Here is a 49,597-nt window from a genome sequence, read left to right as displayed (position 1 = left end):
AGCCCCGGCGGCGCCGGCCCCGGCAGCCCCGGCCCCCGCGGCCCCGGCCCCGAGCGCCGGAGCGGTCGACACGGCGCTGTCATTCGCCACCCAGCAGCTCGGCGACCGCTACGTGCTCGGCGGCTCCGGGCCGAACGTCTGGGACTGCTCGGGGCTGACCAAGGCCGCCTACGCGGCGGCGGGCATTTACATTGGCTCGCACTCGGCCACCAACCAGTACCGCACCATGGCCAACGAGGGTCGCCTGGTGCCCTTCAGTCAAGCTCAGCGCGGCGACCTCGTATTCTGGGGCGGGGGTGGTGACTACTACCATGTGGCTATCTACGTGGGCGGCGGCAAGATCCTCGAGGCCCCGAACCCGTCCTCGCCCGTGCGCATCCACGGCATCTGGTCTGCCGGCGACGTGGCTCCCTACGTGGGCCGACCCGGCTGACCGGCGAAACGGATCACCGGGTTGTCGGGTGCGTGGGCATCCAGGGCGTGTCTGCGAATTCGTGTCACCACACCACGATGGCGCTCAGGACAGCTCCGCCCCGGTAGGTGAGGGCGGGTTTGTCGTGGCGAGTGGCAAGTCCGCGCCACAGCTTGCGGGTGTGGCAAGCCGGCGTCGCCGCTCGAGGAGCGCGGGGACGAACGAGGGGGCAGCACGTGTGGGGTCGCCACTTCACGAGTTGCAGTAGTCGCACCATTCTGGGGCTGCCAGTGCGTGATTTCGTGGTGTCCGGATCTGGTGAGTGCACCGGCCGCAGCCGTGGATATCGGCTGCGATGGCCTGGGTTGCCGATCCGCAGAAGGAGCAGGGCAGGCCGTGTTCGACGTTGACGTGGCCAAACCCGGGCGCCCGGCAGGCCGGACACTCGGTTGAGAGACGCTGGGCCATTTTCTCGCACAGTGCTTGGATGGCTGCGGCGCGGGATGGTGCCTTGTGGGCGCGGTAGTCCGGAAGTATCACAACGATTGGTGCTGTTTCAGAAGTGCTTCAGCGGTGTCGCCGAGGATCTCGAATTGGGTGATGTTTTTGTGGGTGACCGTGTGGTTCTTCTGTGTGCCGTGCAGGATCACGCCTTGGTCCAGGAAGCCGATAGCCGACGCGAACGTGATGGCTTCGCTGGCGCTAACGATGTGTCGTCCTCCGGCCACTGGCGAGGTGCTGACGCTGCCTTCGGCAATCTTCAGGCCCAAGGTGGTACATGTCCCGCCGGGCAACTGCTTCCCGGCGGGTACGCGGGCCCGGTATGGCTGGACATCGGCGGGATCATCCCTGGTCTGCGCGTGATCCAGGTCCGGGACGAGCCTCGGCAGCCCGACCTCACTCACGCTCGCCATCACGGCAGTACGAGTCACGGGTCGATTCTGCCGACAATCCTCACCGGACTGCAGGAGACGCGTCCTAGTGGCCCTCTTCCGCCAGTTTCGTGAGGCCGTCGCGCACGATCTGGTCGGCCTCCGCGGCGTCGCCCCAGCCCTCGGTCTTGACCCATTTGCCGGGTTCGAGGTCCTTGTAGTGCTCGAAGAAGTGCTCGATCTCCTTGCGGGTGTACTCCGGGATGTCGGTGACGTCCTGGATATAGTCCCAGCGCGGGTCGCCCGCGGGAACCGCGATGACCTTTGCGTCAGAGCCGCCGTCATCCGTCATATTGAACACGCCGACCGGGCGTACCGACAGGCCGACCCCTGGGAAAAGGGGAAACTCGATCAGGACCAGGACGTCGACCGGGTCGCCGTCGAGTCCCAGGGTGTTCTCGAAGAAGCCGTAGTCGGTCGGGTACACGAAGCTCGTGTAGAGAACACGGTCCAGGTACACCCGCCCGGTCTCGTGATCGACTTCGTACTTGTTGCGGCTCCCGCGAGGGATTTCAATTACTGCGTCGTATGCGGCCATGGCCTGGTCTCTCCCTTGTTCACAGTCTGTCGATAACGTTACTGGATGGAGTCCCCACGCCGCCCGAGGCTCACCCCGGCGATCGCCGATGTGCGCCGCCATGTACGCACCCTGCTCACCGAGGCCGGCCCGGCCCGCGGCGGCGGCCTGGTGCTGGTCGGCCTCAGCGGGGGAGCCGACTCGCTCGCCCTGGCCGCAGCCACCGCTTTCGAGGCGCCGCGCGCGGGCCTGCGCGCCGGGGCGGTCATCGTCGACCACGCCCTGCAGGCCGGCTCGGCCGGCGTCGCGGCGGCCGCGGCCGGGCAGGCGCGGGAACTCGGCCTCGACCCGGTTCTCGTTCTTCGGGTCACGGTCGACCACGGCACGGATGCCGGCGGTCCGGAGGCCTCCGCCCGCACCGCTCGGTACGCGGCCTTCGACCAGGCGCGGCGGGAGACCGGCGCGAGCCACATCCTCCTCGGGCACACACTCGACGATCAGGCCGAGACCGTGCTACTCGGCCTTGCCCGGGGATCGGGCCCCACAAGCCTGCAGGGAATGAAGCCGGTCGGCGGGCCGATTCTGCGGCCGCTGCTGGGCATCCGTCGCGCCCGGACCCGGCAATTCTGCGTGGATGCCGGCCTGCACCCCTGGCAGGACCCGCACAACGACGACCCCCGCTTCCAGCGGGTGCGGGTACGCCAGACCGTGCTGCCCGTACTCGAGCGGGAGCTGGGGCCCGGCGTGGCCGAAGCACTCGTGCGCACGGCCGGGCAGCTGCGCGAGGACTCGAGCGCGCTCGACGACCTGGCCCGTGGTCTCAGCGAGCAGCTGAGTGAACCGCTCAGCGACTCTGCCGACGGCGCCGGAATCCGGCTGGACGCGAGCCGGCTCGAGACGAATCCGCCCGCGGTGCGCCAGCGGATCATCCGATTCTCGGTCGAACGGGAGTTCGGGGTGTCCCTGGAACGCGTGCACACGCTGGCCGTGCTGCGCCTGGTCACCGACTGGCACGGGCAGAAGCCGCTTGACCTGCCAGGCGTTAGGGTTATACGGCAGGACGGCTGGCTGATATTCACCGCGCCTGGACACGCCCCGAGCAAAGGACCCTCCCGCTCCCATGGAACCCCGCGACATTGAAGGCGACCTCACCGAGATTCTGATCGAGGAGGAGCAGATCCGCACCCGGCTCGCAGAGCTGTGCCGCCTGATCGAGGCGGACTATGCCGGCAAGGACCTGTTGCTGGTCGGCGTGCTCAAAGGAGCGGTCATGGTCATGGCCGATCTGGCGCGCGAACTCGTGCACCCGATCACGATGGACTGGATGGCGGTCAGCTCCTACGGGTCCGGCACGCAGTCCAGCGGCGTCGTGCGCATCCTGAAGGACCTCGACACCGACCTGCACGGTCGCAACGTGCTCATCGTCGAGGACATCATCGACTCCGGTCTGACGCTCTCGTGGCTGCTGTCCAACCTGAAGTCTCGCGGACCGGAATCCGTTGAAATCTGCGCCCTGCTGCGCAAGCCGGATGCCGCTCGCGTCGACATCGACGTGAAATACCTCGGTTTCGACATCCCGAACCAGTTTGTCGTGGGCTACGGTCTCGACTTCGACGAACGCTACCGCAATCTGCGCTCGGTGGGTGTTCTCGCCCCGCACATCTACAGCTGAGCCTGGTAGCGCTTTGGGCGAACACACGGTCTTCGTCCAGCGCGGTCACGGTAGCCTGACACCACGATGAACGTCAAGAAGCTACTGCGCGGGCCGCTCCTCTACATTCTCCTGGCGATTGTTGCTGTGTGGGTAGGGTCGAGTCTCATTACCATGTCGGGATTCAAAGAGATTCCGACCCAACAGGGACTGGAGTTCCTGAAAGACGGGAAGGTCTCCGAGGCCACGATCGTCGACGGCGAGCAGCGCGTCGACCTCACCCTGATCAAGGCGGATAAAGACCTCGGTAGCGAGGTCCAGTTCTACTACGTCGCCCCGCGCGGCGAAGAGGTCATCACGGCCGTCACCACTGCCAATCCGGCCGACGGCTTCACCGACGAGGTGCCGAAGTCCAGCTGGATCCTGTCGCTGCTCGGCATCATGCTGCCCCTGCTCCTGATCGGCGCGTTCTTCTGGTTCATGCTCGCCGGCATGCAGGGCGGCGGCAACAAGGTGATGCAGTTTGGCAAGTCGAAGGCCAAGCTGGTATCCAAGGAGAGTCCCCAGGTGACATTCGCGGATGTCGCGGGCGCCGACGAGGCCATCGAGGAGCTCGAGGAGATCAAGGATTTCCTCAAGGAGCCGGCGAAGTTCCAGGCCGTCGGGGCACGCATCCCCAAGGGCGTTCTGCTCTACGGCCCTCCCGGAACCGGAAAGACCCTCCTCGCCCGGGCCGTCGCCGGCGAGGCCAACGTGCCGTTCTACGCGATCTCGGGCTCCGACTTCGTGGAAATGTTCGTCGGCGTCGGCGCGAGCCGCGTGCGCGACCTGTTCCAGCAGGCCAAGGAAAACGCCCCGGCCATCATCTTCATCGATGAGATCGACGCCGTTGGCCGTCACCGCGGCGCCGGCATGGGCGGCGGGCACGACGAGCGCGAGCAGACCCTCAACCAGCTGCTGGTCGAGATGGACGGCTTCGACGTCAAGGCGAACGTCATTCTCATCGCGGCCACCAACCGGCCCGACATCCTCGACCCGGCGCTGCTGCGCCCCGGTCGCTTCGACCGTCAGATCGGCGTGGACGCGCCCGACATGCTCGGTCGCAAGCGCATCCTGGAGGTGCACTCCAAGGGCAAGCCGATGGCTCCCGGCGTCGACCTCGAGGTGCTGGCGCGCAAGACGCCCGGCTTCACCGGCGCCGATTTGGCCAACGTTCTCAACGAGGCCGCGCTGCTCACCGCGCGTTCCAACGCGCAGCTGATCGACAACCGCGCCCTCGACGAGGCAGTCGACCGCGTGATGGCCGGTCCGCAGCGCCGCAGCCGTGTTATGCGCGACAAAGAGAAGCTGATCACCGCGTACCACGAGGGCGGCCACGCGCTCGTGGCGACCGCGATGCGCAACACCGACCCGGTCACCAAGATCACGATCCTGCCCCGCGGCCGCGCCCTCGGCTACACGATGGTTTTGCCGGTCGAAGACCGCTACTCCGTCACCCGCAACGAACTACTCGACCAGCTCGCCTACGCAATGGGCGGTCGGGTGGCCGAGGAGATCATCTTCCACGACCCGACCACCGGCGCCTCGAACGACATCGAGAAGGCCACCTCCACCGCGCGCAAGATGGTCACCGAATTCGGCATGAGCTCGGCCGTCGGCCCGCTCAAGCTCGGGCAGGGTTCCGGTGAGGTCTTCCTCGGCCGCGACATGGGCCACCAGCGGGACTACTCCGAGCGGGTCGCCGAAAGCGTCGACGCCGAAGTGCGCCAGCTGCTTGAAGACGCGCACGACGAGGCATACCAGGTGCTGATCACGAACCGGGCCATCCTCGACGACCTGGCCGCCGAGCTGCTCGAGCACGAGACGCTCGACCAGCACGCGCTGGCCGGGCTCTTCACGGGCGTCGTCAAGCTGCCCCCGCGGCCGCAGTGGCTGTCCAGTGACAAGCGTCCGGTCTCCGACCTGCCGCCCATCGCGATGCCGACCTCCAAGACCCTCATCGAGAGCGGAGTCGCCGATGGCAGTACCGCTGGCGAGACCGCCGCGCGCACTCCGGCCCGCACGCCGGCCCGTACCCCTCGCCCCGCCACCGCGTAGGCCCCCGGGTGGCAGTGGACAGGGTGCGGATCGAAGCCGCGGTCGCCGAGATCCTCGCCGCAATCGGCGAAGATCCCGCCCGTCCGGGCCTCAGGGCGACCCCTCGCCGGGTGGCCGAATCATACGGTGAGTTCTTCGCCGGGCTTGCGGTGGACCCGGTCGACCACCTGCGCGACACGATCCCGGTGGGCCCGCACACGGGTGAACTGGTGCTCCTGCGCGACATCGCCTTCCGCTCCGTCTGCGAACATCACCTGCTGCCCTTCCTCGGCATCGCCCACCTTGCCTACGTGCCGAACGAACGGGTCGTGGGTCTGGGCAAGCTGCCGGCCGTCGTCGACACGATCGCCGCCCGGCCCCAGATGCAGGAACGCCTGACCGAGGAGATCGCCGAGGCGCTCCAAATCGGGCTCGCACCGCTCGGCGTACTGGTCGTGCTCGACGCCGTGCACGGCTGCGTGACCGCCCGCGGTTCGCGCCAGACCGGCAGCTCGACCGTCACGATGGCCAGCCGCGGGTCCCTCGCCGATCCCGTGAAGCGCGCCGAGATCATGGCCCTGATCGGCTCCGGCCGGTGACCCGGCCGCGCACCCTGATCATGGGGGTGCTCAACGTCACACCGGATTCCTTCAGCGACGGCGGCCGGTGGGCGTCGACGGATGCCGCGATCATTCACGCCCTCGACCTGCAGTCCCAGGGAGCCGACCTGATCGACGTGGGCGGCGAGTCCACGCGCCCCGGCGCCGGCCGGGTCGCGCCCGCCGAGGAGCAGTCCCGGGTGATCCCGGTGATCAACGAACTCGCCCGGCAGGGGCTTTCGATCAGTGTCGACACCCTCAATTCGAGCACCGCGGCCGCCGCGGCCGCCGCCGGGGCGCAGATCATCAACGACGTCTCCGGCGGCCTGGCGGACCCGCAGATGGCATCCATCGCCGCACGCAGCGGGCTGACCTACGTCGCCATGCACTGGCGGGCGCACGCCCCGAAGATGGACGACCTCGCTGTCTATGGCGACGTCGTCGCCGAGGTGCGGGCCGAGCTGGTTGCGCGGGTCGACATGCTCACCGCGGCTGGCCTGCCGCCGGAGAAGATCGTGCTTGACCCGGGGCTCGGCTTCTCGAAGCTGCCCGAGCACAACTGGCGTTTGCTGTCCCACCTGGACGCCTTCGCCGACCTGGGGTTCCCGGTCATGGTCGGTGCCTCTCGCAAGCGGTTCCTCGCCGGGGTGCTCCCGGCCGACGCGGGCGTGCTGGAACGCGATCTGCCGACCGCCGTGGTCAGCGTGCTGGCCGCGCAGGCCGGCGCCTGGGCGGTGCGCGTGCACGACGTCGCGGCGACGCGAACGGCGCTGAATGTGCTGGCACTGGCGGATTCCGCCAGAATGGGACCATGAGAAGCGACTCCATCACGCTCACCGGCCTGCGGGTCAACGCGCACCACGGCGTCTACGACTTCGAGCGGGAAAACGGACAGGACTTCGTCATCGACGTGACGGTTTGGCTCGACCTGCGGCATGCCGCCGCGAGCGACGATGTGACGCAGACCATCCACTACGGCGAGCTCGCCGCGGAGGTGACGGATGCTGCCCGGCACAACCCGGTCGACCTGATCGAAACCGTCGCCGAGCGCATCGCCGCCGCGGTGCTGGCGCACGACGCCGCCGACACGGTGCAGGTGACGGTGCACAAACCACAGGCACCGATCTCCGTACCGTTCACGGATGTCGCGGTGCAGATCGTGCGGACGCGCGCATGACCGACGCGACCCCGGCGCTGCTCGCCCTGGGCAGCAATCTCGGCGACCGCATGGCCACCCTCACCGCGGCGATCGACGCGCTGGAGCAGGTGCCCGGGCTCGAGCTGACCGGCGTCTCCCCGGTCTACGAGTCCGCCGCGGTGAAGGTCGGCGGCGTCGACGACGAGGCACCGCGCTATCTGAACCTGGTGGTCGGCATCCGTTACACCGGGCACCCGCACACCCTGCTCGACGCGGTGAACGCCATCGAGAACGACCACGGTCGGGTGCGGGTCGAACGCTGGGGCGACCGCACTCTCGACATCGACATCATCGTCTTCGGAACGGCCTCGCTGCACGACGAGCGCCTGACTATCCCGCACCAGCGGGCCGCCGAGCGCGACTTCGTGCTGGCCCCGTGGTTGGACCTCGACCCGGCCGCCGTGCTGCCGGGCCGCGGCCCGGTGCGCGCGCTGCTCGGCGCGATCAACACCACCGTGCAGCGGCACCCCGCCCTGCCGTCCGCGGGCGGCAGCCGGTGAAACGTACGCAGCCGTCGGCGCTGATCGCCCTGGGTCTGGCCGGCCTGGTCGTCGTGTTCCTGCTCGAGCTGGCCGCCGCGGCCGGCGGCTCGGCGATGTTCCTGCCCCCGGCCACCCTGCCGATCGCGCTGATCGCGATCGGGATCGGCGTCCTGGCGCTGGCCTGGCCGATCCGTCAGGCCATTCGCGGCACGGTGCGGAAACACGTCAACCCGTTCCTGGCCATCCGGGTGGCACTACTGGCGAAGGCGTCGGCGCTGAGCGGGGCGCTGCTTCTCGGCGGCGGACTGGGAATCGTGCTCTACATCCTGACCCGCTCGGTCATGCCGGCGGTAACATCGTTATGGCCTGCAATCGGGACGGCGGTAGGCGCCGGGATCCTCCTGACGCTGGGGCTGGTGGCCGAGCACTTCTGCACGCTTCCCCCCGATGACGACGATCAAGAGCAGGGAGAAGTGCGTGCCTGAGGCGGCTGTAGGACTGGACCTCCCCGACGTGGAGGAGTGGAAGCGCGTCTCCCCGCGTTATGTGATGGTGGAGACGGTCGGCACGATCGTCTTCGGACTGGTGCTCACGGCCATGGCCGCGGCGGTGTGGCTGCTCCTCGACGTGCAGTGGGCGCTCTACGTGATCGGCGCGATCGTGTTGATCACCGGGGCCAGTGTCGCCTTCGAACCGCGCCGGGTGCGGGCCATCGGCTATCAGCTGCGACGCGACGACCTGCTCTTCCGCCGGGGCATCATGTTCACCCGGTTCGTGTCCGTCCCTTACGGGCGGATGCAGCTGGTCGATATCACGCGCGGCCCGATCGCGCGCTGGTTGGGTCTGGCCGACCTCAAATTCGTGACCGCGGCGGCCTCGTCGGGGGTGCTCATCCCGGGGCTCGCCGAGGCCGACGCGGAGAGCCTGCGCGACCGGCTCGTGGAGCTGGCCGAGAGTCGCCGGGCCGGGCTGTGACCACGCTCGCCGACGGGGAATGGCACCGGCTGCATCCGGCCAGCCCACTGCTGCGCGGCGGCATCTTCATCGTCGCCGTGCTCGGCTTCATCATCGCCAACCTCCGCGAGCGGCTGATCGACGTCTTCTTCGGGGTGCCGAGATACGGCGGGGACCCGATCGACGCGATCCTCGAGCGCGGCGTCGTCGGCTGGGCGCTGCTCGCGGTCGCGGTCGTGCTTGTGCTGATCCTGGCGGTCTTCTACCTGTCCTGGCGCATGCACACCTTCCGGGTCACCGGGGAGGTTGTCGAGGTGCGTAGCGGAATGCTCTTCCGCAGCAACCGCCGGGCCCGCCTCGACCGCATCCAGGGCGTCAACATCGTGCGCCCGTTCATCCCTCGCCTGATCGGCGCCGCGAAGCTCGAAGTCAGCGTGGCCGGTCAGGACGCCAATGTGCAACTGGCCTACCTGGGTTCGACCCTGGCCGACCAGCTGCGACGGGACATCCTTCGCCTCGCGTCCGGACTGCGGCAGCAGGCCGTTCCCGCCCCGGATGCCGCGCTGGCCCCGACCTCCCGTCTCGGTCTCGCTCCCGCGTCACCCCACTCTCCCGCGACCGCCGCCGCCGACCGGGCCCGGGACCTCTTCGCGCCCGAGCTGGACCCCGACGCCGCCCCGCCGGAATCGGTGGTGCGGATTCCACCCGGGAGGCTGATCGGATCCGTCGTGTTCAGCGGCTTCACGGTCTTCGTCGTGCTCGCCGGAATCGCCCTGATCGTCAGCGTGACCGCCGGCGGCAGCGACTGGCTGCTCGTAGCCTTCATCCCCACCCTGATCGCCAGCGTCAGCTTCTATTTCACCCGGGTCACCAAGTCGCTGCGCTACAGCATCGCCGGCACCCCCGACGGCGTGCGGGTCGGCTTCGGGCTGCTCACCACGAGCAACGAGACCCTGCCGCCGGGCCGGATCCACGCGATCGGCGTCTCGCAGCCGTTGCTCTGGCGCCCGTTCGGCTGGTGGCAGGTGCGCATCAACACGGCCGGCCACTCCAGCACCCAGGGTGCCGCCGGCGAGGCCAACACCACAACCCTCCCGGTGGGCACGCTCGCCGACGTCGCCCGGGTGCTCGAATTGATCCTGCCCGGGTTCGACTCGGCGGAGCAGCAGGCCCTGATCGAACGGGGCCTCCGCTCGAAGGGCGGCGACGACGGCTTCACGAACGCGCCGCGCCGGGCGGCCTGGCTGCATCCGTTCTCGTGGCGCCGCACCGGCTACACCGTCGTGGGCGGCATCGCTCTGCTCCGGCGCGGCGTGATCTCGCGGGAGCTGGTGCTGGTGCCGCTGGCCCGGTTGCAGAGCGTCGCCATCTCGCAGGGCCCCGTGACCCGGATGCTGCGCCTCGCCTCCGCCCGGCTGCACACCGTCGCCGGGCCGGTGTCCGCCTACCTCGGGGTGGTGGCCGCCGCAGAGGCCCTGGTTTTCTTCGACCGGATCGCCTCCGGGGCCATCTCGTCGGCCCAGTCCGACACCAGCCACCACTGGAACCAGCCGATCCAGGACCAGCCGACCGCGGCCCAACCCACCTGGAAGCAACCGAACGGAGTCATCGAATGACGCCGCGTCCCGGACGCCTCGGGATCGGCATCATCGGTGCCGGCCGGGTCGGCCCCATCCTCGGCGCCGCCCTCGCCGGCGCGGGCCACGCGATCGTCGGGATCTCCGCCATCTCGCAGTCCAGCCGCGACCGGGCCGAGGCGATTCTTCCGGGCGCGCCCATCCTCACCGTTCCCGAGATCGTCGAGCGCAGCGAACTGGTCATCATCGCCGTGCCCGACGCCCAGCTCGAGAGCCTCGTCAGCGGGCTCGCGGCCGCCGGAACCTGGCAGGCCGGCCAGCTTGTGTTGCACACCTCGGCCCGGTACGGCACCGCGGTGCTGGCCCCGGCGCTGGCCGGTGGCGCGATCCCGCTGGCCATCCACCCGGCCATGAGCTTCACCGGAACCAGCATCGACCTGGCCCGCCTCGCCGACAGCTACTTCGCGGTGACGGCGCCTACGCCAGTGCTGCCGATCGGGCAGGCGCTGGTCGTGGAGATGGGCGGCGAGCCCGTGATCGTCGCGGAGGCCGACCGGGCTGCCTATGCCGAGGCCGTTGACACCGCCACGGCGTTCTCCACCTCGATCGTGGAGCAGGCCACCGGGCTGCTGGCCGGCATCGGCATCGAGCACCCCGGGGCGGTGATCGCGCCGCTGATGCGCTCCGCCATGGAGAACGCGCTGGCCCGCACCGGCCCCGACCGTCTCGACCTCTCCCAGCTCGACGCGCTGGACGCGCTCGACACCCGCGACCAGGACGGTTTCGACGAATGACACAACCGCAACACACCGGAGGACGAGTGAACGTGCTCACCAAACCAGCAGTCATCGGCAGCATCGAGGAACTGCGGAGCCGCCTGACCGACGCGCAGAGCCGCATCGAGAACGCGCGCGCCGAGCGCGGCGAGGCCGGCGGCACCCCCCGCGTCGTGTTGGTCCCGACCATGGGGGCCCTGCACGCCGGGCACCTGGCCCTGGTGCGCCGGGCCCGCAGCCTCGGCGACATCGTCGTGGTGTCGATCTTCGTCAACCCGCTGCAATTCGGGGTCGGGGAAGATCTCGGCAGCTACCCGCGCATGCTCGAGGCCGATGTCGCGGCTCTGGCCGCGGAGGGCGTGCCGTTCGTATTCGCGCCAACCAGCCAGCTGATGTACCCGGACGGCGCCGCTTCCACCCGGGTTGTCGCCGGCGCGGTCGGCAGCCTCTTCGAGGGCGCTGCGCGCCCCGGGCATTTCGACGGCATGCTGACGGTGGTCGCGAAGCTGTTCAACATCGTCGGCCCCGACGTGGCCGTATTCGGCCAGAAAGACGCGCAGCAGGTCTTCCTGGTCGAACGGATGCTGGCCGACCTCAACTTCCGCACCCGCATCGAGGTCGTCCCGATCGTGCGCGAAGACGGCGGCCTCGCCCTCTCCAGCCGCAACCGCGCGCTCGAACCGGCGCAGCGCGCCGCCGCCCGGGCGCTGTCCGCGGGGCTCGAGGCCGCAGCATCCGTCGCCGCCCAGGGGGTCGGCGCCGCACTGCAGGCCGCCCACGCGCGGATCGACGTGCAGCCGCTGGTTAAACTGGACTATCTCGTTGTCGTCGACCCGCGGACCTTCCTTCCGGTCGGGGGCGAGCATCACGGCCCGGCCCGCATGCTGGTCGCCGCGCTGGTCGGTCACACCCGGCTGATCGACAACGTGGCCCTGGACCTTTCCTAGGCCGCACCACCCGCACGACCGTCACCAGCCAGACCCTCACCAGCCCGACCTTTCATCAACACGTCGTCACATTTATGAGCACGCGCGGGAGCGCCGGGCATCGCCCGGCCGCCACCTGCCACGGAGAACCGCATGAGCGAGCAGAACCCAGCACCGACCGAGGCCGAGATCGTGGCCGCCGCAGCGGCGGAGGCCGAGACCAACGAGCAGAAGGTCGTGCGCCTGGCCAAACGTGACCGGTTGAACGCCGCCGCGACCAGTCCCGCCGGCGGCGCCTATCCGGTGTCCGTGCCCGTCACCGACACGATTCCCGCCGTGCGCGCGCAGTTCGGCGACCTCGAAGCGGATGCCGTCACCGGCGTCATCGTCGGCCTCGCCGGCCGCGTCGTGCACCTGCGCAATACCGGCAAGCTCTGTTTCGCGAGCCTGCAGTCCGGGGACGGCAGCCGCATCCAGGCAATGATCTCCCTGGGGGCGGTGGGGGAGGAATCCCTCGCCGATTGGAAAGACCTCGTCGACCTCGGCGACCACCTCTTTGTCTCCGGCGAGGTCATCTCCTCCCGCCGCGGCGAGCTCTCGATCATGGCGTCGGAGTGGCAGGTCGCCGCCAAGGCGCTGCTGCCGCTGCCGAACCTGCACACCGCGCTCAGCGAGGAGACCCGCGTGCGCAGTCGGTACCTCGACCTGATCATTCGCGAGCAGGCCCGCCGCAGCGTGATCCAGCGCTCGCAGACCGTCGCTAGCATGCGCCGCACCTTCACGGAGCTGGGCTTCATCGAGATTGAGACGCCGATGCTGCAGGTCATGCACGGTGGCGCATCCGCTCGCCCGTTCACGACCCACAGCAACGCGTTCGACACCGACCTCTTCCTGCGGATCGCGCCGGAGCTGTTCCTCAAGCGCGCCGTCGTCGGCGGCATCGACCGGGTTTACGAGATCAACCGCAACTTCCGCAATGAGGGCGCCGACTCCACCCACTCGCCGGAGTTCGCGATGCTGGAGGCCTACGAGGCTTACGGCGACTACAACTCGATCGCCGACCTCACCCAGAAACTGATTCAGGATGCCGCGTTCGCCATCGCCGGTTCGCACGTGGTTACCTGGGCCGACGGCACCGAATTCGACCTGGGCGGCGACTGGGACCGCATCGGCATGTACGACAGCCTGTCCGCGGCCGTCGGCTACGCGATCTCGCCGGCCACCCCGCTCGCCGACTTGAAGGTGCTCGCCGACACGGAGGGGCTCGATATCGACCACCCCATCCACGGCAAGTACGTCGAGGAGCTGTGGGAGCACTTCGTGAAGGGCGGCCTGACCCGCCCCACGTTCGTGCTGGACTTCCCGATCGACACCAGCCCGCTCGTGCGCGGCCACCGCAGTGTGGCCGGGGTGGTCGAGAAGTGGGACCTGTACGTGCGCGGCTTCGAGCTGGCCACCGGCTACTCCGAGCTCGTCGACCCGGTCGTGCAGCGTGAGCGCTTCGTCGAACAGGCGCGCCTCGCCGCCGGCGGCGACCCCGAGGCCATGCGCCTCGACGAGGAATTCCTGCGGGCCCTCGAGCACGGGATGCCGCCCACCGGCGGCATGGGCATGGGCATCGACCGTTTGCTGATGGCGCTGTCCGGGCTGGGAATCCGGGAGACCATTCTATTCCCGCTGGTGAAATGATCATCCGATGAGGTCGAAGCCGCCTCGCGAGCCTGTGCCCGGCGAGCCTGTGCCCGGCCAACCGATCCCGCGCGTCCGTCGTCGTCCGTCCCTGCTCGAAATCTCGATCTGGGTCGGCGTCGCGGGAACCGGGATCTACGCAATCGGCACCGGTATCGCAGGGCTGCTGAACACGTAAACGTCGCGCGCCTGCCCGCCGTTTTCCCGTATCGTTGGAGACATCATGGATAACTTCTGGGTCAGCGCTTTCTGGGCGCTCCTGCCCACCGTCGCCGTCGGGCTGATCTTTTGGATCGTGATGCGTTCCATCGTGCGGGCAGACCGCACGGAGCGTAAGGTCTACGCCCGGATCGAGGCGGAAGAGCGCGCCAAGCTCGGGCTCGATAAACCGGTTACGTAGCACCGAATGTTCGGCATCGACATCTCGACCATCATCCTCGTGATCGCCCTGGTGGTCGATTTCTCCATTCGCGTGGTGGCAATCGTCGTCGTTCCTCGCAACCGTCGGCCGACATCGGGCATGGCGTGGCTGCTAACGATCTTCTTCCTGCCCTTCATCGGCGCCTTACTCTTCCTACTCATCGGCTACCGAACCCTGCCGAAAAAGCGGCTGGAAATGCAGGAGGAGATCAACCAGTTCATCCTCGACAGCACCGAGGGCATCGATCAGGTGCGTCGCGATCATCCGTGGCCGCTCTGGCTCGACTCGGTCGTCGAACTCAACCGCAATCTGGGGGCGATGCCGCTGGTCGGCGGCAACGAGGCCCGCCTGCTCGGCGACTATGAGGGCACGTTCGCCGAGATGGTCACGGACATCGATCGGGCCCTCAATTTCGTGCACGTCGAGTTCTACATTCTTTCCCTGGATCCGACCACGGCGTCATTCTTCGACGCCCTCGAAAACGCCGTCAAGCGCGGCGTGACCGTGCGCGTGTTGATGGATCATATCCAGTCGATGCGCAAGCTCGGCTACCGCGAGACGCTGCGCCGGCTCACCGACTCCGGCGTGAAGTGGGAGCTCCTGCTGCCGCTGCAGCCGCTCAAGGGAAAGTGGCAGCGGCCGGATCTGCGCAACCACCGTAAGGTGCTGATCATCGACGGCACGGTCGGTTACATGGGGTCGCAGAACGTCATCGACCGCACGTACAACATGCCGGGGAACATCCGTCGCGGCCTGAAGTGGAAAGACCTGATGACGAGGGTCGAGGGACCGATCGTGTCGGGTCTCAACGCGATTTTCATCACCGACTGGTATAGCGAGACCAACGACCTTCTGACCCGGGACATCCAGCCGGTGTCAACCGAGGTTGTGCCGCACTCCCTGGACTGCCAGGTCGTGCCCAGCGGACCCGGCTTCGAGGGCGAGAACAACCTGCGCCTGTTCCTCGCTCTGCTCTACTATGCACAGGAGCGCATCATCATCACGAGCCCGTACTTCGTGCCAGACGAGTCGATCATGTACGCCATCACGACGGCCACTCAGCGCGGGCTGCGGGTGGAGCTGTTCGTTTCCGAGGTCGGCGACCAGGCCCTCGTCTACCACGCGCAGCGCTCCTACTATGAGGAGCTGCTTCGGGCGGGCGTCAAGATCTACCTGTACAAGGCTCCCTACGTGCTGCACGCCAAGCATTTCACGATCGACGACGAGGTGGCCGTGATCGGGTCGAGCAACATGGACATGCGCTCGTTCAGCCTCAACTTCGAGGTATCGATGATGGTGCGCGGACGCTCCTTCGTGCAGCAGTTGCGGGCGGTGGAAGACGGCTACCGGGAGGACAGCCGTGAACTCACCCTGGCGGAATGGATGAAGCAGCCGCTGCGCTCCACGGTGCTCGACAATCTTGCCCGGCTGACTTCCGCGGTGCAGTAGCGGCGTCCGGCTCGGCTCCGAGCCCCGGCACCTTGACCCACCCAGGTCGGCGGTGGTCGAGGAGGCACTCCCTCGACGATGCGCGCCGTGCCCAACAGGCGTTCACGAGCCGGAGTCCGCACGACTATGAGCCCGGTTCGGTGGTGAACCAATTCGACGGAGATTTTGGGAAAGAGGGAGGTTTTTCGAGCTAACCTAACTGCTTTGCCAAAATCTCCGTCGAATTCGTTCGGGGGCGCGGGTGAAACGTGTTTTTGGCCGGTGCCCGTGCAGAGGCATGTGTGCATAGTGCGCTTGGGCTCTTTCTCGCCACGTTCATGTTCTTGCTCACGGTGCTGCGGAGCATCCGTTCTGGCGAGCGTGATCGCTCTGGTTTTCTTCCTGGCTCACCTGGCGACGCAGATCCGGGTCGAGGTGATCGCACAAATCTTTCTCCCGCACAGGGGCTACATGCCGGTCGACTTGGCTGGTTCCGAACCCGGGGCGCGCGGTTCGAAAGCGCCGTCTCCGGGTTCCTGCTGGACATCGTCGCCACGGCTGCCTGTGCGGCCGTCGTCGGACTCGCTGAAGCTCGAGCAGAGGCACAACTCCACGCCCGATCTCAATACCTGCGTGCACTCACTGAGACCGAGTGCGTGGAGCCGGTCGTAGTCGTCCTCAGCCGGTGGCTGAGTGCAGGCTCGACGCAGCGACCCCCGCCACCCGGGGAAGGGGCGCGTTCTCCCCGGATACGATGCTGCGAATGACGGCGATCGGCAGTTTGGGCTTCCGGTTCGCGTCGGTCAGCCCGTTGGTCTCCTGCATTGTGTCCGTCAGCTGGGTGTAACAAAAGCCCGAGAGGATCGGGTTGTCCCGAAGGCTTCCCACGAGACCTGATACACGATTTTCGAAGTCCTCATAGCTTGTCGCTGTCGTGTAGCCCCACGAGTCATCGGCAGCGTCGGGCGCGAAGCTGACCCCGCCGAATTCAGTGACCATGATCGACTGGCCATCGACCTCGCGGGGGATGAGTTGCAGGCGACGGCCTGCCGGACCCATACCCGCAACGAGGGATCGGATGGCGTCGATGTCCTTGTAATTGGCGTCGAGCTGCTCGGCCGTGCCGGCATAGTCGTGGATTGTGAGGATGTCAGATATGGCGTGTTCCCAGCCGTCATTGGAGATGACGGGGCGGCTCGGATCGAGCGCTCGAGTCAGGTGGTAGAGCGACTGGGCGAAGCTCAACTGGGCGTCGTCGTGTGCGATCTGTTGAACACCCCAACTCTCGTTGAGGGGAACCCAGGTGACGATTGACGGATGCGATCGGTCGCGGCGCACTACTTCGGTCCATTCGCGGGTGACTCGCGATACTGCCTCCGAAGAGAACTCGTAGGTGCTGCCCATTTCACCCCAAATGAGCAAGCCGAGCCGGTCCGCCCAATAGAGGAATCGAGGGTCCTCGACCTTTTCATGGATTCTCGCGGCGTTGAACCCGAGGGCCTTGATGAGTTCCACTTCGGCTCGCAGAGCTTCGGCCGAGGGCGCAGCGAGGTGCGACTGCGGCCAGTAGCCCTGCTCCAGCACCGATCGTACGAAGTACGGCCGGTCATTGAGCAGGAACCTGCCGCCCGCGACACCGACGCTGCGAAGCCCGAAATAGGAGAAGGACTCGTCGAGAATGCTTCCGTCGTCAGCAATGATCGAGACGTGCGCGTCAATCAGTCGCGGGTTTTCCGGTGACCAGAGAAGAGCTTCACAGGCCTGACCGTTCGCCTGCCGAGAAATCTGAATGGTTGCCTGTGATCGCGGCTCAACGGCCAAGAAAGACTGCCGGGCGAGAATTTCGCCCGCGATGGACAGTTCCACCTGAACAGTAACGCTCGGCGCCGGTCGCCGCGTCAGCTCCACCTCGATCGCGACGTCCCCAGCCGGCACGTTTGGAATCCAACGCAGTGCCGTGATGCGCTGATCCGGCACAGACTCGAGCCAGACCGGTTGCCAAATCCCCGTAGTGCGGTGGTACCAAATGACGTGCGCATCCTCAAGCCAATCCTGTTTGCCCCGCGGCTGAGCTACGTCGTGGGGGTCATCCTCGGCACGAACCACGAGCACGCAGTCCTCTTGGGGCGACAGAGCTTCGGTGATGTCAAAGGAGAACGGCGTCTGGCCGCCCTCGTGAGACCCGATGAACTGGCCATCGATCCACACAGATGCGCGGTAGTCGACCGCCCCAAAATGCAACACCACTCGGTCACGCCCGCGGGACCGGCCGCTCGCGGCCACGTCTTCGGGGCTGATGATGCGGGAATACCAGACAACGGGATGGAAGCCCGGCTCGGCGATTCCTGACATCTCCGACTCAGGCGGAAACGGAACAGTGATGACCCGGCCAAGAAGTGCGGGATTTGCGAACCACTTCTCGCATCTGCCGATGTCGTGATCGTCGTGTTCGAATGCCCACTCGCCGGCGAGATCGTGCCAATTCGGGCGGACAAGTTGCGGGCGGGGATACACGCCACCCTGGGCACTGGCAGAAATCGGGAGAGAACGCGACATACCGCAATCATGCCGCCAAATTACAGCGCTGTAAAGTCCAAGTGTCGGTCGAGGCGTCAAAGAGCAAATGGAGCGCTCTCGCGCACCGCGAGTGAATGCCTCACGATCCTGTGGCGGCCAACCCCCCGGTATCCAGCGATTCGTTCCTCGAGGAGATCGAAAGCAGCCGCGGCGATAGCGGTCTTCCTCGGCGCCACGGAGGTGAGTGTCGGGGACGTGTACGCGGCCAGGAAGGTGTTGTCCCAACCGACCACGGCCACATCTGCGGGTACCGATCGCCCGGAATCATGGAGGGCTTTCAATGCTCCGATCGCAAACCGGTCGTCGCGGCAGACCACGCCGTCAAAACACACCCCGCGCTCAATCGCCTCGGCAACCGAACGAAGGCCTGCTTCAGCCGTGAATTCCAAGGCCGTGAATACCAGCTCAGGATCCAGCTGGACCCCGGCCTCCAGGAGACCCTGTTGGTAGCCGAGAAGGCGCTGATTCGTCGAACCAGTGATGTCCACCGCTATGACACCGAGAAAAGCGATGCGTCGACATCCTCTCGCTAAGAGGTGCCGCGTGGCATCGAGAGCGGCCGAGACGTTGTCGATCATCACGTGGTCTGTCATGACAGGCATGGCCGCCTCGCCGAGCAAGACCAGCGGAGTGCCAGGATCGAGCTTCGCAATGTCGAGCGATTCCATGCGGACGGGGTGAAAGATCACGCCGTCGACCAGCCCAGCCTCCCGATCGCTGAGTACCGCCCGTTCCGCGACGGGATCGCTCAAGGTCTGCTCGATGATGACTCGGTATCCTCGTCGGGTTGCTTCTTCGGCAATGTGACGGGAGAGTTCCGAAAAGTACGGGTGGTCGATTTCGGGGATTGCCAGGGCGATCATTCCGGTTCTTCCGGTAGCCAGACGCCGCGCCGTAAGGTTGGGTCGGTAGCCGAGCTGGTCAATTGCCGCTTGCACCTTCTCGCGGAGCGCCGGGGCCACGTGAGGATAGTTGTGAACGACGTTTGAGACGGTCTTCATGGACACGCCCGCGAGCTCCGCGACGTCTATTAGTCGAACCCTTGCCATGTTTGTCCCGTCCCGTCCGGTCCGGTCCATCCTAAGGCGACTGTGGCCAGGCGCTGGAAACGGCGTTTGCCGCGGATCCTCGCAGACTAGACAAACATCTTTCCAGCGCTGTACATTGACGGAAGGCGCTCGTCTGCCGCTCCGATTGGTGCGGGGAATGGGCGGCCCGCTTCGCGCATGGGTCGCGGAGCGATGTTTTCGATGAGGAGGACGAACGATCATGAAGCAGAAAGACTTCCTGGGGCGGCGAGTGATAGGGGCCACAGCTCTCGGTGCCGCACTCATGCTGGTGCTGGCCGGATGCTCTGCGGGCGGAACCGGGCAGGCGGCGAAAGAGCCCTTCACCGGTGAATACACCGGACCTGAAGTGGAGCTGTCCTACTGGAACGGCTTCACCGGCGGGGACGGTCCGTTCATGGAGAAGATGGTGTCCGACTTCAATGCTGAGCATGACAACATCGCGGTTGTCTCGAACACGATGCAGTGGACCGACTTCTACCAGCGACTGCCCGCAGCGGTGACCGCCGGCGAGGGTCCCGACGTCGGCGTGATGCACCTGGACCAGCTCGCGTCGAATGCCGCGCGAAACGTCATCGTACCGATCGACGATCTCGCCGAGGACTTGGGTCTGACGTCAGATGACTTCACCGACGAAGTCTGGAATGCCGGCGTCTATAAGGACGCCCGATACGGCATTCCGCTCGATGTGCATTCACTGGCCATGTACTACAACACCGAACATTTCGCCGCCGCTGGGATCGAAGAGGCCCCGACCGACGCGGCTTCCTTTCAGGATGCGCTCGACAAGCTCAAAGCAGCTGGGTACGAAACTCCATTTTGGATGCCGACGCGGTGGCCGAGCCACCTGATGAACCTCTCCGTGCTGTGGCAGAACGACGGTGAACCATATGGTGACGACGGGGCAACGTTTGATTCAGCAGCCGGGGTAGAGGCACTTGAGTGGCAGCGCTCCATCGTGGACGACGGTTACAGCCCGAGTGACGTCGCCATCGACTCTCAGTACGTCGCCTTCAAGAATGGTGAGACCTCGATCACCTGGGACGGCATCTGGCAGATCAACGATCTCGCCGAGTCCGGTCTGCCTTACGCGGTCGCCCCGGTCCCCACAATTGGTGACACGGATGCCGTATGGGCCAACTCCCATAACTTCTTCCTCCCCCGCCAGGCAAACGCGGACCAGAACAAGGTCAACGCGTCGAAGGTGTTCATTGCCTGGATGAGCGAGCAGTCCGCCGAGTGGGCAGGCTCGGGCATGATCCCCGCTCGCCAGTCGGTGCGCGATGCGGGTGCCCTCGACGGCCTGCCGCAAGAAGCAATCGCGGCGACGATCGATTCGATGCGTTTCTTGCCGCCCATTCCCGGGATCGGTGGGGTTCAGGCCGAGACCCTCGAAATCGCAGTCGCCGATGGGGTTCAGGGAACGACGACGCCGAGTGACGCGCTCAAAAAAGCCGCCGGCACGGCGACGAAACTCATGGCCGACAACAAAGCCTCGTTCGGGGACTGACCAGTGTCGACGAAGGTCGGTGAGCGCGTCCTCCCGATGGGGAGGACGCGCCGCCCCTCGGCTTCCGACCCGGAGTCGCAGAAGAATCGTGGAGTGCGAGCGGGCACTCGGCGGCAGGGGATAGCCACACCCTGGATATTTCTTGCCCCCTACCTGCTTCTGTTTGGCAGCTTCGTCATCCTCCCGGCAGTTTTAGGGGTGTGGATCAGTCTTCATTCCTGGGACTACACGTTGCCGAACAAACCCTTTGTCGGCCTCGACAACTACGTCGCCTTGTTCTCACCCGGATCGACGGTTTTTGGCCCGTTCTGGGGGTCCATGCGGGCCACCGGCATCTTCACGGTACTCAGCGTGCCATTGCTCCTGATCGTCCCGCTCGCCGTCGCCCTACTCATGAGCAGGAAGTTTCCCGGACGGGACTTTCTCCGAGCAATCTACTTCGCCCCCTACGTACTCGGCGTCGCCGTCATCTCGGTGCTGTGGCGATACCTGCTCGACAACAACATCGGGCTGGTGAACCACTATCTGGGACTCCTAGGACTTCCGGATGACACCGCTTGGACAACAACGACGCCCGCGGCCTGGGTCGCGCTCGTGGGAGTGACCGTCTGGTGGACGCTCGGATTCAACGCCGTCATCTACCTTGCCGGCCTTCAGGACATCCCGATCGAACTCTACGAAGCCGCACGTGTGGATGGGGCCGGACCGTGGATGCAGTTCCTGCACGTGACGATCCCCGGGCTCAAGCCCATCCTCTCGTTCATCACGATCATCACCCTTCTTGCATCCGCCAACATGTTTGGCCAGTCCTATCTCATGACCCAGGGCGGCCCCGGACGTGAAACGCGCACGGCCATATATCAGATCGCCGACGCGGGTCTGCGCAACTTTCAGATGGGCAGCGCCGCAGCGATGAGTTATGTACTGACCGTATTCCTCATGGCGATCAGTGCTTTTGTCTTCTACATCTTTCGCGAGAAACAGCCCAAGAAGCTCAAGAAGGAGGTGCGCTCGTGAACGCTCTCACGACCAGGATCAGTGCCGGTTCCCGTGCACGCAGTGCACGTCGACGAAGTGGCACAATCACTCGGGTCGTCGTTCTCGGCGCGATCGCAATCGCGTTCATCAGCCCGATCATCTTCATGATCGTGACCAGCTTCAAGACCCGGGCTGACGCAACGGCTATTCCACCGGCGTGGATTCCCAATCCGATTTCCGTGCAAGCTTTCGCGTCTATCCTCGCTCCCGGGACTGCGACTCCGGTGCTGCAATGGTTCGCAAACAGCATGGTCGCAGCCGCCCTCAACGCCACGCTCGTCGTCGTCACGGCGTCACTGGCGGCGTATCCGCTCGCACGAATGCAGTTTCGCGGCAAGAATTTCGTCTTCGTCATCATCGTCGCGACATTGCTGGTGCCGCCGGTAATCCTGGTGATTCCCAACTACCTCATCGTGAGCGAACTGGGGTGGCTCAACTCGCTCGTCGCGATCATCATTCCCACGGCGGCGTCCGCATTCGGAGTGTTCTTCATGCGACAGTTCTTCGTCGGCCTGCCGATCGAGTTAGAGGAGGCCGCCCGGCTCGATGGGGCGAACCGATTCGTCATCTTCATGCAAGTGGTTCTGCCGCTCGCCAAACCCGCACTTGCAACACTCGCGCTGCTCGCCTTCCTCGGCAACTGGAATGACTTCCTCTGGCCCGTCTACGTCTTGTTCAGCCCGGAGATACAAACACTGCCAGCTGGACTGTCCACGCTTCAGTCCGCAAATGCGGTGCGCTACGACCTTTTGATGGCCGGCGCGGTTGTCGCGAGCGTGCCCGTGCTGGCGCTGTTCATCTTCCTCCAGCGCTTTATCATCGAGGGCGTTTCTCGCTCCGGAGTGAAGGGATAGCACGTGTTGACCTCTGCTCGCCGCGCAGCGGTAGCGTGTGTGGCTGGAGCCATCATGACCGCCTTCGCGGTGAGTGGCTGCACGGCGGCTCCGGAGCACTCGGCACCTCCGGCGTCTGCCGCAGCAGGCGCTGCGGTACTCAACACGAATTTCGCAGACCCCGACGTGGTGGAGGTCGACGGCACGTACTTCGCGTATGCCACCAACGACAACAACCGCAACGTGCAGGTCGCCTCCTCCACCGATCTCCTCGATTGGGAGGTGTTACCGGACGCGTTGCCGGATCTCCCAAGCTGGATTATTCCGGGAAAGACCTGGGCGCCTGAGGTGACGAGACTCACCGATGATTCATTCGTCATGTACTTCACGGCGACGAATTTTGCGCCAACGCTGCAGTGCATTGGTGTAGCCACTGCCAGCGACCCGGCCGGACCGTTCATCGTTCAGAGCGACGCCATGATCATCTGTCCAGAAGACGAAGGCGGCGCGATCGATGCAAGCACCGTGCCCATCGACGACGCCTTGTACCTCGTCTGGAAAAATGACGGTAACTGTTGCGACCTCGACACCTGGATTCAGGCGGCCACGCTCTCTCCCGACGGGCTCAGCATCACGGGCGATCCCATCAGGATCCTGAAGCAAACCGAGGATTGGGAGGGCAACCTTATCGAGGCTCCCACCATTGTGGTCCGAGGTACAGGACTCCTGATGCTCTACTCCGCTAACTCTTACGGAGACGACCGATATGCGGTCGGTGCTGCAACGGCTGCCTCAATCGATGGCCCGTGGACGAAGGAAACGGGTCCGATCCTCTCGACCGAAGGGTCGGGGGGCTTATATCGCGGCCCTGGTGGCCAAGACCTGGTCTTTGGTCTGAATGGCAAGGACTATCTCGTCTTCCACGGGTGGGACACGGACTACACGTACCGCGCACTTCACGTTGCCGAGACCGAATGGGACGCCGACATTCCTCGGGTCCTGACCCCCGAGTAACCCAATTGGGCGTGAAATTCCCTGTATCTCCACTGAATGGTGTCCCCATGTCACTCACTCCGCTGTCGGGAACCCAATTCGTTCTCGAGGCTCACGGCTACACCGCCGCGATCGCGAGTATCGGCGCAAGCGTTCGATCGCTCCGATATCACGGACGGAACCTCATCGTGCCGTTCGATGCCAACCAGGTGCGACCTTTCTTTCGCGGCGCCATCCTGGCGCCGTGGCCGAACCGAGTCGTGGATGGAAAGTACACATTCGGTGGTGTCGAGCAACAGCTCAGCATCACCGAGTCGTCGAGGGGCCACGCTCTCCATGGACTCGTGTCCTGGTTGAACTTTGCAGTGGTCAGGCAGGCGGCCGATCGGCTCGTCCTCGCGGCAACCGTCGAAGCGCAGCCTGGATACCCCCACCGGGTGACGCTGGAGGTGGATTTTGCGCTTGACGCCGGTGGCCTTCGAACGGCAGTTACGGCAGTGAATGCCGGTCTAAATGCCGCCCCTTTTGGCGTCGCTCCGCACCCGTACCTTGTTGCCGGCGATGGCCGCGTCAACGACTGGACGCTGGAGCTCGCAGCCCAGCGAATCCTGACCGTGACTCATGACCGCCTCATTCCCCTTCACCTCTGTGATCTCGATGCTGGTGATCTTGCCGTGTTTGACTTCCGCACGCCGCGGACTATCGATGACACCTTCATCGACCATGCATTCACTGGCTTCGACCGGGACGATGAAGGCATGGCGACACTTCGATTGATGACGACCGCGGGCAGTGGAGTGGAAATGATCTGGGGTCCCGAATGCCCGTGGGTTCAGGTGCATACGGCTGATCAATTAGTACCCTCGATCGACAGAATTGGACTCGCCGTCGAACCAATGACCTGTCCGCCGGATGCGTTCAACTCTGGAATGAACCTGAACGTCCTTGAGCCATCCGGCTCAACGCGCGCCTCCTGGACGGTTCGTGCAATCGACCAGCTATGCAGACCGCTCCGGAATTGACGCGACTCGCGTCGCCGAATGACCAAACCGGCACACTAGCGCTTGACCGACGATTTCACATACGTTCTGACGCCGGGGTCGCTGAACGCCCGATAGCCGAACGGCTAGCGGCCGTTCCGTCGTAAGAGAGAATGCCTCGGTGCCCACCTCGGTGCCCACCTCGGTGCCCACCTCGGTGCCCACCTCGTGGTGTCGACGAGGCACCCCTGGCGCTGGCAGGGGGCAACGCGCAACCCGAATTCGGTCGCATCCTCGCAGTGGCGGGTCATGCGCGATCGTGATAGATCTGGGATATGCACATTTTCCGCGCAGCCTGAGACTCTGCCCGGACATTCACCGTAAATGCACCTCCGAAAGTGAGGGCGGAACTTCCGTCTTTCATGGTCAAAATTTAGGGAGTGGAAGAAATGAAAGCAGTCGTCTATAAAGGCCCCAACGCGGTCAACGTTGAAGACGTTCCGGATGCCAAGATCGAACGCCCCACTGACGTTCTTGTTCGCATCACAGCGACAAATATTTGCGGTTCCGATTTGCACATGTACGAGGGACGCACCGATTTCGAGGTCGGGCGCACCTTTGGTCACGAGAACATGGGTGAGGTCATCGAGATCGGAAACGGCGTCGACGCCGTCAAGGTCGGCGATCGGGTCGTGCTGCCATTCAATATTTCCTGCGGGTTTTGCAAGAATTGCGAACGCGGTTTCACGAACTACTGCATGACCACTCAACCAAACCCGGTCGGCGCGGGCGCCGCCTACGGCTTCGCTGGCATGGGTCCGTATCCCGGCGGGCAGGCCCAAATGCTGCGTGTGCCCTACGGCGATAACAACTGCTTGCGCCTGGGTGAAGACGCGGTAGAAAAGCAAAACGATTACGTGATGCTGTCGGACATTTTCCCTACCGGTTACCACGCTACCGAGATGGCCGGAGTGATCCCCGGTGACACGGTCGTGATTTACGGTGCGGGTCCAGTCGGACTGATGGCCGCCCTGTCCGCCACGATCAAGGGCGCGAGTAAAGTTTGGGTTGTGGATCGACGCCCTGACCGGCTGGCCCTCGCCGAGCAGATCGGTGCGATCGCCATTGATGACTCGAAGACGGACCCGGTTGAGTTCGTTTTGGACCAGACCAAGGGTATCGGCGCGGACCGGGGATGTGAATGCGTGGGTTATCAGGCCCACGACCCCCAGGGCACCGAAGATCCCGCCATGACTCTGAATCGGCTTATCCAGTCCGTGCGCATCACCGGGGGAATCGGCGTTGTCGGAGTCTTCCTTCCGGCAGATCCCGGCGGCTTCGACGATAACGCCAAGCAGGGCAAACTTGCCATTGACTATGGCCTGCAGTGGCTTAAGGGTCAAAGCATGGGCAGCGGACAATGCCCGGTGAAGAAGTACAATCGGCAGTTGCGCGAGCTGATCGCCGCGGGCAAGGCCAAGCCATCCTGGATCGTTTCCCACGAGATCCCCCTCAGCAAAGCCGCGGATGCCTACAAGAACTTTGGCGAACGCACCAACGGTTGGACCAAAGTCATCCTCAAGCCCGAGTAGGCCAACCGATCCTTCGTTGGGTATCCGCGCGTGCGCCGTCGCACGGATACCCGGGATGAGGCAGCAGCGCGTTCCGCGATGGCGACGACGGCGGCATCCGTGTTGCCGGACATTGCCGCGGGCATAATCGAGGCGTCTGCGACACGCAGTCCGACGATTCCGTGCACCCGCAATTCCGGGGGGCAGCGGCCCGACCGTCATCGGACCGTCGGTGCCCCGGATCACGGCCCTCCGTCGTCTCACCGCGCCGACAGTGCTTCCATGCTCAGCAACATGGTGCCGATTTGCCCGGCGGTGGACCGGCCGCGGTCATCGACCACGCGACCATCGGCCAGGAGGATGATGCGCTCGGCATAGCTGGCGGCCTGCAGCGCGGCGATGACCTGCGTCTGGCTGAGCCGCAGCGCCTCTTCCCAGACGGTGGCGAACGCATCCGAGGTCACCACCTGTTCGGCCGACGAGGTCGCCACGTGCGGTCGAGATCGCCCGCCACACCTTCCGAAATCGGCCGAAGGTGACGAGGTCGGAGCCGGTGCGCGACGACATCCGTCACGCCTGCGGCGAACAGAGGCACTCATTTCAGGGTTCGCTCGTTACTCTCGATGTATCGGCGCCACAACTGCCCTGGCGCCAAGGGAGCGATCACATGTTTGAGAGATTTACCGACCGAGCTCGTCGCGTCGTTGTTTTGGCCCAGGAAGAGGCCAAAATGCTCAACCACAACTACATCGGTACTGAGCACATCCTGCTCGGCCTGATCCACGAAGGCGAGGGAGTTGCGGCCAAGGCCCTCGAGAGCCTGGGTATTTCCCTCGACGCCGTGCGTGAGCAGGTGCAGGACATCATCGGTCAGGGCCAGCAGCAGCCGACGGGGCACATCCCGTTCACGCCGCGCGCCAAGAAGGTTCTCGAACTGAGCCTGCGCGAAGCACTGCAGCTCGGCCACAACTACATCGGCACCGAGCACATTCTGCTCGGCCTCATCCGCGAGGGTGAAGGCGTTGCCGCCCAGGTGCTCGTCAAGCTCGGCGCCGACCTCAACCGGGTGCGCCAGCAGGTCATCCAGCTCCTCTCTGGTTACCAGGGCAAGGAGCAGGTGCAGGTCGGCGCGAACGAGCAGGCGAGCGGTCCGGCGGGCAGCCAGATTCTCGACCAGTTCGGGCGCAACCTCACGCAGGCCGCCCGCGACAACAAGCTCGACCCGGTCATCGGGCGCGAGAAGGAGATCGAGCGGGTCATGCAGATCCTGTCCCGCCGGTCCAAGAACAACCCGGTTCTGATCGGTGAGCCCGGAGTCGGCAAGACCGCCGTCGTCGAGGGTCTCGCCCAGGCCATCGTCAAGGGCGATGTACCCGAGACGCTGAAAGACAAACAGCTCTACTCGCTCGACCTCGGCTCGCTCATCGCCGGAAGCCGCTACCGCGGTGACTTCGAGGAGCGGCTGAAGAAGGTCACCAAGGAGATCCGCACCCGCGGCGACATCATCATCTTCATCGACGAGATCCACACCCTCGTCGGTGCCGGTGCCGCTGAGGGCGCCATCGACGCGGCCAGCATCCTGAAGCCTCTCCTTGCCCGAGGCGAGCTGCAGACCATCGGCGCCACCACGATCGATGAGTACCGCAAGCACTTCGAGAAGGATGCCGCGCTCGAGCGCCGCTTCCAGCCGATCCAGGTGGCCGAGCCGTCTCTGCCCCACACCATCAATATCCTCAAGGGGCTGCGCGACCGGTACGAGGCGCACCACAAGGTCTCGATCACCGACGGCGCTCTCGTGGCCGCGGCGAACCTGGCCGACCGCTACGTCTCCGACCGGTTCCTGCCGGACAAGGCCATCGACCTGATCGACGAGGCCGGCGCCCGCCTGCGCCTGTCGATCCTGTCCAGCCCGCCCGAGCTGCGCGAATTCGATGAGAAGATCGCCGTGGTGCGCGCCGCCAAGGAGACCGCCATCGAGGAGCAGGACTTCGAGAAGGCCGCCGGCCTGCGCGACGAGGAGAAGAACCTCCTCGGCGAGCGTCTGCGCCTCGAGAAGAAGTGGAAGTCCGGCGACGTCAAGACGACCGCCGTCGTCGACGAGGGCCTGATCGCCGAGGTTCTGGCCCAGGCCACCGGCATCCCCGTCTTCAAACTCACCGAGGAGGAGTCCTCGCGGCTCGTCTTCATGGAGAAGGCGCTGCACCAGCGCGTCATCGGTCAGGAAGAGGCCATCTCGGCGCTCGCCAAGACCATCCGTCGCACCCGTGCCGGACTGAAGGACCCGAAGCGCCCGAGCGGTTCGTTCATCTTCGCGGGCCCCACCGGCGTCGGAAAGACCGAGTTGGCCAAGGCGCTCGCCGAGTTCCTCTTCGACGACGAGGCCGCCATGATCTCCCTCGACATGAGTGAGTACGGCGAGAAGCACACCGTGTCCCGACTGTTCGGCGCCCCTCCCGGGTTCGTCGGCTTCGAAGAGGGCGGCCAGCTCACCGAGAAGGTGCGCCGCAAGCCGTTCTCCGTGGTGCTGTTCGACGAGATCGAGAAGGCCCACCCTGACATCTTCAACTCGCTCCTGCAGATTCTTGAAGAGGGCCGGTTGACGGATGGCCAGGGTCGCGTCGTCGACTTCAAGAACACCGTGATCATCATGACCACGAACCTCGGCACCAAGGACATCAGCGGCGCGCCCGTCGGTTTCCAACTCGAGGGTGACACGTCCACCGGGTACGACCGGATGAGCGGCAAGGTGAAGGAGGAGCTGAAGAAGCACTTCAAGCCCGAGTTCCTCAACCGCGTGGACGAGATCATCGTCTTCCCGCAGCTGACCAAGCCGGAACTGCTCCAGATCGTGGACCTGTTCATCAAGCGCTTGAGCGAGCGCCTGCTCGACCGCGACATGACGGTGGACCTGACCCTCGCCGTGAAGGAGCACTTGATCGAGGTCGGCTTCGACCCCGCACTCGGTGCCCGTCCGTTGCGCCGTGCGATCCAGCGCGAGGTGGAGGACCGCCTGTCGGAAAAGATCCTGCAGGGCGAGCTCAACGCCGGCGACCACGTGCACGTGGATTACGTGGGTGGGGAGTACATCTTCACCACGACGGTGCGCGCCTCCGCCGTAGCCGTCGGCGTCAACACCACGGCCGCAATCGGCACGGGGCCGGGCTCACCCGACCTCGCGGTGACCAGCGAGTAGCGGTAACCCGTTGGACAGGGCCCGGCGGAAAAATCCGCCGGGCCCTGTCTCGTGCTCGTCCGGCCCCGACTCCCTGACGAATTCGACGGAGATTTTGCTCCTGCGGGCCTGTTTCGGGCTCAAAACGGGCAGATTCGGCAAAATCTCCGTCGAATTCGCTCCCCCCACAGCTGCCTAGACTGGATTGGTTGGTTCGCGTGAGTGAACCGAGAGAGATCGGTGGGCAGCGAATGCAGGAGTTTTTGGTGCGCCGGGCACGCACCACCGATGTGCCTCGAATCCAGGCTCTCGTGGCGCCGCTGGTGCAGGAGCGCATTCTGCTCGGCAAGGAAAGCGTCGTCTTCTATGAGGCGGTGCAGGAATTCCGGGTGGTCGAGGATGCCGACGGCACTCTGATCGGCTGCGGCGCCCTGCACGTGATGTGGGAGGACCTGGGCGAGGTGCGCACCCTCGCCGTGACCACCGACCGGCTCGGCCATGGCGTCGGCCACGCGCTGATGGACCGGCTCGAAGCGGATGCTCGCGAGCTCGGCCTCAGCCGCCTTTTCTGCCTGACCTTCGAGGTGCCATTTTTCGCCCGGCACGGCTTCACCGACATGGGCTCCGAAACGGTCGACCCGCAGGTGTACACCGAGCTCGTGCGCTCGCACGATGAGGGTGTCGCCGAGTTCCTCGACCTGGCCCGGGTCAAGCCGAACACGCTCGGCAACACCCGGATGGTCAAGCGGCTCGACTGACCGTCTCGAAGCTGGCCGCAGTGGGCAGAAGACAGCGAGAGACTACCCGTTCAGGTGCCGCTCAGGTGAGGGACGTTCTGGAGATTTCTGCTCATCCGAGCGAAACGCCCAAATTCACTGATTGTTACTTCGCAGGTAGCGCACTGGCAACACCGCCTCCGTAGCATGGCGATCACTGTCGATCGTTAATAGCTGAGGAAAACTATGTCGCCTGCACCGAACAGCCGTCTGAAACTGGCTTTTTCTGCTCTACTCGGAGTGGGGCTGGTCGCCAGCCCCCTGGTGGCCCTGCCCGCCTTCGCCGACGTCGGCGGCACCGGGGTCGTGATCAACGAGGCCTACCTGAACGGCGGCAGCACGGGAGCGACCTACCTCAACAAGTTCGTCGAGCTCTACAACCCCACGGACGCTGCCGTCTCCCTCGATGGCACCTCGCTGCAGTATCGGTCGGCCACAGGCGCGGCGAACCCGTCCGGCACGCTTGCACTGAGCGGCTCGATCCCCGCCAAGGGGTACTACCTGGTGCAGGGAACGGCCAACTCGACCAGCGGCGCGGCGCTGCCCACCACCAACGCCACCCTCGGCTTCTCTTTCGGCGGCGGAGGCGGAACCCTCTTCCTCGCCAGCCAGGCCACGCAGCTGACGGCCCCGGCCACGGGATCCCTCCTCAACGCCCCGGGCGTCATCGACCTACTCGGCTACGGCACGTCGCTCACGTTCGAGACCACGGTGGCGTCCGCCGCATCCGTCACCACCGCGCTCACCCGCGCCACGGGCCTCGACACCGACGTCAACTCGGCCGACTTCATCGTCGCGGCTCCCACCCCGACGAACGCCGCAGGCGAGACCGCGGCGACCCCGGTCGACCCGACCGCGACGCCCACCCCGACGCCCACCGCGACGACTCCGCCCGTGCCTGCCGCCGCCCTTGCGATCAACGAGATCCAGGGCTCCACGGATGCCGGCGCCCAGACCGGCAAGGTCGTCACGACGACCGGCGTCGTCACCGCCACATATCCCACGGGCGGTTTCAAAGGCTTTTACCTGCAGACCCCCGGCACCGGCGGCGCGGTCGACCTGACCACGCACACCGCGTCCGACGGCCTCTTCGTCTACACGAACGCACTGGCCGCCCCGGTCACGGCCGGCGACTACGTCTCCGTCACCGGCACCGCGAGCGAGTTCTTCGGCCTCACCCAGATCACGATCACCGCGCTTAGCGATGTGACCGCGTTGGACAAGGCCGGGATCGTCGGCCCGGTGCCGGTCACGGTCGGCCTCCCGTCAACGGATGCCGCACGTGAGTCTCTCGAGGGCATGCTCGTCTCCCCGCAGGGCGACTTCACCGTCACCAACAACTACGCGACCAACCAGTACGGCGAGATCGGCCTCGCGGCCGGAACCACCCCGCTCGTCGGCCCGACCGTCACCGCCCGCCCGGGAACGGACGCGTACACCGCGGCCGTCGCCGGCAATAAGGCGCGCGCGGTCACCCTCGACGACGGCGCCACCACCAACTTCTTGTCCAGCATCAACAAGGACAAGCCCGTCCCCTACCTTTCGACGACCAGCCCGGTGCGCATCGGTGCGGCCGTCACGTTCGCGACGCCGGTCATCTTCGACTTCCGCAACAGTGCCTGGAAGTTCCAGCCGACCACCGAACTGGTGCCTGCGACCGCCGCAGCCGTGCAGCCCGCAACCTTCGCCGACACCCGCACCGCGGCACCTCGATCGGTGGGCGGCGACATCCGTCTGGCCACCTTCAACGTGCTCAACTACTTCGCCACCACCGGGGACTCGATCACCGGCTGCAGCTACTACACCGACCGGGCCGGCACGCCGATCACGGTCAACAGCGGATGCGACGCCCGCGGCGCGGCCACCCAGGTCAGTTTCGAGCGCCAGCAGGCAAAGATCGTCTCGGCGATCAACGCCCTCGACGCCCACGTCATCACGCTGGAAGAGATCGAGAACTCGGCCCGCTTCGGCAAGGACCGCGACTTCGCCCTCGCCAACCTCGTCACCGCCCTGAACACCGACGCGGGCAACCCGGTTTGGGCGTTCGTACCCTCACCGGCCGCCCTCCCGGCCAGCGAAGATGTCATCCGCACCGCATTCATCTACAAGACCGCCGCGGTCGAAACCGTCGGCGGATCGACCATCTTCGACGACGCCGCGTTCGTGAACGCCCGCCAGCCGCTCGCCCAGGCGTTCCAGTTGGTCGGCGACGCCGGCAGCAGCTTCCTCGCGATCGTCAACCACTTCAAGTCGAAGGGTTCCGGAACCGGCGCCGACGCCAACACCGGCGACGGCCAGGGAGCCTCGAACCTGTCCCGCGTGAACCAGGCGACCGCGCTCGTCAAGTTCGCCGACACGCTGAAGACCAGTACCGGCATCGCGCGCGTCTTCCTCACCGGCGACTTCAACGCCTACGACCAGGAAGACCCGATCAAGGTCATCACCGACGCGGGCTACCTCAGCCAGGAGGCCAAGACCGGCGAGTACACCTACGCGTTCGGTGGCACCGTCGGCTCGCTCGACCACGTGTTCGCGTCGCCCGAGGCGAATGCCGCGGTCACCGATGTGGACGTCTGGAACATCAACTCGGTCGAGTCCGTTGCGCTCGAGTACAGCCGCTACAACAACAACGTGACCGACTTCTACGTGGCCGACGCGTTCCGCTCGTCGGACCACGACCCGGCGATCGTCGGGTTGGACCTCGCCAGCCCCACCGACGTCGACATCAACCTGCTCAACATCAACGACTTCCACGGGCGCATCGACGGCAACACGGTGAAGTTCGCCGGAACGATCGAGCAGCTCCGCGCGGAATACGGAGACGCGTCCACTTTGTTCCTCTCCGGCGGTGACAACATCGGCGCCTCCCTGTTCGCCTCGGCGTCGCAGGGCGACAAGCCCACCGTAGACGTGCTGAACGCGCTCGGCCTCAAGGCCTCGGCCGTGGGCAACCACGAGTTCGACCAGGGCTTCGCCGACCTCACCGGGCGCGTCGCCGACGCCGCCGACTTCGAGTACCTCGGCGCGAACGTCTACCTGCTCGGAACGACGACCCCGGCGATGCAGGAATATGCGATCTTCGACGTCGACGGCGTCTCGGTCGGTGTGATCGGCGCCGTCACCAAGGAGACCCCGGCGCTGGTGTCGCCGAACGGGATCGCCAGCCTGAGCTTCGGTGACCCGGTAGCCGCGGTCAACCGGGTCTCAGCCCAGCTCACCGACGGTGACCCGGCCAACGGCGAAGCCGACGTGCTGATCGCCGAGTACCACGAGGGTGCCAGCGCCGGAACGCCGGACAACGCGACCCTCGAGCAGGAACTCGCCCTCACCGACAGTGCGTTCGCAGTGATCGTCACGCAGACCTCAGCCGAAGTCGACGCGATCTTCACCGGCCACACGCACAAGCAATACGCGTGGAACGCACAGCTGCCCGGTGCGCCCGCCGGCGTCACCCGCCCGGTGCTTCAGACCGGTAACTACGGTGAGAACATCGGCCAGGTCGTGCTGAACTACGACATTGCCTCCGGTGACACCACGACCGTGAAGAACCAGAACGTCAAGCGCTCGGTCACCGCCGACGCCACCCTGGTCGCCGCCTACCCGCGGGTCGCCTTGGTGAAGACAATCACGGATGCCGCGCTCGCCCAGGCGGCCGTCATCGGCAACCAGCCGATCGGCTCCGTCACCGCCGACATCACCCGCGCCTGCCTCGGTGGCACCGCACCGTGCGCGGAGAACCGGGCCGCACCATCGGCGATGGGCACCCTGGTGGCCAACTCGCTGCGCGAATCGCTGGCTGACCCGCTCAAGGGCGGCGCCGAAATCGGCGTGGTCAACCCCGGCGGCATGCGCGCCGAGCTGCTACTCGCACCGGACGGCGTCGTCACCTACGCCGAGGCCAACGCGGTGCTGCCGTTCCTGAACAACCTGTGGACGACCAGCCTCACCGGGGCCCAGTTCAAGACGGTTCTGGAGCAGCAGTGGCAGCGTGACGCGGCCGGCAACATTCCGAGCCGTCCGTACCTGCAGCTGGGCCTCTCCGACAACGTCAACTACACGTTCGACGCGAGCCGGACCGAGGGTGACCGCATTACGGGCATCTGGATCGACGGCTCGGCAATCGACCCGGCGCGCTCCTACCGGGTCGGCTCGTTCAACTTCTTGCTCACCGGAGGCGACAACTTTCGGGAGTTCAAGAACGGAACGGGCACGCGCGACTCCGGTCTCGTCGACCGGGACGCGTGGATCTCCTACATCACGGCCAAGAGCCCGCTGACACCGTCGTTCGCCACCCGCCAGGCCAGTGTCACCGGTGTCCCGACCGTGGCTGTCGAACGCGGCGCTTCGGTCACGTTCACCGTGGGCAACCTGAACTTGAGCTCGCTTGGCGCCCCGAAGAACACGGCGCTGTCGTTGGTCTGGGCCGGCAGCAGTGCTGGTCTGGGCACGGCATCCGTTGACGCAACGGGTGCGGCGACGGTCACCGTCACGGTTCCGCAGGATGCCGCGGCGAACAGCGTGGTCGAACTCACCACCACGGAGTCCGGCACGATCGTGCGGGTGCCGATCACGGTCGTTGTGCCGGTTCCGCCGACGACTGAACCGGTCGCCGCCAGTCCGAAGGCGCTGACCAAGGTGCTCAAGAACGCGATCGTCACGGACGCGGCCACGTATGCCGTGGGTGCTCCGGTCACGGTCGACGTCGGAGCGGCGCGTGCCGGTGAGTTCGTCTCCGTGTCGCTGCAGTCCAAGCCGGTGGAGAACCTGGGCGGTTGGCTGCTGGTGAACGCGCAGGGTGAGGTCAGCACGACTCTGCCGGCCGACACCCGTGCGGGCAAGTACAAGCTGGTCGTGCAGGACGAGACCGGTATCGTGCTCGGCTGGACCGAGATCAGGGTCGACAAGGCGCCGCGCGGCCGGTAGGACCGCCCGGAGCAAACCGGACCGGCGCGGAACCGAGCCTCTCGAGGCCGGCCGCGCCGGTTCGGCGTTTCCTGCCCGACACGCGCTCGACACGCACAGCATTGCCGGGGGCGCCGGTATACCTCGTTAGCCTTGGGTAATGTCGACGATCAAACATCCGGTCGGCCCCCAGTCCAGCAAGGTGTACTGGCGCCGTCGTCTCGTGGTGGGCCTCGGCCTGCTCATCGTGCTCGCCCTCCTCATCCTGGTCATCTCGTCCATCGTGCGCCCGGCCGCCGGCCCCGGTGTGCCCGGCAGCACTCCGACGCCCGCGGCCGAGGCTGCCGGGGCGGGGGTCTCCGCCTCCGACCCGGCGGCCGACCCGGCCGCGTGCGACCCCGCATCCGTGCAGATCGAAGCGACCACCGACGCGGTCAGCTACGAACCGGGGGCGCAGCCGATGCTCTCGCTCAGCGTCACCAACATCGGCGACGTGCCGTGCGTGCTGAACGCGGGCACGGCGACGCAGGTGTTCACGGTGTCGAGCGGCACGGATGTCTACTGGACGTCGACCGATTGCCAGCAGGAGGCAGGCGACGCCGACGTCACCCTGCAGCCGGACGAACCCGTGAGTTCCGGCGAAGCGATCGCCTGGGACCGCACCCGTTCGAACCCGGAGACCTGCGGCGAAGCCAGCCGCGATGCCGCGCCGGCCGGGGGAGCGGCCTACAACCTGACCGTGAGCGTCGACGGCATCGAGTCGGCGAATCCGAAGCAGTTCTTCCTCTCCTGAACCGGCCCGGCCGCCGTTCGCTCGTGGCGTGCCCACCAAGGATCGGATTCGTCGTGACACCACCGCGCCAACTGGTTAAATGGAATCCGTGACTGACGTTTCTCCACCGACGAATTCCCCTGCCCTCGCTGCCGCTCTGGCCGCTCAGGATGTGGTCGCCGTGGCCTATGCCCTGCGCAACGACGTGATGATCGTGCCGCAGCTGGTCGTCAATGGGCAGGCGGAACAGGTGCGGGTCTTCGGCCGTGAAGGCACCGACCGACGGATGCTGCTGCTCTTCTCCTCCGCCGAGAACTACGCCCGCATGGTTCCCGACGAGATCGATCCGCAGATCATGGTCGGCGACGCGCAGTGGCTTCGCGAATTCCTCACCGTGCACCAGCAGGTGCTCGAGATGGTGTTCTTCGACGTCGCCGGTCCCCATGTCATGCAGGCCGCACCGGCGGACCTGATGCGCGCCCTCGGCCCACTGCCCGGCGAGGAAGAACTCGGCGCGAGCAAAACCGGCCGGTAGCGCCCGACTGACCCCCTCAGGCTGGGGGTCCCCAGACACCCGGCCACGTAGTCGGCCCGCGCTAGGCTGGCGCTAGACAGTGTTCGGCCCGCTCCCGAAGCGGAATCCGACGGACTTTTCACGGTCAGCATTCGGCCTGTCAGGGAGCAGGTCAGAGTGGTGGGGACCGAACAGGATCCGACCGACGCCCGCCTCGCGGGCATCGAGCGACAGTACTGGATCGATCGCAATGTCGCCCTCCAGGACGCCGAGGTCTGGCTCGCCGATCTCGGCGACGGGGAGCACGGAGCGACCGCACGACGGCTGCAGGTTGTCGTCGCGGCCGTGCGCATCCGTCGCGGCGACCCGAGTCAAAGCGCCGTTGACGTGCAACAGATCTTGAGCTGGGCGGAGCAGCACGGCGAGCTCGCCCTGCAGTCGCGCTGTCACGACGTGCTCGGTTCCGTGTTCGAGATGGTGGGCGACCGCGCCCTGGCCCTGGAACACGCCGTCGCCGCGAACGACCTGCTCGAGGAGTCGGAGGTTCCACTCATGCGTGCAGCCGCCCGCAAGTGCCTGGCGGACGCGCTGGGCTCGGCCGGGTCCCTCGACGAGGCGCGCCGCCGCTACGACGATGCCCTCCGCCTCGTGATCGATGACCCCGAGACCATCATCCGCTACAACATCCTGAACAATCTCGCCTACACCGAGTACCTGGCCCATAACCAGGTCGAGGCCCTCGCGGCCGTGGAACAGCTGATCGGCCTGTCCGAGGTGGGCGACCGGCAGATCGGCATGTACGCCCTCGACACGGTCGCGCGCGTCTATCTGACGGCGGGGCGGCTGGACGAGGCGGAAGCGAAGCTGCTGCCGGCTATGGACCCGGCCGTGGGCAACTTGCATCCCGACGGGTCCGCGGTGGCCCTGGTCACGCTGGCCGAGATCTATCGCACGCAGGGCAAGCTGGTCCGAGCGCAGACCGTCATCGACCGGTGCCGCGAGCTGTCCCAGCGGTTCGGGCTCACCCGCTGGTCGACGGAAGCGGCCAGGGAGCAGGCCGAGATCCATGCGGCCAACGGCGATTTTCGCGCCGCGTTCGAGGCGTACCGGCACTTCCACGAACAGTCCGAGGCGCTCGGTGCGAGCGAGAACGAGTCGCGCGGGCGCATCCTCGAGGCCATGTTCCAGACCGCGGAGTCCCGCCGAGAGAGCGAGCGGTACCGAGAGCTGGCTGAGCGCGATCCGCTCACCGGGCTGCACAACCGCCGGTTCGTCGACGAGCACCTCAGCGCCGCGTTGATGCGCCTGCGCGAGGGTGGGCCGAGCGTGGCCATCGCCATGGTCGACCTCGATCACTTCAAGCGCATCAACGACACCCTGTCGCACGAGGTCGGCGACACTGTGCTCCGTGAGGTGGGCAGCATCCTGATCGCGGCTGCGGCATCCGCGGCCGACGGCATCGCCGCGCGCCTGGGCGGCGAGGAATTCCTACTGATCATGCCGGGGATTGACGCCACCGAGGCGCACCGGCGTTTCGAGGCGGTCTGCCGCTCGATCGCTGATCACGACTGGTCGCCGATCACCGGCGCCCTGCCGGTGACCGCGAGTCTCGGGATTGCCCTGGCGCCTGCCGACGGCCAGCAGAGCTCTGACCTGCTGCGCGCCGCCGATGTGCGTCTGTACGTGGCCAAACGCGACGGTCGCAATCGGGTCGTTCACGCCGCCATCGTCTCCACGTCGACCCCGGAGGCGGAACTGCTCGAGGCCCGATGACCGCGGTGGGTCGGGCTTCCCGCTGGTCGAGCGCCCGCTGGTTGAGCTCGTCGAGACCCCGGTGACCCGAACCTGCCGCTCGCCCGGGACATCCGTGGCGGCCCGCGCCGGATGCTCCCTGCTAGAACGCGCGGTCGAGCTCGGCGTCCCGTGCGGACTGGCCGGTCGCGATCGCCGCGGCGACCGCGGTGCCGATTGCGCCGGCCTCGGCATCGAGTCGGATGGTGAAGCCGAGCCGGGCGGCCTCGGCTGCGCGCAGCTTGGCCGCTGACACCGGCCGCACCTCGCCGGCGAGGCTGATCTCGCCGAACGCCACGGCCCCTTGAGCGATCGGCTTGTCCTTGAACGCGGACGCGATGGCGAGGGCGATGGCGAGGTCGGCGGCCGGTTCGGTGAGACGGATGCCGCCTACGGTCGACACGTAGACATCCATGCTGCCCAGCCCCGACAGGCTCGCCCGGCGCTCGAGCACCGCGAGGAGCATCGCCACCCGTGAGGAGTCCACCCCGTTGGTGACGCGGCGGGGGTTCGGGGCCTGGGTCTTGATCACCAGAGCCTGCACTTCGACCGGCATCGCCCGGCGTCCCTCGAGCGCCACCGTGACGCAGGTGCCGGACACGGGGGTGGAGCCGCGGCTGAGGAACAGCGCGCTCGGGTCGGGCACCTCGGCGATGCCGTCGCCGGTCATCTCGAAGCAGCCCACCTCGTCGGTCGAGCCGAACCGGTTCTTGAGCGCCCGCACGAAGCGCAGCGCGCTCTGCCGGTCACCCTCGAACTGGCACACTACGTCGACAAGGTGTTCGAGCAGGCGGGGGCCGGCGATCGAGCCGTCTTTGGTGACGTGCCCGACGAGCAGGATGGGCAGGTTGCGGTCTTTGGCCACCCGGATCAGCGTGGAGGCCACCTCCCGCACCTGGCTGGGCATGCCCGCAAGGCCGTCGGAGAGCGAGCTGGCCACCGTCTGCACCGAGTCGACGATGACGAGGTTGGGTTGAATGGCGTCGATCTGGCCGAGGATGGTGGCCAGGTCGGTCTCGGCGGCGATGTACAGCTCGGGTTGCAGCGCCCCGGTGCGCTCGGCCCGCAACCGCACCTGGCTGACCGATTCCTCGGCGCTGACGTAGAGCACGCGGGACTTGGCGGCCGCTGCCTTGGAGGCCACCTCGAGCAGCAGTGTCGACTTGCCGACGCCGGGCTCGCCGCTGAGCAGGATTACCGAGCCCGGCACGATGCCGCCGCCCAGCACCCGGTCGAACTCGGCGATGCCGGTGGGCCAGTGCGAGACGGCCGTGGTGTCGACGTGGGTGATCGGGCGGGCAACGCCCGCGCCGGTGACGCTGGCCGGCTTGAGCGCGCGGGCCAGGCTCGCCTTCTCGGTGGTGTCCACCACGGTGCCCCACTGCTGGCATTCGCCGCAGCGGCCTGCCCACTTCAGGGTGGTCCAGCCACACTCGGTGCAGCGGAAGGAGGAAACGGGTCTGGCCATTCTGCGAGCCTAGCTCGGGCCGCTGACACCACCCGATTCCGAAGTGTTCGCCACCGGAGTCGACGCGGGTTCCGGCGTGGGGGAGGGCCGGTCGGCCGGCACGGCCAAGGGCAGGCCGGCTGCCGCGTGTGCCGATGAGGGCAGGCCGGCAGGCGCGTTGGGGGCATCCGGCCCGGCCAGGTCGGCAGGCCGGATGCCCCGCACCAGATGAGCGCTCAGCGCCGGAACGAACGCCTCGGCCCAGGCCCGGTAGCCGCGGTTATTGGGGTGGAACAGGTCGCCCGCGACGTGCGTGGCGACGCTGCGCAGCCCGAGCCGCTTCGTCGTGGCGTGGAGCGGTACCACGCGTAGCTGGTGCTCCGCGGCCACCTGGCGGATGATGCGGTTGGCGACGGCGACCATCCGTTCGTTGCGGGGCAGGTGGAAGCAGGGCAGGTCGGCGACCAGGGCGTGCGGGGGCAGCGCCGCGCAGACCTGCCGGATGCCGGCCTCGAAGACGGCGGCGTCCCAGAGGGCGATGTCGTTGGCGCCGATCGCGACCGTGACGATGTCAGGGGTGAGCTTCACGAACGTGGGCAGCTGGTCGCGCACAGCCATTTCGACGGTGGCGCCCGACACGCTCAGGTTCACCACGCGCACCGAGCGGCCGGTGGAGAGACGGATGTGGTCGGTCAGGATTCCGACATAGCCGCGGTGCGGGGAACTCGCCCCGATCCCCTGCGCGGCACTGTCTCCGATGACGGCGTAGATCAGCTCGCCCTTGTCTTTCGCGCGGGCGCGCCACCAGAGAGAGTGCACCGGCAGGGTCTCATTGAGAATCACCGAGCTCTCGGCGATGCGACGCTGGAAGCCCCGGTAGTTGACCACGGCGGCGGCGCCGAGGCCGGCCGCTGTGGCCAGGGTTCCGGCAGTGAGGGCAAGGGAACGGAGCCTGTGGTTCGCGGTGATCACCCGGTGAGAATACCGCTTCGTGCTGGGTTCTCGTCGTTCAGGGCCGTTCGGGGCCGTTCAGACACGGATGTTCGCCGCCGCGATTCGCGCAAGGCCCCCGATTTCAACTAAACTCTTCCTCGGTACCGTGTCCGAGCGGCCGAAGGTGCAACTCTCGAAAAGTTGTGTGGGGGAGACTCCACCGTGGGTTCAAATCCCACCGGTACCGCCACAGAAAACCCCCTGCAGCCCAGTGTTTCATTGGGAAGCAGGGGGTTTTTTCTTGCCTGGATTTGCCCAGCGGTAACGCAGCGGTAACGGAACATCTGTGCGCGGGTGTGAGCAAGTGCGAGTTGAGGCATGTGGTGAGTGGTGAACCACATAACTGCGTAGCCCGTACCCTTCCTGGCGACGACCTCCATGGTGGACTGCGGCGGCTCGAGAGCGGCCGATTCAAGGTCCTCGCATCGGTCACGGCGAGGGGTGCGCTGCCGGTGAGCGCATGGAGAGACGCGGTCTCGACGCGCCCAATGTGTCGGGGCATGTGTTGTTCGGCCGATGTCTCCCAAATACACACCCCTACACATTTACCCTTGTCGGAATGTGTAGGTGTCCAGAAGTTGTGCGACCCATACGAGACAAGGGAAGCGGGCATACCCAGCTTCAAGGGTCGTACACATTCTCTCGACGACAACTCAAGTTCAGGAACCCCCCGGGCGCGCACAAATTCAAGGGTGTTGGGAGGAGTGTGCACATCTGTACACATACTTATCGTGGATGCGAGCAGAGTCGGAAAGGTTGAGAAGGAGAATCCAGCGGTATAAACGGTACACGCGGTCCATCCATCCAAAGCGGCACATCGCCGGTGCTTTTCCGGAGTGCTCGTGCCTGTCACGCGACGTCCGCCACGTCTGGACGCTTGAGTTTGCTATCGAACTGCCGAATGAGGCCGGGAGCCGTAGCCACCGGTGATGCGGGGCGGCGCTTCTAGGGCCGGCTAATCGTGGTGTCGCGGGTTCAATTCCCGCTCCCGCTACACATAAAAGCCTTTTGACCAAGAACTCTATCGGTCACGGGGCCTTTCTTTTTGCCCGGATGCTGACCGACTCCGCTTTAGACTCCGCTCTAGATTTTTGTTCCGAGCACCGCTTCGTAGCACGCCTCATCGCCTCCGGCGGATTGCTTGTGCCCTAGTGCTCGCGCGACGCGGAGAGGTGTGCGTTGGGGGCCAGATTGGCACGGCGGGGCCTCCCTCAGGCAAGCAGCGAATGTGCAATAGGGTTTGGGCATGCTGAAACTCGTTGCCGACACTTGGTTTGGGTTGTCATCAACCGCGTGGGACGGTATCGCCGCAATGGCTACCGCGGCCGCGTTCGCTGCCGCCGTTGTCGGTGCCCTCCTGGTGCTCCGCCAGCTCAAGCAAGCGCGCGATCTCGCTGAAGAACAGGCCCGACCGTATCTCGTGGCGATGATCGAAGAGTCAGCGGCGGACTGGACCCTCGCTGACTTCGTGGTTAGGAACATCGGGCAGACTGCCGCCCGTGACATAACGATTGCATTAGATCCGCCGTACGTCCGGGTGCATGACCTCGGCGAGGGGAATCAGTTCATGGGCGCCGCGTTCATTTCTGGGCGGACGAGCGTCTTGCCACCCGGAGGTGAGATTCGCACATACTTCGATTCAGCACGCGAATTGAGCGCGGCTATGAAGAGTGAAATCGAGACTACCCAGCCGTTCACGACGACCCTGCGCTATCGAGATCGGCTCGGTAAGGAGATCACCGAATCGTTTGAGATCGACCCCTATGCACGACTGGGGACTATGCGAACAGATGTCCACGGCTTGCACCACATTGCCAAGACCTTGCGAGCTTGGACCAAAAGTCTGGACGTCAACAACTACTAAGTGCACCCGTAGGGTGAGCGTATGAATATTGAACACACGCCTCGCTACGTCACGTCTGTGCTCATGGAAGAAACAGAAGACAGCGTGGTGGTGACTTGGGGTCTCGGTGATGTGGTGCCAGGCAGCGTGGACTACTTCGGGTTTGAGGTGTACTACTACGGCGTTGATGGCAACGGCGGGAAGAGGTTTGGCGTCCGGTTTCACGAAAAGACGACGGCGCACGTGTGGGACAACGCGAGTAGCACCCAAGCAAACTACGAGGGAGACAACGTCATTGTGTCCCAGGATTCGATCGTCGTTCGCTACCGCGACGCTGACCTCGGGCTGCAAGAGGTGGGTACCATCGCAGCATTCAGCCACATCAACGGGAATGACCTTGAGGTCAGGATCCCGGTGACTCTGCTTCGGTGATCATCACCAGTCGGGGCTTTTCCGATGTACCGACAAGTCCTCCCATTGGGAATTCAGGTACGTACTTTGGGGACTAGCAACGAGCGCGTCTGCTGTTGCGCCAGGCCGCGACCGGATTTCACCGAATGGCCCTCGCCGCTGACGGTCAGGTTAGAACGAGTGCAGCAATTGTCGCTGTCCAGGGGTACGCCTCGATTGATTCCTCAAAAGTAGGAGACACGAGCCGCTCGGCAAGGAGCTCCTTTGTGCGGAGATCAAACAGGAGCACCGCACGCAAATTGCTCGCAGGATTGACCGCGAAATCCAGCCGAACCGGATAGCCCTTGATCGACCCGAACACCGACGTGCCGAAAGGGCCCAAAGCTGTTTCCTTGGCCGGCACAAACTCAGTGCCGTTGTTGGTCAGCTGGACGTTGACCAACTTGATTAGTGCCCCTGTGTTCAGTGTTCCCGTTGCCATTTGACCACCGTAGGGCAGGCGCTGCCGTGACAGGCCGCCAACGACTCACCCAGTAAGGGGAAGCCCTAGGGGAGATGCCCCACCGAACGAGATCGCGGCAGTGCGGACGCGCTGCCGATGGCAGTTGCCCAAAGAGCTTTGTAAAGGGGCTGCGTGTGGGATTGGGGTCGCGGTCCACTTCCGTGTGGAGTGTGGCGCCTGTGCTTCTGCGCTGGTGCGTTATTCGCGTTCACCTGTTCGCAATTCCTCCAGATCGGCTCGCAGTAGGGCGATCTGCTGCTCGTAGGCGGCGCGCACGTCGGTGACGCGCTGCTCGACATAGGCACGCTCCCTCGCGGTCTCGGCCGTGGCGCTGTCGCGTTCGCTGGTTACCGTTGCCAGCTGCCCGGCGAGCACGAGTGCTTCGGCCCGTACGCTTTCGCGCTCGGTCCGGACCTGGTCCAGGTGGCCGCGAGTGCTCGCAGCCTCTGCCGCGGCTCGCTCGGCGCGCGCCGTGGCGGCGTCCGCCCGCACGGTAGCGTCGCGCGCTGCCGCCGTAGCCTCGTCCTTGGCCGCTGCGGTCGTTGTGAGCGCCTCACGTGCGTCGACGAGCTGTGCCGTCGTGGCGGTGTTCTCGGCGCAATTGCACCCGGGAGCTTCTCGGTCTTTCGGGTGGCTGTCGTCGTGACCGTCACGTTCGTCGGCGCGATGTAGATCACTGTCTCGTCGGGGGTTAGCCTCTCTTCAAGCTTATTGATGATGCCGCCCCTCCCGAAGGTGCTGACGTCGAACTGCTTCAGCGCTGCCTCGGTGTCTTGACGCATCTTGTCTCCCGTCGTGATTCTGACCTAAAACTAGGCTACGGGTGACCCGCGCGCCAATGGCAGTCTCGTAGAACTGGCCCACCGGGCGGCCTCTCCGCTCCAGTCAGAGCTTAACCACGCCAATGGACATCCAGCCTGCGCGGTGCTCAGCAGGTCGCCAATCGCCTCAACGCTATGTGGCCCGCCGGGGAGCCTGTGGTTTACATCGGGTGGTCGACGTGGATTGGCGCGCTTATCGAAGGAACATGCCTCGAGTGTTGCAGTCATTGAGCGTGGCGTCCAACCTATGGTGGAGTTATGCCTGTGAAAGACGACTTCTCCATTGTCACCGACCTGAGCCGCATCGATCTGCTCACGGTTCACCGTTGGCTTTCTACGGATGCGTTCTGGGCGGTCGGGCGGTCCTTGGAAACCGTTCAGCGCGCGGCCGAGGGCTCGTTGAATTTTGGCCTCTTCAGCGGCACGGGTGTCCTGTGCGGGTACGCCCGGGTTGTCACCGACCATGCGACGTTTGCTTGGCTATGCGACGTGTACGTTGACCGTGAGTTCCGAGGCCGCGGTCTCGGCCGGTTGCTCGCTCAAGCGGTGGTGGACAGGTTGACGCCGATGCAACTCAAACGAGTGCTTCTTTCGACGCTCGACGCTCACAGCCTCTACGAACAAGTGGGATTCATGCCGGCCCCAGACCCGCACAAGCTGATGGTCTTGAATAGCGCAGGATAAGCGGTGGGCTGTCGCGGGGAGCAAATCAATGTCGGGTGAACCCTCGGTGGAACAAGTTGGTGATGTCTGGTCCAGCATTTCCGGCTCGTTCTATCGCGCCGTAGATCCCTCACACCAGGACACGGCGCTGCTGGGTTCGCGCCTTGCAGGTAGGTACTCGGAACCGTCTCAACCGACTCTGTACCTGAGCTCATCTCCTCAGGGAGTCGACGCGGCGATGATCGCTCATACCCAGGGTCGTGTCGCCGAGCTCGTCTTGCTGGAATTCCACGTGGAGGCCCAGAACATCGTCGATCTGCGCGACCCGGCTGTCCTCCTTGCAGCCGGTATCGACCTTGCGGACGCAGTCGCGCCCTGGCAGGACATCGTGAAGACCGGAGGCGAGCCCTCTTCGTGGCATGTCCGCCGGCGGTTGGAAGCCCTTGGAGCGAATGGCCTCGTCGATCCTTCGCGCAAACGCCCCGGGCTGTGGCATCTGACCCTGTTCAGGTGGAATTCTCCGAGTGCGCCACGTGTCACTCTCCAATGACCTGCCGAGGTCGCTCATTACCGCCGAGCGGTAGCCGAACGTCGACAGGCAATCACTGCCCGGCGGCATGAGCCTGTGCGAGGCTGTCACTCATCCACCTCGCCAGCACGATTCGGGAGCTAGCTCATGCGTGAAACAGTGGTCGTCCAGGGAGTTCTGGCGGTCACCCCTCCTCACTAACCCTAACAAGCAGGGGACGACGTAACTCGTCCCGCGTCCGTCAGGACACCCCGACCCGGCAGAGAATCCACCCGACGGGGCGACCAATCCAGAGGCCAACTGAGCAGACAAGACCTCGTCAGGCAATCACCGAACCGGTTGTGCAGGCGTGTACTGATATCTGTGCAATCGTGAATGGAAAATGACAGCCCGAAGCCGCGCTACGCGTTGCGCATCGCCCGGGGCAGGTTCTGAATTGCGGCGGCCTCCGCGGCCACTTGCGCTTCAATCATTCCTCGCACAAATTTCATCACGCCTTGTGGCTCAAGCTCGATCTTAAATAGGACCCGGCATGAGGCAGATGAGACAGTGGTGATCGTGAACGACCCTCGAGGCCGGGCCGGTCCGGCGGTGACCTCGAACTCAAGCAGGGTCGGTTCCTTCGACGTGACCACGCGGTAGTTCGCACGCATTGTTCTTCCACCCGGACCGGTGAGAAGCTGCTCGAACTCAGCGCCCACTCCCTTTCCACTAACGTGACGGATCGCGTGCACGCCGCTTCGCCACTTGACGTTATTGGTGCCGTCTGCCAGAAAAGCGAAGACATCCTCTGCCGAACGCGGCACCTCAACGCTGGACTCTGATCGAATCATCGAGTTCCTTCCTCAAGCTGATCGCACGAGCCGCGGCCATAGTGACGCGAGTCGCGGAAACGGACTGGGCACTCTCGAGCCGGGCATCCTCAGCTCCCGGCTGTTTTCTTCTTCGACCAAGCGGCCCTTACAAAATTACGCCTCTCGGGCAAGCCACTCGCTTTTTGAGACGCTCCCGGACCCGGCTGAACGGTACAGTACGCCGGCACCGTCGCGGAGGTCCGGCCGTGGCTATGGCCCACCGAAGCTCATTCCGGTTTACTCGCTTCCCGTGGAGATCCATAACAGAGATTTCTGATGAACCTCCGACTTCGTGAGGTCCCAGCTCACCCTGATCTTGGAGACGCTGGTCGCACGCAGCCAACCCACGTGTGATCGGGGCAAATGCTCAGCACCGCGAGCTAATGTCACCTAGGAAGTCACGGTCGGTATGGCTCCGTTGTATTTCCCCGGGAAGGCCTCCTCATGTCAGACGACACCCTCAAGGGTCGCCGAATTTCTGCCTCCGTGCTCGTCATCGGCACCGGCGGTTCGGGCCTGCGGGCCGCGATCGAGCTGTCAGAGCGCGGAGTTGACGTTCTCGCCGTCGGTAAACGCCCCAAAAACGACGCGCACACCTCGCTGGCGGCCGGCGGAATCAACGCGGCCCTGGCAACAATGGATTCCGAGGACAGCTGGCAGCAGCACGCAGCAGACACCATCCAGGAGAGCTACTTTCTAGCCAATCCGTACACGGCCGAGATAGTGACGAAGAACGCGGGCCGCGGCATCCAGGACCTCGAGCGATGGGGAATGCCCTTTGCGCGGGAGAGTGACGGGCGTATCAGTCAGCGTTACTTCGGCGCCCATAAATACCGTCGCACCGCCTTCGCAGGAGACTATACCGGGCTTGAAATCCAACGGACCCTGGTGGCCCGTGCCTCCCAGCTTGAGGTACCCATCCTGGATTCGGTGTACATCACCCGCATCCTCGTGCGTGACAACGTGGTGTTCGGCGCCTATGGCTTCGACCTGCGCGACGGCAGCCGGGTGACGGTCATCGCCGACGCAGTCATCATTGCTGCCGGCGGACACAACCGCATCTGGCGCCGCACATCCAGCCGCCGGGACGAGAACACGGGCGATTCCTTCAAATTGGCAGTGGATGCCGGCGGTCGGCTGCGTGACGCCGAGCTGGTTCAGTTCCACCCAAGTGGCATCCTCGAACCAGAGAATGCCGCCGGCACCCTGATCAGCGAGGCCGCCAGAGGCGAGGGCGGGGTTCTGCGGAACGCACTCGGCGAGCGGTTCATGGCCAACTACGACCCCGAGCGCATGGAACTGTCCACCCGCGACAGGGTCGCCCTCGCCGCGTACACCGAGATCAAGGAGGGACGCGGCACCGCGAAGGGCGGCGTGCTGCTCGACATTTCCCACCTGCCCCGCGAGACAATCATGACGCGCCTGCCCCGCGTCTACCAGACCATGCTCGAATTGCAGGTACTCGACGTCACTACCACCGCCATCGAGATCGCTCCGACCGCGCACTACTCCATGGGCGGAGTATGGGTGCGACCGGATGACCACTCCACCGATGTCGTCGGAATGTACGCTATCGGCGAGGCGTCCAGCGGGCTGCACGGAGCCAATCGGCTCGGCGGCAACTCGCTCATTGAGCTGCTCGTGTTCGGCAGGATTGTCGGCCAGGCTGCGGCCGAGTACAGCGCAGGTATCACCTCCCAGAATCGATCACAGGACGCGGTCCAGGCAGCCGAGCGGGAGGTGACTGACACTCTTGCCTCGGACGGACAGGAGAATGTGCGCGCCTTGCAGCGCGACATCCGCAACACCATGACGGATTTCGGCGGAGTGGTGCGCCACGAAGCGGGGCTACTGGAAGGACTGCGCCAGTTGGACGACCTCGACGATCGCCAGAGCCGAATCGGAGTGCATCCGGATGTCGCGGGCTTCTCTGGCCTTGCACACGCATTCGACCTGCGTGCCTCCCTCATGGCCGCGCGCGCAACCCTCGCCTGTGCTCTGGAACGTCGGGAAAGTCGCGGCGCCCACAACCGAAGTGACTACCCGCACATGGATTCCGCCCTGCAGGTGAACCTGGTGTGGTCAGCCGACGGCTCGATCGCGCACGAGCAGATCCCGCCGGTGCGAGCCGAGATCGCGGCCCTCATGGGAGACGTCACCCAGGTCGGCAAGTTGCTCGAATAGAGGGAAGGTCACCGCACTGTGGTGGGGCATTGCCGTGAAGCTCACTCATGCCCAGACTGCTAACATTTCGAACATCTTCATCTCAACCGCGGCTTTGTCAATGCTGCCGCCGTCTTTTTTGTAGGTTTTGTGGCCTTCGGCATCCCAGATCAACTTGGATGAACCGCAGACATAGTCATGCTTTGCGCAGGACAGGCCCGTCGTCGAAGTGAAACTTTCCGGCAAGTATGGTTGACGCGCGCCGAGGGAACCACTCTTCACGAAACAGTCGGGGACATCGAAGCGCCACTCGGAATCGGAGTCATTGCCAAGGCAAGCCGGAGCGTAACCAGTTTGGCTTCCGCCTGGAGTTATAAGACCTTCCGGCAGACTCAATCTCGGGTCGCCGAACAGAGCCTGATATACGACTCTATTGCGGAGTGCCGGAGTGAGTTTCTCGACGTAGGTCTCACCGACAACCTGTGCGCCCTGGGAAAAACCGCCCAGCACAAATGCAGCTTCGGGACATGTCGCGGCACGGGAAGTCAGGTAGCTTCTGAGCTCTTCGACGCCGCTATCGACGCTTGCCCCGTAGGTCCACCCTCCTCCAGCGGAAAAGAAGGCCCCCGCAGTATTCCAGAATGAGTCCCACGTATCACCGCCGACGGGCACGGCCGGGTACTGGCTACCATCAATGCTCGCGTCACCGAGCTCATAAGGGTTGATCGTCAGTGTTGTGCCAATTCTTGCCTGCAACTGGGCAAAGAAACGCTCAGATTCAGGATCACCTACTGCCTGACCGGATCCCCGAGCAAAAACGGTTTCGACGTCCCCGCAAGGATTTGACAACGGGTCGACAGCCAAGGCGGCCGGCACGATGACGATAGATGCGATCAGCGTCGTTATGGCCGTTGCCACTGAAAGAAAGAGCGTTGTTCTTCGGCTCACAGAAATACCCCCAGATTGTGGCTGAAGCCGGTCGTCTAAGAAAGACGAATAGGCTGATCTGGCCTAATTTTTGCGCCAAATCCGTCTCAGGCTACAGGTCACTGCCCGCGCGAGTAACCCCACTTGTGGGATGCGGGAAACATTACGAAAGTGGGGAGATTCCGCACGAGATCGAGCAGCAGCGATCTCGGACCAGAGTGGCCCCACGGCTATGGGATTGTGACTGGGCTCACATACAGCGATACCTGCAGGGGCTCCCCAGGGGCAGCACTGCTTAGCGACAACTGAT

The 49,597-nt window shown here is 65.3% G+C and carries 46 protein-coding genes, 1 tRNA gene and 1 pseudogene (1 of these 48 cut by a window edge); 34 read left to right on the top strand and 14 right to left on the bottom strand.

Features of this window, described 5'->3' with window-relative positions; translation table 11 throughout:
* A partial coding sequence (locus CXY81_RS13020; protein WP_146067697.1) for a C40 family peptidase occupies positions 1–433 on the top strand: 433 nt, incomplete at its 5' end.
* A gap of 231 nt (positions 434–664) precedes the next feature.
* Here CXY81_RS13020 and CXY81_RS17570 read toward each other — a convergent pair.
* From CXY81_RS17570 to CXY81_RS13005, 3 genes are read right to left on the bottom strand one after another with little or no spacing between them, the layout of a single operon-like run.
* Entirely contained in the window at positions 665–952 is a 288-nt protein-coding gene (locus CXY81_RS17570; RefSeq protein WP_369828389.1) for a DUF6671 family protein, read from the bottom strand.
* A complete protein-coding gene (locus tag CXY81_RS13010) occupies positions 949–1,344 on the bottom strand; it encodes a DUF6671 family protein (RefSeq protein WP_146067696.1) in 396 nt (131 codons plus the stop codon). Before CXY81_RS13010 ends, CXY81_RS17570 begins: the two co-directional genes overlap by 4 nt.
* 46 nt (positions 1,345–1,390) lie before the next feature.
* Complete coding sequence (locus CXY81_RS13005) at positions 1,391–1,882, bottom strand: inorganic diphosphatase (RefSeq protein WP_104102469.1); 492 nt, start codon at positions 1,880–1,882, stop codon at positions 1,391–1,393.
* Between the two features lie 45 nt (positions 1,883–1,927).
* Between CXY81_RS13005 and tilS the strand changes: the two genes are divergently transcribed.
* The 15 genes from tilS (at position 1,928) to cls (ending at position 15,659) form a co-directional block, all read left to right on the top strand.
* On the top strand, positions 1,928–3,001 hold the full coding sequence (gene tilS, locus CXY81_RS13000; protein ID WP_104169607.1) for a tRNA lysidine(34) synthetase TilS: 1,074 nt from the start codon (positions 1,928–1,930) through the stop codon (positions 2,999–3,001).
* Positions 2,982–3,533, top strand: coding sequence for a hypoxanthine phosphoribosyltransferase (gene hpt, locus CXY81_RS12995; RefSeq protein WP_104169606.1), 552 nt, complete (start codon positions 2,982–2,984; stop codon positions 3,531–3,533). The genes tilS and hpt overlap by 20 nt, the downstream gene beginning before the upstream one ends.
* A gap of 66 nt (positions 3,534–3,599) precedes the next feature.
* Positions 3,600–5,609 carry an ATP-dependent zinc metalloprotease FtsH gene (gene ftsH / locus CXY81_RS12990; RefSeq protein WP_104195085.1) on the top strand — a complete coding sequence of 670 codons (2,010 nt, stop codon included), beginning with the start codon at positions 3,600–3,602 and terminating at the stop codon, positions 5,607–5,609.
* Positions 5,610–5,617: 8 nt separating this feature from the next.
* Positions 5,618–6,187, top strand: a complete 570-nt coding sequence (gene folE / locus CXY81_RS12985) for a GTP cyclohydrolase I FolE (protein WP_104169604.1) — start codon at positions 5,618–5,620, stop codon at positions 6,185–6,187.
* Positions 6,184–7,002: a dihydropteroate synthase gene (gene folP / locus CXY81_RS12980; RefSeq protein ID WP_369828388.1), complete on the top strand. Its 819-nt coding sequence runs from the start codon at positions 6,184–6,186 to the stop codon at positions 7,000–7,002. The genes folE and folP overlap by 4 nt, the downstream gene beginning before the upstream one ends.
* A complete protein-coding gene (gene folB / locus CXY81_RS12975; RefSeq protein WP_104195084.1) occupies positions 6,999–7,364 on the top strand; it encodes a dihydroneopterin aldolase in 366 nt (121 codons plus the stop codon). Before folP ends, folB begins: the two co-directional genes overlap by 4 nt.
* Positions 7,361–7,885, top strand: a complete 525-nt coding sequence (gene folK, locus CXY81_RS12970; protein WP_104195083.1) for a 2-amino-4-hydroxy-6-hydroxymethyldihydropteridine diphosphokinase — start codon at positions 7,361–7,363, stop codon at positions 7,883–7,885. Before folB ends, folK begins: the two co-directional genes overlap by 4 nt.
* Positions 7,882–8,352 carry a DUF3180 domain-containing protein gene (locus CXY81_RS12965; protein ID WP_104169601.1) on the top strand — a complete coding sequence of 157 codons (471 nt, stop codon included), beginning with the start codon at positions 7,882–7,884 and terminating at the stop codon, positions 8,350–8,352. Before folK ends, CXY81_RS12965 begins: the two co-directional genes overlap by 4 nt.
* Positions 8,315–8,842 carry a PH domain-containing protein gene (locus CXY81_RS12960; RefSeq protein ID WP_104195082.1) on the top strand — a complete coding sequence of 176 codons (528 nt, stop codon included), beginning with the start codon at positions 8,315–8,317 and terminating at the stop codon, positions 8,840–8,842. Before CXY81_RS12965 ends, CXY81_RS12960 begins: the two co-directional genes overlap by 38 nt.
* Positions 8,839–10,437, top strand: a complete 1,599-nt coding sequence (locus tag CXY81_RS12955) for a PH domain-containing protein (RefSeq protein ID WP_104195081.1) — start codon at positions 8,839–8,841, stop codon at positions 10,435–10,437. The genes CXY81_RS12960 and CXY81_RS12955 overlap by 4 nt, the downstream gene beginning before the upstream one ends.
* Positions 10,434–11,192: a Rossmann-like and DUF2520 domain-containing protein gene (locus CXY81_RS12950; protein ID WP_104169598.1), complete on the top strand. Its 759-nt coding sequence runs from the start codon at positions 10,434–10,436 to the stop codon at positions 11,190–11,192. Before CXY81_RS12955 ends, CXY81_RS12950 begins: the two co-directional genes overlap by 4 nt.
* Entirely contained in the window at positions 11,189–12,121 is a 933-nt protein-coding gene (panC, locus tag CXY81_RS12945; RefSeq protein WP_104195080.1) for a pantoate--beta-alanine ligase, read from the top strand. The genes CXY81_RS12950 and panC overlap by 4 nt, the downstream gene beginning before the upstream one ends.
* Before the next feature lie 132 nt (positions 12,122–12,253).
* A complete protein-coding gene (lysS, locus tag CXY81_RS12940; RefSeq protein WP_104195079.1) occupies positions 12,254–13,789 on the top strand; it encodes a lysine--tRNA ligase in 1,536 nt (511 codons plus the stop codon).
* Between the two features lie 223 nt (positions 13,790–14,012).
* On the top strand, positions 14,013–14,189 hold the full coding sequence (locus CXY81_RS16740; protein ID WP_166784554.1) for a hypothetical protein: 177 nt from the start codon (positions 14,013–14,015) through the stop codon (positions 14,187–14,189).
* A 6-nt stretch (positions 14,190–14,195) separates the two neighbouring features.
* Positions 14,196–15,659 (top strand): cardiolipin synthase, encoded by a 1,464-nt coding sequence (gene cls, locus CXY81_RS12935; protein ID WP_104169595.1) that lies wholly within the window; start codon positions 14,196–14,198, stop codon positions 15,657–15,659.
* A gap of 657 nt (positions 15,660–16,316) precedes the next feature.
* On the opposite strand, the gene CXY81_RS12930 is transcribed toward cls, so the two are convergent.
* Together CXY81_RS12930 and CXY81_RS12925 are read right to left on the bottom strand one after the other, a co-directional pair.
* Positions 16,317–18,152: a glycoside hydrolase family 2 protein gene (locus CXY81_RS12930; protein WP_369828387.1), complete on the bottom strand. Its 1,836-nt coding sequence runs from the start codon at positions 18,150–18,152 to the stop codon at positions 16,317–16,319.
* Between the two features lie 98 nt (positions 18,153–18,250).
* Positions 18,251–19,264 (bottom strand): LacI family DNA-binding transcriptional regulator, encoded by a 1,014-nt coding sequence (locus CXY81_RS12925; RefSeq protein WP_104195077.1) that lies wholly within the window; start codon positions 19,262–19,264, stop codon positions 18,251–18,253.
* Positions 19,265–19,484: 220 nt separating this feature from the next.
* Here CXY81_RS12925 and CXY81_RS12920 point away from each other — a divergent pair, with 220 nt between their 5' ends.
* From CXY81_RS12920 to CXY81_RS12895, 6 genes are all read left to right on the top strand, one after another.
* The gene (locus CXY81_RS12920) at positions 19,485–20,792 is read left to right on the top strand and encodes an ABC transporter substrate-binding protein (protein WP_104195076.1); all 1,308 of its coding nucleotides are present in this window, start codon (positions 19,485–19,487) and stop codon (positions 20,790–20,792) included.
* Between the two features lie 231 nt (positions 20,793–21,023).
* Positions 21,024–21,809, top strand: coding sequence for a carbohydrate ABC transporter permease (locus CXY81_RS12915; protein WP_233194159.1), 786 nt, complete (start codon positions 21,024–21,026; stop codon positions 21,807–21,809).
* Entirely contained in the window at positions 21,806–22,684 is an 879-nt protein-coding gene (locus CXY81_RS12910; RefSeq protein ID WP_233191484.1) for a carbohydrate ABC transporter permease, read from the top strand. The genes CXY81_RS12915 and CXY81_RS12910 overlap by 4 nt, the downstream gene beginning before the upstream one ends.
* A gap of 54 nt (positions 22,685–22,738) precedes the next feature.
* Complete coding sequence (locus tag CXY81_RS12905) at positions 22,739–23,677, top strand: glycoside hydrolase family 43 protein (RefSeq protein ID WP_104195074.1); 939 nt, start codon at positions 22,739–22,741, stop codon at positions 23,675–23,677.
* Positions 23,678–23,724: 47 nt separating this feature from the next.
* Positions 23,725–24,678 carry an aldose 1-epimerase family protein gene (locus CXY81_RS12900; protein WP_104195073.1) on the top strand — a complete coding sequence of 318 codons (954 nt, stop codon included), beginning with the start codon at positions 23,725–23,727 and terminating at the stop codon, positions 24,676–24,678.
* A 407-nt stretch (positions 24,679–25,085) separates the two neighbouring features.
* A complete protein-coding gene (locus CXY81_RS12895; RefSeq protein ID WP_104169590.1) occupies positions 25,086–26,228 on the top strand; it encodes a glutathione-independent formaldehyde dehydrogenase in 1,143 nt (380 codons plus the stop codon).
* On the opposite strand, the pseudogene CXY81_RS12890 reads toward CXY81_RS12895, so the two are convergent.
* Together CXY81_RS12890 and CXY81_RS12885 are read right to left on the bottom strand one after the other, a co-directional pair.
* A pseudogene (locus tag CXY81_RS12890) lies at positions 26,168–26,407 on the bottom strand (GMC oxidoreductase); the annotation flags it as partial. The gene CXY81_RS12895 and the pseudogene CXY81_RS12890 overlap by 61 nt on opposite strands.
* Before the next feature lie 60 nt (positions 26,408–26,467).
* On the bottom strand, positions 26,468–26,698 hold the full coding sequence (locus CXY81_RS12885; RefSeq protein ID WP_104195071.1) for a hypothetical protein: 231 nt from the start codon (positions 26,696–26,698) through the stop codon (positions 26,468–26,470).
* A gap of 176 nt (positions 26,699–26,874) precedes the next feature.
* Here CXY81_RS12885 and CXY81_RS12880 point away from each other — a divergent pair, with 176 nt between their 5' ends.
* The 6 genes from CXY81_RS12880 (at position 26,875) to CXY81_RS12855 (ending at position 38,116) form a co-directional block, all read left to right on the top strand.
* On the top strand, positions 26,875–29,400 hold the full coding sequence (locus CXY81_RS12880; RefSeq protein ID WP_104102410.1) for an ATP-dependent Clp protease ATP-binding subunit: 2,526 nt from the start codon (positions 26,875–26,877) through the stop codon (positions 29,398–29,400).
* A gap of 230 nt (positions 29,401–29,630) precedes the next feature.
* Complete coding sequence (locus CXY81_RS12875) at positions 29,631–30,137, top strand: amino-acid N-acetyltransferase (protein ID WP_104195070.1); 507 nt, start codon at positions 29,631–29,633, stop codon at positions 30,135–30,137.
* Positions 30,138–30,341: 204 nt separating this feature from the next.
* The gene (locus tag CXY81_RS12870) at positions 30,342–35,078 is read left to right on the top strand and encodes an ExeM/NucH family extracellular endonuclease (protein ID WP_104195069.1); all 4,737 of its coding nucleotides are present in this window, start codon (positions 30,342–30,344) and stop codon (positions 35,076–35,078) included.
* A gap of 139 nt (positions 35,079–35,217) precedes the next feature.
* Entirely contained in the window at positions 35,218–35,850 is a 633-nt protein-coding gene (locus CXY81_RS12865; RefSeq protein WP_104169585.1) for a hypothetical protein, read from the top strand.
* Between the two features lie 88 nt (positions 35,851–35,938).
* Complete coding sequence (locus CXY81_RS12860; RefSeq protein ID WP_233194158.1) at positions 35,939–36,364, top strand: dehydrogenase; 426 nt, start codon at positions 35,939–35,941, stop codon at positions 36,362–36,364.
* Between the two features lie 156 nt (positions 36,365–36,520).
* The gene (locus tag CXY81_RS12855) at positions 36,521–38,116 is read left to right on the top strand and encodes a GGDEF domain-containing protein (RefSeq protein WP_104195068.1); all 1,596 of its coding nucleotides are present in this window, start codon (positions 36,521–36,523) and stop codon (positions 38,114–38,116) included.
* A 121-nt stretch (positions 38,117–38,237) separates the two neighbouring features.
* Here the strand turns inward: CXY81_RS12855 and radA are convergent, their stop codons facing one another.
* Positions 38,238–39,602: a DNA repair protein RadA gene (gene radA / locus CXY81_RS12850; protein ID WP_104102393.1), complete on the bottom strand. Its 1,365-nt coding sequence runs from the start codon at positions 39,600–39,602 to the stop codon at positions 38,238–38,240.
* 9 nt (positions 39,603–39,611) lie between these two features.
* Positions 39,612–40,553, bottom strand: coding sequence for an SGNH/GDSL hydrolase family protein (locus tag CXY81_RS12845; RefSeq protein ID WP_233194157.1), 942 nt, complete (start codon positions 40,551–40,553; stop codon positions 39,612–39,614).
* A gap of 121 nt (positions 40,554–40,674) precedes the next feature.
* Between CXY81_RS12845 and CXY81_RS12840 the strand changes: the two genes are divergently transcribed.
* The 3 genes from CXY81_RS12840 to CXY81_RS12830 all read left to right on the top strand — a co-directional run bounded on the left by CXY81_RS12840 (position 40,675) and on the right by CXY81_RS12830 (position 42,849).
* A tRNA-Ser gene (locus tag CXY81_RS12840) sits at positions 40,675–40,764 on the top strand.
* Between the two features lie 1,056 nt (positions 40,765–41,820).
* On the top strand, positions 41,821–42,438 hold the full coding sequence (locus tag CXY81_RS12835) for a hypothetical protein (protein ID WP_104195067.1): 618 nt from the start codon (positions 41,821–41,823) through the stop codon (positions 42,436–42,438).
* A gap of 21 nt (positions 42,439–42,459) precedes the next feature.
* Positions 42,460–42,849 carry a hypothetical protein gene (locus tag CXY81_RS12830; RefSeq protein WP_134543850.1) on the top strand — a complete coding sequence of 130 codons (390 nt, stop codon included), beginning with the start codon at positions 42,460–42,462 and terminating at the stop codon, positions 42,847–42,849.
* A 145-nt stretch (positions 42,850–42,994) separates the two neighbouring features.
* Here the strand turns inward: CXY81_RS12830 and CXY81_RS12825 are convergent, their stop codons facing one another.
* Both CXY81_RS12825 and CXY81_RS12820 read right to left on the bottom strand, forming a co-directional pair.
* On the bottom strand, positions 42,995–43,309 hold the full coding sequence (locus CXY81_RS12825) for a hypothetical protein (protein ID WP_134543847.1): 315 nt from the start codon (positions 43,307–43,309) through the stop codon (positions 42,995–42,997).
* A gap of 219 nt (positions 43,310–43,528) precedes the next feature.
* Positions 43,529–43,822: a hypothetical protein gene (locus CXY81_RS12820; protein WP_104195064.1), complete on the bottom strand. Its 294-nt coding sequence runs from the start codon at positions 43,820–43,822 to the stop codon at positions 43,529–43,531.
* A 587-nt stretch (positions 43,823–44,409) separates the two neighbouring features.
* On the opposite strand from CXY81_RS12820, the gene CXY81_RS12815 reads away from it, so the two are divergent.
* The gene (locus CXY81_RS12815) at positions 44,410–44,835 is read left to right on the top strand and encodes a GNAT family N-acetyltransferase (RefSeq protein ID WP_104195063.1); all 426 of its coding nucleotides are present in this window, start codon (positions 44,410–44,412) and stop codon (positions 44,833–44,835) included.
* Positions 44,836–44,863: 28 nt separating this feature from the next.
* A complete protein-coding gene (locus CXY81_RS12810) occupies positions 44,864–45,364 on the top strand; it encodes an RES family NAD+ phosphorylase (RefSeq protein WP_104195062.1) in 501 nt (166 codons plus the stop codon).
* A 380-nt stretch (positions 45,365–45,744) separates the two neighbouring features.
* Here CXY81_RS12810 and CXY81_RS12805 read toward each other — a convergent pair whose 3' ends face one another.
* The gene (locus CXY81_RS12805) at positions 45,745–46,176 is read right to left on the bottom strand and encodes an SRPBCC family protein (RefSeq protein ID WP_104195061.1); all 432 of its coding nucleotides are present in this window, start codon (positions 46,174–46,176) and stop codon (positions 45,745–45,747) included.
* Between the two features lie 465 nt (positions 46,177–46,641).
* On the opposite strand from CXY81_RS12805, the gene CXY81_RS12800 reads away from it, so the two are divergent.
* Positions 46,642–48,381: an FAD-binding protein gene (locus tag CXY81_RS12800; protein WP_104195060.1), complete on the top strand. Its 1,740-nt coding sequence runs from the start codon at positions 46,642–46,644 to the stop codon at positions 48,379–48,381.
* Positions 48,382–48,426: 45 nt separating this feature from the next.
* Here the strand turns inward: CXY81_RS12800 and CXY81_RS12795 are convergent, their stop codons facing one another.
* Together CXY81_RS12795 and CXY81_RS12790 are read right to left on the bottom strand one after the other, a co-directional pair.
* The gene (locus CXY81_RS12795; protein WP_158252067.1) at positions 48,427–49,308 is read right to left on the bottom strand and encodes a cutinase family protein; all 882 of its coding nucleotides are present in this window, start codon (positions 49,306–49,308) and stop codon (positions 48,427–48,429) included.
* 209 nt (positions 49,309–49,517) lie between these two features.
* On the bottom strand, positions 49,518–49,597 hold the 3' portion of the coding sequence (locus CXY81_RS12790) for a hypothetical protein (protein WP_104195058.1). Its footprint extends 382 nt past the window's final position; 80 of the gene's 462 nt are visible here — the last part of the coding sequence; the start codon falls outside the window, past its right edge; the stop codon is at positions 49,518–49,520.

The sequence above is a fragment of the Cryobacterium sp. M25 genome, from assembly GCF_002929635.1.
Taxonomy (GTDB): Bacteria; Actinomycetota; Actinomycetes; order Actinomycetales; family Microbacteriaceae; genus Cryobacterium; species Cryobacterium sandaracinum.
This window is presented reverse-complemented; position numbering and strand designations above follow the sequence as displayed.

What these genes read in the sequence shown, in the direction of transcription:
- cls (WP_104169595.1), top strand. Translation starts at nt 14,196, where the DNA reads ATGTTCGGCATCGACATCTCGACCATCATCCTCGTGATCGCCCTGGTG.
- CXY81_RS12900 (WP_104195073.1), top strand. Translation starts at nt 23,725, where the DNA reads ATGTCACTCACTCCGCTGTCGGGAACCCAATTCGTTCTCGAGGCTCAC.
- CXY81_RS12865 (WP_104169585.1), top strand. Translation starts at nt 35,218, where the DNA reads ATGTCGACGATCAAACATCCGGTCGGCCCCCAGTCCAGCAAGGTGTAC.
- CXY81_RS12870 (WP_104195069.1), top strand. Translation starts at nt 30,342, where the DNA reads ATGTCGCCTGCACCGAACAGCCGTCTGAAACTGGCTTTTTCTGCTCTA.
- CXY81_RS12920 (WP_104195076.1), top strand. Translation starts at nt 19,485, where the DNA reads ATGAAGCAGAAAGACTTCCTGGGGCGGCGAGTGATAGGGGCCACAGCT.
- CXY81_RS12800 (WP_104195060.1), top strand. Translation starts at nt 46,642, where the DNA reads ATGTCAGACGACACCCTCAAGGGTCGCCGAATTTCTGCCTCCGTGCTC.
- folK (WP_104195083.1), top strand. Translation starts at nt 7,361, where the DNA reads ATGACCGACGCGACCCCGGCGCTGCTCGCCCTGGGCAGCAATCTCGGC.
- CXY81_RS12875 (WP_104195070.1), top strand. Translation starts at nt 29,631, where the DNA reads ATGCAGGAGTTTTTGGTGCGCCGGGCACGCACCACCGATGTGCCTCGA.
- CXY81_RS12905 (WP_104195074.1), top strand. Translation starts at nt 22,739, where the DNA reads ATGACCGCCTTCGCGGTGAGTGGCTGCACGGCGGCTCCGGAGCACTCG.
- CXY81_RS12950 (WP_104169598.1), top strand. Translation starts at nt 10,434, where the DNA reads ATGACGCCGCGTCCCGGACGCCTCGGGATCGGCATCATCGGTGCCGGC.
- CXY81_RS16740 (WP_166784554.1), top strand. Translation starts at nt 14,013, where the DNA reads ATGGATAACTTCTGGGTCAGCGCTTTCTGGGCGCTCCTGCCCACCGTC.
- folB (WP_104195084.1), top strand. Translation starts at nt 6,999, where the DNA reads ATGAGAAGCGACTCCATCACGCTCACCGGCCTGCGGGTCAACGCGCAC.
- hpt (WP_104169606.1), top strand. Translation starts at nt 2,982, where the DNA reads ATGGAACCCCGCGACATTGAAGGCGACCTCACCGAGATTCTGATCGAG.
- CXY81_RS12925 (WP_104195077.1), bottom strand. Translation starts at nt 19,264, where the DNA reads ATGGCAAGGGTTCGACTAATAGACGTCGCGGAGCTCGCGGGCGTGTCC.
- CXY81_RS12825 (WP_134543847.1), bottom strand. Translation starts at nt 43,309, where the DNA reads ATGGCAACGGGAACACTGAACACAGGGGCACTAATCAAGTTGGTCAAC.
- lysS (WP_104195079.1), top strand. Translation starts at nt 12,254, where the DNA reads ATGAGCGAGCAGAACCCAGCACCGACCGAGGCCGAGATCGTGGCCGCC.
- CXY81_RS13005 (WP_104102469.1), bottom strand. Translation starts at nt 1,882, where the DNA reads ATGGCCGCATACGACGCAGTAATTGAAATCCCTCGCGGGAGCCGCAAC.
- CXY81_RS12810 (WP_104195062.1), top strand. Translation starts at nt 44,864, where the DNA reads ATGTCGGGTGAACCCTCGGTGGAACAAGTTGGTGATGTCTGGTCCAGC.
- ftsH (WP_104195085.1), top strand. Translation starts at nt 3,600, where the DNA reads ATGAACGTCAAGAAGCTACTGCGCGGGCCGCTCCTCTACATTCTCCTG.
- CXY81_RS12830 (WP_134543850.1), top strand. Translation starts at nt 42,460, where the DNA reads ATGAATATTGAACACACGCCTCGCTACGTCACGTCTGTGCTCATGGAA.
- panC (WP_104195080.1), top strand. Translation starts at nt 11,189, where the DNA reads ATGACACAACCGCAACACACCGGAGGACGAGTGAACGTGCTCACCAAA.
- CXY81_RS12960 (WP_104195082.1), top strand. Translation starts at nt 8,315, where the DNA reads ATGACGACGATCAAGAGCAGGGAGAAGTGCGTGCCTGAGGCGGCTGTA.
- CXY81_RS12880 (WP_104102410.1), top strand. Translation starts at nt 26,875, where the DNA reads ATGTTTGAGAGATTTACCGACCGAGCTCGTCGCGTCGTTGTTTTGGCC.
- tilS (WP_104169607.1), top strand. Translation starts at nt 1,928, where the DNA reads ATGGAGTCCCCACGCCGCCCGAGGCTCACCCCGGCGATCGCCGATGTG.
- CXY81_RS12835 (WP_104195067.1), top strand. Translation starts at nt 41,821, where the DNA reads ATGCTGAAACTCGTTGCCGACACTTGGTTTGGGTTGTCATCAACCGCG.
- radA (WP_104102393.1), bottom strand. Translation starts at nt 39,602, where the DNA reads ATGGCCAGACCCGTTTCCTCCTTCCGCTGCACCGAGTGTGGCTGGACC.
- CXY81_RS12895 (WP_104169590.1), top strand. Translation starts at nt 25,086, where the DNA reads ATGAAAGCAGTCGTCTATAAAGGCCCCAACGCGGTCAACGTTGAAGAC.
- CXY81_RS12805 (WP_104195061.1), bottom strand. Translation starts at nt 46,176, where the DNA reads ATGATTCGATCAGAGTCCAGCGTTGAGGTGCCGCGTTCGGCAGAGGAT.
- CXY81_RS12815 (WP_104195063.1), top strand. Translation starts at nt 44,410, where the DNA reads ATGCCTGTGAAAGACGACTTCTCCATTGTCACCGACCTGAGCCGCATC.